The 56,350-nt window shown below is 57.4% G+C and carries 53 protein-coding genes, 4 tRNA genes, 1 other RNA gene, 1 pseudogene and 1 other annotated feature (1 of these 60 cut by a window edge); of the genes and pseudogenes, 11 read left to right on the top strand and 48 right to left on the bottom strand.

Annotated features, from left to right (window positions below):
- From ACZOF8_RS03530 to ACZOF8_RS03505, 6 genes are all read right to left on the bottom strand, one after another.
- Positions 1–467, bottom strand: partial view of an acetyl-CoA C-acetyltransferase gene (locus ACZOF8_RS03530; protein ID WP_022487217.1) — the 5' end (the start) only. The gene continues 715 nt to the left of window position 1, outside the view; only the first 467 of its 1,182 coding nucleotides appear in the window; it begins with the start codon at positions 465–467; its stop codon lies beyond the left edge, outside the window.
- 195 nt (positions 468–662) lie between these two features.
- Positions 663–1,064, bottom strand: a complete 402-nt coding sequence (locus tag ACZOF8_RS03525) for a zinc ribbon domain-containing protein (protein WP_022487216.1) — start codon at positions 1,062–1,064, stop codon at positions 663–665.
- A 9-nt stretch (positions 1,065–1,073) separates the two neighbouring features.
- Positions 1,074–2,600 carry a hypothetical protein gene (locus tag ACZOF8_RS03520; RefSeq protein WP_022487215.1) on the bottom strand — a complete coding sequence of 509 codons (1,527 nt, stop codon included), beginning with the start codon at positions 2,598–2,600 and terminating at the stop codon, positions 1,074–1,076.
- 57 nt (positions 2,601–2,657) lie between these two features.
- Positions 2,658–3,287: an endonuclease III gene (gene nth, locus ACZOF8_RS03515; protein WP_022487214.1), complete on the bottom strand. Its 630-nt coding sequence runs from the start codon at positions 3,285–3,287 to the stop codon at positions 2,658–2,660.
- A complete protein-coding gene (locus tag ACZOF8_RS03510; RefSeq protein WP_022487213.1) occupies positions 3,287–4,648 on the bottom strand; it encodes a PFL family protein in 1,362 nt (453 codons plus the stop codon). Before ACZOF8_RS03510 ends, nth begins: the two co-directional genes overlap by 1 nt.
- A 12-nt stretch (positions 4,649–4,660) precedes the next feature.
- A complete protein-coding gene (locus ACZOF8_RS03505) occupies positions 4,661–4,930 on the bottom strand; it encodes an ACT domain-containing protein (RefSeq protein WP_022487212.1) in 270 nt (89 codons plus the stop codon).
- A gap of 592 nt (positions 4,931–5,522) precedes the next feature.
- Between ACZOF8_RS03505 and ACZOF8_RS03500 the strand changes: the two genes are divergently transcribed.
- Entirely contained in the window at positions 5,523–6,398 is an 876-nt protein-coding gene (locus ACZOF8_RS03500; protein ID WP_022488227.1) for a phosphoribosylaminoimidazolesuccinocarboxamide synthase, read from the top strand.
- Between the two features lie 476 nt (positions 6,399–6,874).
- On the opposite strand, the gene ACZOF8_RS03495 is transcribed toward ACZOF8_RS03500, so the two are convergent.
- From ACZOF8_RS03495 to ACZOF8_RS03430, 14 genes are all read right to left on the bottom strand, one after another.
- Complete coding sequence (locus tag ACZOF8_RS03495; RefSeq protein ID WP_441369133.1) at positions 6,875–7,639, bottom strand: 5'-methylthioadenosine/S-adenosylhomocysteine nucleosidase; 765 nt, start codon at positions 7,637–7,639, stop codon at positions 6,875–6,877.
- A 4-nt stretch (positions 7,640–7,643) separates the two neighbouring features.
- On the bottom strand, positions 7,644–8,366 hold the full coding sequence (locus ACZOF8_RS03490; protein WP_308664642.1) for an SIMPL domain-containing protein: 723 nt from the start codon (positions 8,364–8,366) through the stop codon (positions 7,644–7,646).
- A 66-nt stretch (positions 8,367–8,432) separates the two neighbouring features.
- On the bottom strand, positions 8,433–8,963 hold the full coding sequence (locus ACZOF8_RS03485) for an RrF2 family transcriptional regulator (protein ID WP_022487273.1): 531 nt from the start codon (positions 8,961–8,963) through the stop codon (positions 8,433–8,435).
- Between the two features lie 57 nt (positions 8,964–9,020).
- Positions 9,021–9,938, bottom strand: coding sequence for a thioredoxin-disulfide reductase (gene trxB, locus ACZOF8_RS03480; protein WP_022487272.1), 918 nt, complete (start codon positions 9,936–9,938; stop codon positions 9,021–9,023).
- Complete coding sequence (locus tag ACZOF8_RS03475) at positions 9,935–10,261, bottom strand: thioredoxin family protein (RefSeq protein WP_022487271.1); 327 nt, start codon at positions 10,259–10,261, stop codon at positions 9,935–9,937. Before ACZOF8_RS03475 ends, trxB begins: the two co-directional genes overlap by 4 nt.
- 452 nt (positions 10,262–10,713) lie before the next feature.
- The gene (locus ACZOF8_RS03470; protein WP_022487270.1) at positions 10,714–12,024 is read right to left on the bottom strand and encodes a Na+/H+ antiporter NhaC family protein; all 1,311 of its coding nucleotides are present in this window, start codon (positions 12,022–12,024) and stop codon (positions 10,714–10,716) included.
- A gap of 60 nt (positions 12,025–12,084) precedes the next feature.
- Complete coding sequence (locus tag ACZOF8_RS03465) at positions 12,085–12,519, bottom strand: OmpH/Skp family outer membrane protein (protein WP_022487269.1); 435 nt, start codon at positions 12,517–12,519, stop codon at positions 12,085–12,087.
- Between the two features lie 134 nt (positions 12,520–12,653).
- Positions 12,654–12,854, bottom strand: a complete 201-nt coding sequence (locus ACZOF8_RS03460) for a heavy-metal-associated domain-containing protein (protein ID WP_022487268.1) — start codon at positions 12,852–12,854, stop codon at positions 12,654–12,656.
- 42 nt (positions 12,855–12,896) lie between these two features.
- Positions 12,897–13,187, bottom strand: coding sequence for a metal-sensing transcriptional repressor (locus ACZOF8_RS03455; protein ID WP_022487267.1), 291 nt, complete (start codon positions 13,185–13,187; stop codon positions 12,897–12,899).
- A 451-nt stretch (positions 13,188–13,638) separates the two neighbouring features.
- Positions 13,639–16,383, bottom strand: coding sequence for an isoleucine--tRNA ligase (gene ileS, locus ACZOF8_RS03450; RefSeq protein WP_374047536.1), 2,745 nt, complete (start codon positions 16,381–16,383; stop codon positions 13,639–13,641).
- A 96-nt stretch (positions 16,384–16,479) separates the two neighbouring features.
- Positions 16,480–16,692: a binding site (T-box leader), on the bottom strand.
- 42 nt (positions 16,693–16,734) lie between these two features.
- The gene (locus ACZOF8_RS03445; RefSeq protein WP_022487265.1) at positions 16,735–17,517 is read right to left on the bottom strand and encodes a TrmH family RNA methyltransferase; all 783 of its coding nucleotides are present in this window, start codon (positions 17,515–17,517) and stop codon (positions 16,735–16,737) included.
- A complete protein-coding gene (locus ACZOF8_RS03440; protein WP_022487264.1) occupies positions 17,514–18,173 on the bottom strand; it encodes a potassium channel family protein in 660 nt (219 codons plus the stop codon). The genes ACZOF8_RS03445 and ACZOF8_RS03440 overlap by 4 nt, the downstream gene beginning before the upstream one ends.
- A 16-nt stretch (positions 18,174–18,189) precedes the next feature.
- Positions 18,190–19,518 (bottom strand): TrkH family potassium uptake protein, encoded by a 1,329-nt coding sequence (locus ACZOF8_RS03435; RefSeq protein WP_022487263.1) that lies wholly within the window; start codon positions 19,516–19,518, stop codon positions 18,190–18,192.
- Between the two features lie 12 nt (positions 19,519–19,530).
- A complete protein-coding gene (locus ACZOF8_RS03430) occupies positions 19,531–20,544 on the bottom strand; it encodes an alpha-hydroxy-acid oxidizing protein (RefSeq protein WP_154487388.1) in 1,014 nt (337 codons plus the stop codon).
- Positions 20,545–20,775: 231 nt separating this feature from the next.
- Between ACZOF8_RS03430 and ACZOF8_RS03425 the strand changes: the two genes are divergently transcribed.
- The 5 genes from ACZOF8_RS03425 (at position 20,776) to ACZOF8_RS03405 (ending at position 24,350) form a co-directional block, all read left to right on the top strand.
- Positions 20,776–21,927 (top strand): sodium ion-translocating decarboxylase subunit beta, encoded by a 1,152-nt coding sequence (locus ACZOF8_RS03425; protein WP_022487261.1) that lies wholly within the window; start codon positions 20,776–20,778, stop codon positions 21,925–21,927.
- A 13-nt stretch (positions 21,928–21,940) separates the two neighbouring features.
- Positions 21,941–22,063, top strand: a complete 123-nt coding sequence (locus ACZOF8_RS03420; RefSeq protein ID WP_268234256.1) for a hypothetical protein — start codon at positions 21,941–21,943, stop codon at positions 22,061–22,063.
- 511 nt (positions 22,064–22,574) lie between these two features.
- Positions 22,575–22,886, top strand: coding sequence for a DUF4258 domain-containing protein (locus ACZOF8_RS03415; protein ID WP_329777577.1), 312 nt, complete (start codon positions 22,575–22,577; stop codon positions 22,884–22,886).
- Positions 22,887–22,892: 6 nt separating this feature from the next.
- Positions 22,893–23,120 carry a type II toxin-antitoxin system MqsA family antitoxin gene (locus ACZOF8_RS03410; protein WP_022486611.1) on the top strand — a complete coding sequence of 76 codons (228 nt, stop codon included), beginning with the start codon at positions 22,893–22,895 and terminating at the stop codon, positions 23,118–23,120.
- A 456-nt stretch (positions 23,121–23,576) separates the two neighbouring features.
- The gene (locus ACZOF8_RS03405) at positions 23,577–24,350 is read left to right on the top strand and encodes an alpha/beta hydrolase family protein (protein WP_154487392.1); all 774 of its coding nucleotides are present in this window, start codon (positions 23,577–23,579) and stop codon (positions 24,348–24,350) included.
- A 6-nt stretch (positions 24,351–24,356) separates the two neighbouring features.
- On the opposite strand, the gene ftsY is transcribed toward ACZOF8_RS03405, so the two are convergent.
- The 7 genes from ftsY to ACZOF8_RS03370 form a co-directional block, all read right to left on the bottom strand.
- Positions 24,357–25,280 (bottom strand): signal recognition particle-docking protein FtsY, encoded by a 924-nt coding sequence (gene ftsY, locus ACZOF8_RS03400; RefSeq protein ID WP_022487720.1) that lies wholly within the window; start codon positions 25,278–25,280, stop codon positions 24,357–24,359.
- On the bottom strand, positions 25,277–28,840 hold the full coding sequence (gene smc, locus ACZOF8_RS03395; RefSeq protein WP_487426558.1) for a chromosome segregation protein SMC: 3,564 nt from the start codon (positions 28,838–28,840) through the stop codon (positions 25,277–25,279). The genes ftsY and smc overlap by 4 nt, the downstream gene beginning before the upstream one ends.
- 12 nt (positions 28,841–28,852) lie before the next feature.
- The gene (pyrR, locus tag ACZOF8_RS03390) at positions 28,853–29,404 is read right to left on the bottom strand and encodes a bifunctional pyr operon transcriptional regulator/uracil phosphoribosyltransferase PyrR (protein WP_022487722.1); all 552 of its coding nucleotides are present in this window, start codon (positions 29,402–29,404) and stop codon (positions 28,853–28,855) included.
- A 15-nt stretch (positions 29,405–29,419) separates the two neighbouring features.
- Positions 29,420–30,412 (bottom strand): RluA family pseudouridine synthase, encoded by a 993-nt coding sequence (locus ACZOF8_RS03385; protein WP_229778386.1) that lies wholly within the window; start codon positions 30,410–30,412, stop codon positions 29,420–29,422.
- Positions 30,334–30,813, bottom strand: a complete 480-nt coding sequence (lspA, locus tag ACZOF8_RS03380) for a signal peptidase II (protein WP_022487724.1) — start codon at positions 30,811–30,813, stop codon at positions 30,334–30,336. The genes ACZOF8_RS03385 and lspA overlap by 79 nt, the downstream gene beginning before the upstream one ends.
- 38 nt (positions 30,814–30,851) lie before the next feature.
- A non-coding RNA gene (ssrS, locus tag ACZOF8_RS03375) (6S RNA) lies at positions 30,852–31,034 on the bottom strand.
- A 50-nt stretch (positions 31,035–31,084) separates the two neighbouring features.
- Positions 31,085–31,732 (bottom strand): HAD family hydrolase, encoded by a 648-nt coding sequence (locus ACZOF8_RS03370; RefSeq protein WP_441369124.1) that lies wholly within the window; start codon positions 31,730–31,732, stop codon positions 31,085–31,087.
- A gap of 198 nt (positions 31,733–31,930) precedes the next feature.
- Here ACZOF8_RS03370 and ACZOF8_RS03365 point away from each other — a divergent pair, with 198 nt between their 5' ends.
- Entirely contained in the window at positions 31,931–32,485 is a 555-nt protein-coding gene (locus ACZOF8_RS03365; protein ID WP_308664269.1) for a hypothetical protein, read from the top strand.
- A 47-nt stretch (positions 32,486–32,532) separates the two neighbouring features.
- Here the strand turns inward: ACZOF8_RS03365 and ACZOF8_RS03360 are convergent.
- The 5 genes from ACZOF8_RS03360 to ACZOF8_RS03340 all read right to left on the bottom strand — a co-directional run bounded on the left by ACZOF8_RS03360 (position 32,533) and on the right by ACZOF8_RS03340 (position 33,403).
- Positions 32,533–32,616: transfer RNA gene (locus ACZOF8_RS03360), tRNA-Leu, on the bottom strand.
- 17 nt (positions 32,617–32,633) lie between these two features.
- Positions 32,634–32,709: transfer RNA gene (locus ACZOF8_RS03355), tRNA-Lys, on the bottom strand.
- A gap of 3 nt (positions 32,710–32,712) precedes the next feature.
- Positions 32,713–32,788 (bottom strand) — tRNA-Gln (locus ACZOF8_RS03350).
- An 18-nt stretch (positions 32,789–32,806) separates the two neighbouring features.
- Positions 32,807–32,882, bottom strand: a tRNA-His gene (locus tag ACZOF8_RS03345).
- Between the two features lie 92 nt (positions 32,883–32,974).
- On the bottom strand, positions 32,975–33,403 hold the full coding sequence (locus ACZOF8_RS03340; protein WP_022487727.1) for a HutP family protein: 429 nt from the start codon (positions 33,401–33,403) through the stop codon (positions 32,975–32,977).
- 187 nt (positions 33,404–33,590) lie between these two features.
- Here ACZOF8_RS03340 and ACZOF8_RS03335 point away from each other — a divergent pair, with 187 nt between their 5' ends.
- A complete protein-coding gene (locus ACZOF8_RS03335; protein WP_022487728.1) occupies positions 33,591–33,821 on the top strand; it encodes a hypothetical protein in 231 nt (76 codons plus the stop codon).
- Between the two features lie 279 nt (positions 33,822–34,100).
- On the opposite strand, the gene ACZOF8_RS03330 is transcribed toward ACZOF8_RS03335, so the two are convergent.
- The 5 genes from ACZOF8_RS03330 to cdaA form a co-directional block, all read right to left on the bottom strand.
- Positions 34,101–35,300, bottom strand: a complete 1,200-nt coding sequence (locus tag ACZOF8_RS03330; RefSeq protein ID WP_487426557.1) for an NADP-dependent isocitrate dehydrogenase — start codon at positions 35,298–35,300, stop codon at positions 34,101–34,103.
- A gap of 195 nt (positions 35,301–35,495) precedes the next feature.
- On the bottom strand, positions 35,496–36,425 hold the full coding sequence (locus ACZOF8_RS03325; protein ID WP_308664271.1) for a manganese-dependent inorganic pyrophosphatase: 930 nt from the start codon (positions 36,423–36,425) through the stop codon (positions 35,496–35,498).
- Positions 36,426–36,872: 447 nt separating this feature from the next.
- Positions 36,873–38,507 (bottom strand): NAD(P)/FAD-dependent oxidoreductase, encoded by a 1,635-nt coding sequence (locus ACZOF8_RS03320; RefSeq protein WP_487426556.1) that lies wholly within the window; start codon positions 38,505–38,507, stop codon positions 36,873–36,875.
- The gene (locus ACZOF8_RS03315; protein ID WP_154487400.1) at positions 38,473–39,444 is read right to left on the bottom strand and encodes a CdaR family protein; all 972 of its coding nucleotides are present in this window, start codon (positions 39,442–39,444) and stop codon (positions 38,473–38,475) included. The genes ACZOF8_RS03320 and ACZOF8_RS03315 overlap by 35 nt, the downstream gene beginning before the upstream one ends.
- On the bottom strand, positions 39,431–40,300 hold the full coding sequence (gene cdaA, locus ACZOF8_RS03310) for a diadenylate cyclase CdaA (RefSeq protein ID WP_487426555.1): 870 nt from the start codon (positions 40,298–40,300) through the stop codon (positions 39,431–39,433). The genes ACZOF8_RS03315 and cdaA overlap by 14 nt, the downstream gene beginning before the upstream one ends.
- A 162-nt stretch (positions 40,301–40,462) precedes the next feature.
- Between cdaA and ACZOF8_RS03305 the strand changes: the two genes are divergently transcribed.
- Positions 40,463–41,719, top strand: coding sequence for a M20 metallopeptidase family protein (locus ACZOF8_RS03305; RefSeq protein ID WP_022487734.1), 1,257 nt, complete (start codon positions 40,463–40,465; stop codon positions 41,717–41,719).
- Between the two features lie 37 nt (positions 41,720–41,756).
- Here the strand turns inward: ACZOF8_RS03305 and argH are convergent, their stop codons facing one another.
- Genes argH through argB form a run of 5 tightly spaced genes read right to left on the bottom strand, consistent with a single transcriptional unit; the run spans position 41,757 to position 47,488 of the window.
- Positions 41,757–43,175, bottom strand: coding sequence for an argininosuccinate lyase (gene argH, locus ACZOF8_RS03300; RefSeq protein WP_487426554.1), 1,419 nt, complete (start codon positions 43,173–43,175; stop codon positions 41,757–41,759).
- Positions 43,175–44,395: an argininosuccinate synthase gene (locus ACZOF8_RS03295; RefSeq protein WP_022487736.1), complete on the bottom strand. Its 1,221-nt coding sequence runs from the start codon at positions 44,393–44,395 to the stop codon at positions 43,175–43,177. The genes argH and ACZOF8_RS03295 overlap by 1 nt, the downstream gene beginning before the upstream one ends.
- Before the next feature lie 36 nt (positions 44,396–44,431).
- Positions 44,432–45,373 carry an ornithine carbamoyltransferase gene (gene argF / locus ACZOF8_RS03290; RefSeq protein ID WP_154487408.1) on the bottom strand — a complete coding sequence of 314 codons (942 nt, stop codon included), beginning with the start codon at positions 45,371–45,373 and terminating at the stop codon, positions 44,432–44,434.
- 18 nt (positions 45,374–45,391) lie between these two features.
- Positions 45,392–46,582, bottom strand: coding sequence for an aspartate aminotransferase family protein (locus tag ACZOF8_RS03285; RefSeq protein ID WP_154487410.1), 1,191 nt, complete (start codon positions 46,580–46,582; stop codon positions 45,392–45,394).
- Positions 46,583–46,600: 18 nt separating this feature from the next.
- Positions 46,601–47,488: an acetylglutamate kinase gene (gene argB / locus ACZOF8_RS03280; protein WP_022487739.1), complete on the bottom strand. Its 888-nt coding sequence runs from the start codon at positions 47,486–47,488 to the stop codon at positions 46,601–46,603.
- Positions 47,489–47,812: 324 nt separating this feature from the next.
- Between argB and ACZOF8_RS03275 the strand changes: the two genes are divergently transcribed.
- Positions 47,813–48,607: a transglycosylase domain-containing protein gene (locus tag ACZOF8_RS03275; protein ID WP_487426553.1), complete on the top strand. Its 795-nt coding sequence runs from the start codon at positions 47,813–47,815 to the stop codon at positions 48,605–48,607.
- A gap of 30 nt (positions 48,608–48,637) precedes the next feature.
- On the opposite strand, the gene ACZOF8_RS03270 is transcribed toward ACZOF8_RS03275, so the two are convergent.
- Together ACZOF8_RS03270 and ACZOF8_RS03265 are read right to left on the bottom strand one after the other, a co-directional pair.
- A complete protein-coding gene (locus ACZOF8_RS03270) occupies positions 48,638–50,074 on the bottom strand; it encodes a glucose-6-phosphate isomerase (RefSeq protein WP_022487741.1) in 1,437 nt (478 codons plus the stop codon).
- 473 nt (positions 50,075–50,547) lie between these two features.
- On the bottom strand, positions 50,548–52,059 hold the full coding sequence (locus tag ACZOF8_RS03265) for a capsule assembly Wzi family protein (protein WP_487426552.1): 1,512 nt from the start codon (positions 52,057–52,059) through the stop codon (positions 50,548–50,550).
- Between the two features lie 729 nt (positions 52,060–52,788).
- Here ACZOF8_RS03265 and ACZOF8_RS03260 point away from each other — a divergent pair.
- Positions 52,789–52,992: a hypothetical protein gene (locus ACZOF8_RS03260; RefSeq protein ID WP_195839591.1), complete on the top strand. Its 204-nt coding sequence runs from the start codon at positions 52,789–52,791 to the stop codon at positions 52,990–52,992.
- 986 nt (positions 52,993–53,978) lie between these two features.
- Here the strand turns inward: ACZOF8_RS03260 and ACZOF8_RS03255 are convergent.
- From ACZOF8_RS03255 to ACZOF8_RS03240, 4 genes and pseudogenes are all read right to left on the bottom strand, one after another.
- Positions 53,979–54,362 (bottom strand): protein-export chaperone SecB, encoded by a 384-nt coding sequence (locus ACZOF8_RS03255; protein ID WP_487426551.1) that lies wholly within the window; start codon positions 54,360–54,362, stop codon positions 53,979–53,981.
- An 11-nt stretch (positions 54,363–54,373) separates the two neighbouring features.
- A complete protein-coding gene (locus tag ACZOF8_RS03250) occupies positions 54,374–54,634 on the bottom strand; it encodes a hypothetical protein (protein WP_022488212.1) in 261 nt (86 codons plus the stop codon).
- 12 nt (positions 54,635–54,646) lie between these two features.
- Positions 54,647–55,168 carry a hypothetical protein gene (locus tag ACZOF8_RS03245; RefSeq protein WP_154487418.1) on the bottom strand — a complete coding sequence of 174 codons (522 nt, stop codon included), beginning with the start codon at positions 55,166–55,168 and terminating at the stop codon, positions 54,647–54,649.
- Between the two features lie 722 nt (positions 55,169–55,890).
- Positions 55,891–56,350: pseudogene (locus ACZOF8_RS03240) on the bottom strand (hypothetical protein); the annotation flags it as partial.

The raw sequence follows: 56,350 nt of genomic DNA, 5'->3' as shown, positions 1-56,350 counted from the left end.
TAGTCGTTGAACGCATCCCACAGGCCGTCCCGGATCATCACGTCGATCATTTTCTGGTCGCCCATTTTCAGGCCCCAGCGGGATTTCCCGGGAATGGTAAAGGGAGCGTTGGACATGCTTTCCATACCGCCGGCCACTACAATGTCGTTGTCCCCGGCCAGGATGGACTGGGCACCCAGTTCCACGCATTTCAGACCGGAACCGCAGACCTTGTTCACGGTGAAGGCAGGGACTTCCACCGGCATGCCGGCGAAGATGGCGGCCTGACGGGCAGGGTTCTGGCCCAGGCCGGCCTGGAGCACGTTCCCCATAATCACTTCATCCACCATTTCCGGTTTCACGCCGGCTCTCTGCAGGGCTTCCTTGATAACAATGGCGCCCATCTGAGGAGCGGACAGCGGGGTCAGGCTTCCGCCGAACTTACCGATAGCCGTTCTTACAGCACTTACAATGACAACTTCACGCATTTTCAAACCATCCCTTCTAGTTTTGAAATTGAAGCAAACAGTGTCAATCAGCCCGGCAGGACCATGAGGTAAGGGTTCCAGGACCCTGCCGGACTGGTTGGATCAGGAAAAATGCATTCAGGGTTTACTTATGGACTTGATTATACACTAATTATAGCGCAAAGGGAAGCCCCCGGTTTTCTGAAAATTGGCTTTTTACCATCGGATGAAAAAATTTCGAAAAAATGTCCATACCAGCAAAGCCCCCAGTCCCACCAGCAGGAAGCCCACCAGGGTGGGCAGAAGCAGCACCACGGCCAGGATCACCGCCGCTGCCGCCAGTACCAGCCGGCCGTTCAGCTTCACCAGTTCCCAGAGGGACCGCCATTTTTCCTTTTTGGCGGCTTTTTCCTGCTGCCGCCGGATATCCTCCTGGTCGTACACCTTCCAGTCCCCCCGGGGTTCTTCTTCGGTGCCCGTTTCAATGGTCATCCCGTCGAAGGCATCCCGTTCTTCCGCACTCATCACCTGGGCTTCCACATCCTCGTTGGGGGTGCCGCAGCCTGGACAGGCTTCCAGGTCATCAGGATATTCCAATCCGCAGTGTTTACAGATCATGGTCTACTCCTACGCATATCTTGAAAACATCATCAGGAACCCCATCTCGTTGAGATACCGGGGATCCGAAGGCTCCAGCTGCAGCCGGTCCCGGATTTCCGTATAGGCACGGGTCAGATCCCGGTGGGGCACTCCCCCGATTTCCGCCAGGAAAGGCAGTTTCCGGGCCGCCCGCTTCTCGTTGATCTCCAGGAAATTCTCCACCAGGGCCGCCGCCCACACCTGGGGCTCGTACTGGTACAGGGCAGGATACCCTTCCCGGAAATCCTCCCACATGTGCCGGACCAGCCTTACGTCGTTCTGGCCCCGGTCTCCCACCAGGAGGATCTCCTGGGCCAGGCACTCCACCATGTCCATGTCTTCCGCCAGAGGGCCGGGGATATAGCCCTGCTGCCTGGTTTCATAGGGGAACCGGCAGGCTGCCGGGTTCCGGGCCATTTTCAGCAGCAGGCTCCGGCACACCAGTCCGTGGCGGGCCATGAACTGGGGCCAGTCCGCCCCCGGGCACTGGACATCGTACCACCGGAGACATTCCTCCAGGAGTTCCCGGAGCCGTTTCCGGGCCAGGGGACGCAGGGTGCGGCTCTGGAGGCAATTCATGCCCATGCTCCGGTTGTAGAACACATGGCCCAGGATCACCCGGTCCCCCACCGGATCATCCCCGGTGAGATGGAAATTCAGGTTGTACATATCCCCGGTAAGGAAATCCCGGCACAGGAACCGGCTGTTGTCCATCATGTCCTCCACGGTGAACAGGGCCAAAAAGCCGGTGCTCAGTTCGTTGACCATCTGGGGATGGTCCGTGTCTCCCCACTGGCGGAACATTTCCAGGGGAGTCAGGTCGTTGCCTGTCAGGTGGTAATCCATCAGGAAATAATCCCAGAACCCCTGCCAGAAGTCCTCGCCCGGGTCGTTTTCCAGGTCCAGCATGCCCAGGGCCTGTTCATACAGGGTCAGGGCCCGCTGGAAATCCCCGTCGAATTCCTCCTTCTGGTAGAACCGGCGGAGCTCTTCCATGATCCCCCGGACCGCTTCCCAGGCGTTCAGGAACACCTGGCCTTCCGGAGGCGGGGCGCTTCTGGCCTCCCGGTCCTCTTCTCCCGGCAGGTAGTCCCCGTACTGGTCGATGATCCCCAGGGTGCCGTCGTCCCGGAGCAGCAGCTGGGCCGCCAGACGGGGGGCCAGGGCGCTGGCGATCCGTCCCTCCTGTTTCAGGAACAGGTAGAAGGACCCCAGGGTATCCAGAAAGTCCCGGACGGATTCACAGGACACCTGGAAATCCACCACGTTCCGGCCGCACCAGGCCACCAGATCCACAATGTCATCTTCTGTCATTTCATACAGATTGATTTCTCCGTTCTCTGCGTAGATGCACAGCATCAGCAGCTGGTTCCACTGATGCTGCATGGCGGCATCGGTGCTGCCCTGCCAGGCCAGATGGCGGAAATAGGCTTCCGCATCGGTCCGGGCCAGCACCTGGTCCCAGCCAGGGTCGTTGTTGTAAAAGGCTGCTATTGCGTCGTAGACATTTGCCATTGCTTCTCACCTTACTCCATCAAGATTTCCGTCGCTTTTCCGTCCGCGTTCCCCCGGTCAGAGGACACGGGAAGGACACAGGTCCACTACAGGGCACTGGGTGCACTGGGGCTTCCGGGCTTTGCACACCTTCCGGCCGTGCCAAATGAACCAGTGGTGGGCTTCCCCCCATTGGGCCCGGGGGATCAGTTCCATCAGGTCCTGTTCCACTGCCAGGGGTTCCTTGCCCTCTGACAGTCCCAGCCGGTGGGCCACCCGGAACACATGGGTATCCACGGCGATGGCCGGCTGGCCGAAAGCCACGCTGAGCATCACGTCGGCGGTCTTCCGGCCCACACCCGGCAGGCTCAGGAGACTTTTCATATCCTGGGGCACTTCCGAATGGAAGTCTTCCACCAGCTTCCGGCACAGACCCAGGATATTCCGGGCCTTGGACCGGAACAGGCCGCAGTCCCGGATCCTGTCTTCCAGCTGTTCCTGGGTCAGGGCCCCCAGTTTTTCCGGGGTGTCCAGTTCCGGGAACAGCCGGGCGGTGACCTTGTTCACCCGTTCATCGGTGCACTGGGCGGAGAGTACCACCGCCACCAGCAGTTCAAAGGGGGTCCGGTAATGGAGGGCCGTGCCCTGGCCCCGGTAGGTCTCCTCCAGTTTCTGGAGGATGGCCCGGACCCGTTCTTTCTTTCTCATCAGTTGGTCAGGCTCCGTACCGGTGCCGGGATCCGGCCGCCCCGATGGATAAACACATCAGGCTTGAAGGAATTCACGGCAATGATGGGAGCATAGCCCAGGAGACCGCCGAATTCCACCTTGTCCCCTACCTTCTTGCCGGGCACAGGGATCAGCCGGACGGCGGTGGTCTTGTTGTTGATCATGCCCACAGCTGCTTCGTCGGCAATGACGGCGGAGATGGTTTCCGCGGTGGTGTCACCGGGGACGGCGATCATATCCAGGCCCACGGAGCACACGCAGGTCATGGCTTCCAGTTTTTCGATGGTGAGAGACCCTTTTTCCACTGCCGCGATCATGCCCGCATCTTCAGACACAGGGATGAAGGCGCCGCTGAGGCCGCCCACGTAGCTGGAGGCCATCAGGCCGCCTTTTTTCACCGCGTCGTTGAGCATGGCCAGGGCCGCCGTAGTGCCCGGGCAGCCGCAGGATTCCAGGCCGATCTCTTCCAGGATGTGGGCTACGGAATCCCCTACCGCCGGGGTGGGGGCCAGGGACAGGTCGATGATCCCGAACTGGGTGTTCAGCCGTTTGGCCGCTTCCTGGGCCACCAGCTGGCCCACCCGAGTGATCTTGAAGGCAGTCTTCTTGATGGTTTCCGCCACCACCCCGATGTCTTCTCCCCGGACCGCTTCCAGGGCGTGCTTCACTACCCCGGGGCCGGATACCCCTACGTTAATGACGGTTTCCGGTTCGGTGACCCCGTGGAAGGCCCCGGCCATAAAGGGGTTGTCCTGGACCGGGTTGCAGAAGATCACCAGTTTGGCGCAGCCCAGGGCATCCTGGTCCGCGGTGAGACGGGCAGTTTCCTTCACCACCTGACCCATTTCCCGGACCGCGTCCATGTTGATGCCGGCCTTGGTGGAGCCGATGGCCACGGAAGAGCACACGATGTCCGTGGTGGACAGGGCTTCCGGGATGGATTTGATCAGAGTCCGGTCCCCGTGGGTATAGCCTTTTTCCACCAGGGCGCTGAAGCCGCCGATGAAGTTGACCCCTACGGCTTTGGCCGCGTCATCCAGGGCCTTGGCCAGAGGCACGTAGCTGTCGGTTTGGCAGGCTTCCCCCACCAGGGAAATGGGAGTGACGGAGATCCGCTTGTGGATAATGGGCACCCCCAGTTCCCCTTCCAGCTGTTCCCCCACCTTCACCAAGTCTTTAGCCTTGGTGGTGATCTTGTCATAGATCTTTTGGGCGCAGACCTTCACATCCGGATCCGCGCAGTCCCGGAGGCTGATCCCCATGGTGATGGTCCGCACGTCCAGGTTGTTCTGGGTGATCATCCGGGTGGTTTCCAGTACGTCTTTGATTTCGTAGAACATGGATGGGCCTCCTTAGATCCGGTGCATGGCCGTAAAGATCTGTTCGCTCTGGACCCGGATTTCCAGACCCAGTTCTTTGCCCAGGGCGGTGGCCTTTTCCTTCAGGTCTTCCACAGAAACCTGCGCGTTGTCCAGGTCACCGATCAGAACCATATTGAAGAATCCGTCATCAATGTTCTGGTTGATGTTCAGGATGTTCACATTGTTGTCAGCCAGCAGGGTGCTTGCCTTGGCGATGATCCCCACTTTGTCCACACCGACGATAGTCATAACAATACGCATAAATAACAACCTTCCTCTCTTAGAGACTCCGGAATTGCTTGATCAGCTGGAGTTTACAATTTATTATACGATAAATTTTCACCGGCTTCAATGTTACTGAAGGAATCCACAAGGATTTCACGATTTTCCGCGGAGGGTGGAGTAAAGAGGGGAAGAGGGGGGACGGTCGGCTTCCGTCCCACGGCAAAGGAGACCATTTGCCGGAGGCAAATGGTCTTGAACAGAAACGCAGCTGGCGCTGCTAACCCACCACCATTGCGCAGGCGCAACGGTCCCCCGCCCTTGTAAAGGGCGGATATACGCTCGGGCTGACGCCCCTTGCTTTATTTAATAAGAAAGTACAAGGGCATATGCCCGCGTGCTTTCTATCCGCCCTTTTCAAGGGCGGGGGACCAGCCGCAAGGCTGGTGGTGGGTTAGCAGCGCCAGCTGCGTTTCCATTCCATTCCACTTACCCACCTACCCACTCCCCATTCCGTACCATATGAAACAAACATTCCCACCTATAATGAGAAAATTATTCGACGAAATCCCCCGGCTGTGATATGATAGGGATACAGGATTTTACTGTCTATATTCAAGGAGGATGGATCATGCAGGAATACAAACCCGTTAAATCTGGGAAAGTTCGTGAAATCTACGATCTGGGCGACAGCCTGATCATGGTGGCTTCTGACCGGATCTCCGCGTTCGACCACATTCTGAAAAACACCATTACCGACAAAGGGGCCGTCCTGACCCAGATGTCCAAATTCTGGTTCGACTATACCAAAGACATCATCCCCAACCACATGATCAGTGTGGACCCGGCGGATATGCCTGAATTCTTCCGGACTCCGGAATTTGCCGGCAAGAGCATGAAATGCCGGAAACTGAACATGATCCCTGTGGAATGCATCGTCCGGGGCTACATCACCGGCAGCGGCTGGGAATCCTACAAGGAAAACGGCACCGTCTGCGGCATCAAAATGCCCGAAGGGCTGAAGGAATGCCAGAAGCTCCCTGAACCTCTCTTCACCCCCAGCACCAAAGCAGAACTGGGCGACCATGACGAAAACATCACCGAAGAACAGTGCGTCACCTACCTGGAAAAGATCTTCCCGGGGAAAGGGGCCGAATACACCAAGGCCATCAAGGACGCCACCATCGCCCTGTACAAGAAATGCGCCGACTATGCCTATGAAAGAGGCATCATCATCGCCGACACCAAATTCGAATTCGGCCTGAACGAAAAAGGCGAAGTGGTCCTGGGTGACGAAATGCTCACTCCCGACAGCTCCCGGTTCTGGCCCCTGGCAGGCTACGAAGCCGGCAAGAGCCAGCCTTCCTACGACAAACAGTTCGTCCGTGACTGGCTGAAGGCCCATCCCAACAGCGACTACCTGCTGCCCCAGGATGTAATCGACAAGACCATCGCCAAATACAAAGAAGCCTACGAAATGCTCACCGGAAAGAAGTTCGGGGAGTAATTGGAAAAAAGGCGCTGCGGAAGCAGCGTCTTTTTTTGTCAGCATTCAATGGCCGAAGGAAACCATCTGCCAAGGGCAGATGCTGCTGAATGGAAACGCAGCCTTCGGCTGCTAACCCACCACCATTGCGCAGGCGCAACGGTCCCCCGCCCTTGTAAAGGGCGGATAAAAACCCGGGACATAAAGTCCCTCGTTTTGGAGTACACCAAGTTCTTCGTTTTAGAGTACACGGATTTATTGGGCTTGGTGCCCTGAGCAATGGGCGTCAGCCAGAGCGTATATCCGCAAGAAGGCCGGAATACTGGTCGAAAGCTGTAGGCTGCAATGGGCCCCAGGCCCGAGCATATATCCGCCCTTTTCAAGGGCGGGGGACCAGCCATCAGGCTGGTGGTGGGTTAGCAGCGCCAGCTGCGTTTCCATTCAAAAAATTTGCCTGCAAATTTTTCCTTCGGCCCGCGGCCCCTGCTCTTCCCTCTTCACTCTGCACTCTTCACTACCCTTACCACCCACTCCTGCACCGCCCGGGCGGTTTCCGGGTCGAAGGGGCGCCTGGTGCGGTTGTTGTTGGAGATCACCCGCAGGGCGGCAAAGGGAATTCCCATCCTTCCGGCGGTATCCCCGGCTCCGGCAGTTTCCATCTCTTCGCACAGAGCCCCGGTGTTCGCCTCCAGGTCCCGGATAGTGTCCGGGCAGTCGTTCCACCGGTCTGCAGAGGCAATGGTCCCCAGCACCACCCGGCCCCGGGTGTAGGCCGTGCCCCAGCTGTCCAGCCACCGGACCGCCTCCCGGTCACAGGGATGGAAAAAGGGCCGGTCCCCGGTGAACTCACTTTCCTTGCTTTCCCCTTCCAGGGCCGCCAGGTCCAGGTAATAATCCTTCCCGTACCGGGACTGGAACAGGGCGTTCCCGTTGAACCACCGTTCCCCCACCACCAGGTCAAAAGGCTCCAGGTCCACCGGATATCCCCCGGCAGTCCCCTGGTTCAGCACCAGGGCAGGCTGGAACAGGGTGCAGCCAAGGGCCGTGGCAGCAGCTGCGGCGGCGGTGCCGATCCCGGTCCGGCTCACCACTGCCTGTTGCTTCCCCAGTTTCCCGGTCCAAAAAAGGAAATCCCCCTGACGGACTTCCTGGACGTTTTCCAGGGCCTCCCGGAGCACTGCCACTTCCAGCTCCATGGCCCCCTGCAATAAAACCGGCTTTTCCTGTTGGAGAAAAGCCGGTTTTTTGTTGCTCCCTGCCATCCTGTTACTCCAGGGTCAGGGCGAACAGGGTGTCCACCTGCACGGTCACCGTCAGCGCTTTGGGCGCCAGCTGGGTGGAAGCGGCGGCACTGTCCGCCATTTCCATTTTGTTCATCCGGGCCAGGAGCACCGGCTGGGCTGCCGCTATGGAACTGGAGGGAATGCTGGCCTGCCGGAGCACGCCGAGACCTCTGCCCCCGGCATTGGCCACAGCCTGGGCGGTATACCGGGCGTTTTCCACGGCCTGGCCCAGCAGCTGCCGTTTGATCAGGTCCTCATTCTGGAGGCCGAACCGGACTCCGTTCAGCCGGTTGGCGCTTTCCAGCCCCTTGTCGATCAGGTTCCCCAGCTGGTCCAGGTTCTTTTCCTTCACTTCCCAGGCCCCGTACACCTGGTAGCCGGCCAGTTTCTGGCCGCCGTTTTTCGGATATTCATACCGGGGAGACACATTGTAGCTGATGGTGGCAATATCGTCCCGGGCCACCCCCTGGGCCAGCATGCTGTTGATGAATTTCCGGCTGGCTTCTGCCCCTGCCTGCCGGACTTCTTCCAGGGTGGCGCCCTGTTTTTCAAAGGCGAAGTTCACCGTGGCCATGTCCGGATCCACGGTTTTGCTGGCGGTGCCAGTGATCTGGATGGTGTCCAGAGGCTGGTCCGCAAAGGCCGGTGCTGCATGGAGACTGAAAGCCAGGACAGCTGCTGCCAGGAATGCTCCGATTTTTTTCATAGGATCACCTCATAAGAAAATTGTGAACATCGATATTATACCACACTTTTGCAGAAAAATGACCGGTCAGTCACAAGTTTCCTGTTGTTTTTGTTTTTCTCCGGCGGACTCCTCCTCCAGAGCCTTCTGCCAGGCCGGGCAGTCCCCGCTGATGGCCCCGTGGCATTCCTTCTGGCTGTGGCGCTGGGTTTCCACGATTTCTTCCGTTACATCCCCCAGGGTGATCCCCTTCAGATGATCCATGCACAGCCGGTCCAGTTCCCGGTACAGGGAATCGAACACGGAAGACATGCCGCTGGAGATGAAGCAGTTGTTCTCCTCGTTGCCGCTGCGCCATTTGGTATCCACGAACACCGTGCCCATGCCCTGGGCGATTTCATACAGGGAGACCTTTTCCAGTCCTTCGCAGGGGCAGTAGCCCCCCACATGGCCTTCCCGGGTGGTGATGATCCCCATTTTCTTCAGTTTGCCCATGATCTTCCGGACCCGGGCCGGATTGGTGCAGATGTTTTCGGCCAGTTCCTCGCTGGACGCCAGGCACCCCCGGTGGGACAGGTAGACCAGCGCATGGACGGCCACAATAAAATCACTTTTCATAATTGCTCGCAAAGCAGGCCGGACTGTGCCAGCCTGCTTCCCTCCTCTTGTATTCCTTTATTTTTCGTTGAGATATTCCTCGGCGAAATGGACGGCCACGGCCCCATCCGCTGCTGCGGTGATGATCTGGCGCACGGCCTTGGTCCGCACATCCCCTACGGCGAACACCCCGGGGACGGAGGTTTTGGTGTCTTCCCCCGCCACAATGTAGCCGTTTCTGTCCGTTTCCACCTGGCCCTTCACCAGGTCGTTTTCCGGCAGCTGGCCGATGGCCACAAAGAGCCCGTCCACCGGCAGGACGGATGTTTCTCCGGTCTTCACGTTCTTCAGTTTCAGCCCGGTAAGCTTCTTGTCCGCCTGGAGCCCGGCAACCACACTGTTCCAGATAATCTCCACCCCGGCATCCTTCAGCCGCTGGAGATAGACGGGAGTGGCCCGGAGGGTATCCCGGCGGTGGATCAGGTATACCTTGCTGGCCAGTTTGGCCAGGTACAGGGCGTCCCCTACGGCCGTATTGCCCCCGCCGTTCACCGCCACCACCTTGTCCTTGTAGAAGCTGCCGTCACAGGTGGCGCAGTAGGCCACACCCCGGTTCACCAGGCCGTCCTCCTGGGGGATCCCCAGTTTCCGGGGATGGGCCCCGGTAGCCAGGATCACCGTCCGGCCCAGGAAAGTGCCTTCGGAAGTTTCTGCCACTTTGGGGTTGGCGGAAAGGTCCAGCTTGGTCACTTCCGCATACACCGTTTCCGCACCGGCCTTTTCCGCCCCTTCCTGCATCCGTTCTCCCAGTTCGAAGCCGTCCACCACTCCCGGGAATCCGGGATAGTTTTCCACATCGCTGGTGGTGGCCATCTGGCCTCCGGGAGAGAGTTTTTCCAGCACGGCGGTGGAAAAGCCGCTCCGGGCCCCGTAAAGAGCCGCCGTATAGCCTGCAGGGCCCCCGCCGATGATCAGGATGTCATAGATTTTGCTCATAATACCCCTTTCTCCTGGAGCCAGGTCTTCACCGCCGCCTTGGAAGGCGGGTTCACCAGCAGTTCGCTGCACTGGCCTTCCTTCACCAGCATCAGGCTGGGGATGGTTTCGATCTTGAACTGTTCCGCCAGTTCCCGTTCTTCGTCGATGTTCACGGCCCCGAAAGAAACCTTGTCGGCGATTTCCATGGCCAGCTGGCCCAGAGCCGGTTTCAGCCGTTTGCAGTAGCCGCACCAGGGGGCGGAAAAGCCCACCACCATGGGTTTGCTGCTGTGGAGCACCTCTTTGTCAAAATTGTCTTTGGTAATATGTAAGAAATCCATAAGAATAACCTCCTTGAAGGACCCGTTGGGATCTGTGATACTGTAATTTTAGCAAATACAGTTAAGAAAGTCAAGAGGGGGATGTTGCACATAACGTGCAACACCCCCTGGTCGGAAGTCAACAGTCATCGGACGAAGGAAGGAATCTGCAACTGCAGGTTCCTGTGAATGGAAACGCCGCCTCCGGCGGCTAACCCACCACCATTGCGCAAGCGCAACGGTCCCCCGCCCTTGTAAAGGGCGGATAATGAGTACTCGGGATTATGCACTTGTACTGAAAAAACAATGGGCGTCAGCCCGAGCGTATATCCGCCCTTTTCAAGGGCGGGGGACCAGCCGCCAGGCTGGTGGTGGGTTAGCAGCGTTAGGCTGCGTTTCCCTTCCAGGAACCCGTTTCCGGGTTCCTTCCTTCGTCCGCTGACCGCTGACAGGCTGCAGCCCCCGGCAGCCTTTTATTTCCCCTCATGGGTCCCCAGCTGGATGGTCACGCAGGCGGCGATCAGCAGGGCGTACACGTAGTAGCAGTACTTCATTACGTCCAGGGGCGAAGTGCCTGCCAGCTGGGTGACGATGAGCATGCCTCCGTCGTGGGGCATGACGCACAGGAAGCTGCAGGCGAAAATGTCTACCAGGCTGGCCAGCCGTTTGGGCGCGATGTCATACTTCTTCCCGATCACCTTGGCAATGGGACAGGTGACGATAATGGCAATGGTGTTGTTCACCATGGCAGCGGACAGGAGCCCGCTCAAAAGCCCGATGCCGTATTCCGCCCCTTTCCGGCCGTGGATCCAGCCGGTGATCTTCCCCACCAGCCATTCCACGCCCCCGTAGTACCGGACCAGGCCGATGATCCCGGACACCAGGATGGCCACCATGCTGATGGAGAACATGTCCGCCATGCCATCTCCCAGCCCCTTGGCCCAGCCGAAAATGTCCACGGTGCCCTGAAGGAGCCCGATGCACCCGGTAAGGAGGATCCCCCCGAAGAGCACCAAAGCCACGTTGATCCCCATCAGGGCCAGCACCAGCACCACCACATAGGGCAGCACCTGGAGCAGGTTGTAATCCCCCACCTGGATGCCTCCCTGGACCTGGCCGCTGACCAGGTAGAACAGCACCAGGCTCACCAGGGCTGCCGGCAGGGCAATGGCAAAGTTCATCCGGAACTTGTCCTTCATTTTGGATCCGCACCCTTCCGCCGCCGCAATGGTGGTGTCAGAGATCATGGACAGGTTGTCCCCGAAATAAGAGCCGCAGATCACCGCAGCGCACACGGCGGCCGCGTTGAGTCCCGCCCCCTGGGCCACCCCGATGGCCACCGGAGCCATGGCGGCAATGGTGCCCATGCTGGTGCCGATGGCAGTGGAAATGAAGCAGCACATCAGGAACACCCCGGGAATCAGGAAGGACGGCGGCACGAACTGGAGACAGAAATTCACCACGGAAGTCTTCCCCCCGATGGCAGCCGCTGCCCCCTGGAACCCCCCGGCCAGGAGATAGATCAGTACGATCATCATCACCCCGGAATCTCCCATGCCGGTGCAGAAGACTTTCAGTTTTTCATCGATGGGGCCCTTTTTCCACAGCATAAAGGCCACCAGGGTCCCGGCCAGAAGGGCCACGTGCCGGGGCAGGAAGCTGAAGGGCTTGGGGATCCCCAGCAGGGTAAAGGCCAGCCCGCAGCCGATGTACAAAGCCAGGAAGACAATGAGGGGCAGGAAGGCCACACCCCCCAGGTTGCGGCTGTCGTCATTTTGGTTCATTGTTTTTTCCTTTCCAAATGCAAAAAAGGTGCTGCCAGGCAGCACCTTTCCGTGTCCGATTTATTTTGCTCCTACGGCCTTCATCACATCGTTGGTGATGTCCACGCCGCCGTCAACTACGGCACCGGCGCTGAGAACCGTGTTGATGCCCTTTTCCTTGGCCACTTTGTGGACTGCGGTCAGGATCTTCTTCCGGATAGGATCGAACAGATCCTGTTCTCTCTTGGCAATCCGTTCGGTCAGGGTGTTGTCCAGGGCCCGTTTGCCGTTATCGTCCAGGCTGGGGGCCTTTTCCTGGAATTCCTTCTGGGCGTTCTGCTGTTCCAGGCTCATGGCAGCCCGGGCAGAGGCGAAATCAGGATGGTGGGAGAATACGGTATTTAAATCCACATAACCGATGGTTTCGGCAGCATAGGCCGTAGCCGGAACCAGGGCGCCAGAGCAGCCAACGCACACCAGCAGGGCCATAACCAGGGCCATCAATTGCTTTTTCACTGAAAATCATCCTTTCTTCTGTAAGAATCCTTCTAAAGCAACAGCGAATCTAACAGGAGTCATTATATCATGAGTGGTTTTCGGACGCAAGCGAAAAAGGGGGTGTGGATTTTCCACACCCCCGGCCCCGGCTCTCACGCCAATTCATACCCTGCTTCTTCGATGACCTTCTTGAATTCATCCTGGGGGATGTCCCGGTCAGCGGTCACTTTGGCAGTGCCTTTTTCCAGGTTGACGTCCACACTGGATACGCCGGCCATGGCGGCCAGGGCATCATGGACGTGTTTCTGGCAGTTGACGCACATCATTCCATTGACTTTCAGTTCTTTTTCCATTACAGTTCCTCCTTCAATTTCCACAGGCAGTACGCCGTTTTTTCATTTCATCAGTTTCTGCAGGGTTTCGCACAGTTCGTCCACTACAGAATCGTCCCCGGCCCGGATGTCGTTGACCACACAGCTTTTGATGTGGTTGGCCAGGAGCTTTTTATTGAAGGCATTGAGGCCGCAGGTGATGGCACTGACCTGGGTCAGGATGTCCACACAGTACCGGTCTTCTTCCAGCATTTTTTTCACTCCCCGCACCTGGCCTTCGATCCGGTTCAGACGGGTGATCAGGTCCTGATAATCCTTCCCATTCTTGTCCCGCATTGTCTTCAGATGTTCCATGGTACTATACCTCCGTTGCGTATATTGTAGCCATGGAAAAAGGGATTGTCAAGTGACAATCCCTTTTTGGTCAGCAACCGATGGAAGCCAAACGCAAATGCGTTTGGCCACGATGGGAAACGCCGCCAAGGCGGCTAACCCACCACCATTGCGCCAGCGCAACGGTCCCCCGCCCTTGTAAAGGGCGGATAAAAACTCGGGACATAAAGTCCCTCGTTTTGAGGTACGCGCAATCCTTCATTTCAGGGTATGCAGACTTGCTGCCCTGGTGCCCCAAGCAATGGGCCGGAGGCCCGAGCGTATATCCGCCCTTTTCAAGGGCGGGGGACCAGCCGCAAGGCTGGTGGTGGGTTAGCAGCCCCCGGCTGCGTTTCCCTTCAACGCCAAACGCCTGCCGCGTTTGGCCTCATCCGGCCATTGACCATTGACTATTGACTATTGACAGCCAGTGTCACTCCACCGCCTCACAGCACTTGGCGCACAGGGTGGGATGCTTGGGATCCTGGCCTACGGTCTTGCTGTAGCACCAGCACCGTTCACATTTCTCCCCTTCGGCAGCTTCCACCAGCACCTTCAGGTCGTCCCGGCCGGTGGCTTCCCCGGCGTCGGTGAGCCCTTCGTGGACTTCCGCCTGGGACACGATCAGGAGCGCCGGCAGATCCTTTTCCACGGCCTTCAGTTCCGCCAGGGCATCCCCGGTGGCGAACAGTTCCACCTTGGCATCCAGGGAATGGCCGATGGTCTTGGCCCGGCGGGCCCCTTCCAGCACCTTGGTGATTTCACCCCGGATGGCGATGAAGGCATCCCATTTGGCCTTCAGGTCTTCCTTCACATATTCCGGATGGGCCTGGGGCCAGGGCAGCATCTGCACGCTCTGGGGAGCATCAGCCGGTTTGTTCATATACTGGTACACTTCTTCCATGGTGAAGCTCAGCACCGGCATCAGCATCACCATCAGTTCCCGGAGGATCTGGGTCATGGCGGTCTGGGCGGACCGGCGGGCCTTGCTGTCCTTCCGACTGGTGTACAGACGGTCTTTGATGATGTCCAGATAGAAGGAGCTCATGTCCACGGTGCAGAAATCGTGGATGGCATGGAACAGCACGTGGAAGTCGTAGGTTTCATAGGCTTCGGTCACGTCCTTCTTCAGGGCTTCGAAGCGCATGAGGGCCCACTGGTCCAGTTCTTCCATGTCGGCAAAGGCCACCTTCTGGGTTTCATAATCGAAATCATGGGTGTTCCCCAGGATGTACCGGATGGTGTTCCGGACTTTCCGGTAGGCTTCCGCCAGCTGCTTCAGGATCACCGGGGAGATCCGCACATCCTGCTTGTAGTCGGAAGAAGCCGCCCACAGCCGGACGATATCCGCTCCGTACTGATCGATGACTTCCTGGGGCACCACCACGTTCCCCAAGGATTTGGACATTTTCCGGCCTTCCCCGTCCAGCACATAGCCGTGGGTCAGCACGCTCCGGTAGGGAGCCTTGCCGGTGACGGCCACACTGGTCAGAAGGGAGCTCTGGAACCAGCCTCTGTGCTGGTCACTGCCTTCCAGGTACATGTCCGCGGGCCAGCTCAGTTCCGGACGGCGCTTGCATACCCCCATGTGGGAGGAGCCGCTGTCGAACCACACGTCCATGATGTCCTTTTCCTTCCGGAAGTGGGTGCCCCCGCATTTGGGGCATTTGGTCCCTTCCGGCAGCAGTTCTTCGGCGGTGTGGTTCCACCAGGCGTCGCTGCCTTCTTTATCGAAAATGGTGGCGATCTTTTCCACCGTGTCTTCGTTGATCAGAGGTTCCCCGCAGTCTTCGCAGTAGAAGATGGGAATGGGCACGCCCCAGACTCTCTGCCGGGAAATGCACCAGTCATGCCGGTCGGCCACCATGTTGTGGATCCGGGATTCCCCCCAGCTGGGGATCCACTGGACGTCTTCGGAAATGGCCTTCAGGGCTTCATCCCGGAACCCGTCCACGGAAGCGAACCACTGCTCGGAAGCCCGGAAGATAATGGGGTTCTTGCAGCGCCAGCAGTGGGCGTACTGGTGATGGATGGTCTTTTTGCCCAGGATGGCGTTCTGTTCCGCCAGATGTTTGATCACCAAGCCGTTGCTGTCAAAGACGAACTTGCCTTGGAACAGTTCCCCGGCTTCTTCAGTGAAGCAGCCCTTCTGGTCCACCGGGCACAGGATGGGCAGCTTGTATTTCAGACCGGTGAGATAGTCCACGTCCCCATGGCCGGGAGCCGTATGGACGCAGCCGGAACCGGCTTCCTTGTCCACATAGTCAGCCAGCACCACCAGGGATTTCCGGTGGTTGTATTCCGGGAAGGGATGTTCGCATTCCGCATATTCAAAGGCACGGCCTTTGGTGGTCCCCAGCACAGGGCCGAATTCCACCCCGCATTCCTGGGCCACTTTGTCCACCATATCGGCGGCCATGATCAGCACTTCCCCGTTGTATTCCACCCAGGCATAGTCAAAGTCCGGGTTCAGGGCCACAGCCACGTTGGCAGGAATGGTCCAGGGGGTAGTGGTCCAAATCACCATATAAGCTTTTTTGCCCTTGGCGGCTTCCGGAGTCAGCCCGTTGTCTTTTACCAGCGGCATCTTCACGAAAATGGTGGGCGTCTTCTGGTCGGCGTATTCGATTTCCGCTTCGGCCAGGGCAGTTTCGCAGTGAGGGCACCAGTATACGGTCTTCTTCCCTTTATAGATGTAGCCCTTGTTGGCCATGGTGCCGAACACCCGGATCTGTTCCGCTTCGAAATGAGGATCCAGGGTTACATAGGGATGGTCCCAGTCGCCCAGCACACCCAGCCGTTTGAAGTCCTTCCGCTGGGTGTCGATCCACTGGAGGGCATATTCCCGGCACATTTTCCGCAGTTCCACCGGGGACAGCTTGTGACGGTCCACCCCGGTGGCCTTCAGGCAGGCATGTTCGATGGGCATGCCGTGGGTATCCCAGCCGGGGACGTAGGGGGTGTCATAGCCCTGGGCGTATTTGTATTTGATGATGATGTCCTTCAGGACCTTGTTCAGGGCATGGCCCATGTGGATCTTGCCGTTGGCGTAGGGAGGTCCGTCGTGGAGGACGAACTTCTTGTGGCCTGCATGGAGCTTCTGTTTTTCTCCATAGATATCATTTTTATACCAGAAATCCAGGAAATCCGGTTCCCGTTTGGGCAGCCCTGCCCGCATGGGGAATTCCGTTTCCGGAAGATTCAGGGTTGCTGCGTACTTGTCGTCTTTCTTGCTCACTCTTGCACACCTCCAAAAAAATAAATCCCGTCCCCCGAAAGGGACGGGACAAAAGGGCCCGTGGTACCACCCTCATGACAGCTTTGCTGCCACTCTTGTATGGGATAACGGTCATAACCCGGGTCCCCTACTGCTGGTTCAAAGACCGGCTCCAGAGTGATCTTCCGCAAAAGGCCTCCTGTCCGGGCTCCCACCCTCCCCGGATCGCTGTACCAGCCAGAAGCGTACTGTCTCTGTCATCGCCTGTTGGTTTGAAATTCGTGTTTATTATACACTTCTTAGACCCGGTGGTCAACTGGAAAAGGAGCGGGCCGCCTGGAACATTACGATGCCCCCGGCTACAGCCACGTTCAGGCTTTCCGCCTGGCCGGCCATGGGGATCTTCACCTTCTGGTCCGCGGCTTTGAGGAGCTCCGGGGACACCCCTTCCGCCTCGCTGCCCAGCACCAGGGCGGTCTTGGCCGGCCACTGGAGCTTCGTCATGTCTTCCGCCCCTTCCAGGGCCGTGGCCCACAGGGCGTATCCGTTTTTCCGGCACCAGGTTTCCAGGTCCGCCGGCTCCACCCCGGTAAGCACCGGCAGGTGGAACAGGGACCCCATGGTGGACCGGACCACCTTGGGATTGTACAGGTCCGCCGTATCCTTCAGCAGCACCACCCCGGCGGCCCCCAGGGCATCGGCAGTGCGGATCAACGTCCCCAGGTTCCCCGGGTCCCGGATCTGGTCCAGCACCAGCACGAATCCCCGGTCCGGGGCAAAATCCCCCAGGTCCCGGGGCCGGATCTCCACCAGGGCCGCCACACTCTGAGGGTCTTCGGTGGCGGTGATCTTCTGGAGCACCGGCAGGGGCACTTCATACCAGGGCAGGCTGCTTTCTTCCGCCTTTTGTTCCCAGCCTTCCGGCAGCCGGGTAAAGAACAGGGCCCGGATATTCCATTGGGAAGCCAGGGCTTCTTCCACTGCCCGTTTCCCTTCCAGCAGGAACAGGCCTTCCTTCTGGCGGTATTTTTTCATTTTCAGGGAAGCCGCCCGCTTCACCAGGTCATTCTTCAACGATGTCAGGGTACTGATCATATGCCGTCCTCCAGGGCTTCCACACTTTTCCGGCTGCCGATGACCACCAAAAGGTCCCCTTCCGCAAGGGGCTTGGTGGGTTCCAGGGTCATTTCCGTGGAGCCGTCCTGGTGTTTGATGGCCACCACGTTCACCTGGTACTTCCGGCGCACGTCCATTTCCGCCAGGCTTTTCCCAGCCATTTTGGGGCTCAGGTTCACTTCCATCAGGCAGATGTTGTCGGACAGTTCCACAAAATCCAGGATATTGGTGTAGGCCAGGTTGTGGCCCACCCGGCGTCCCATGTCCCGTTCCGGATAGATGATCTTGGTGGCTCCCAGCTTCTTCAGCATCTTCCCGTGGATGGGATTGGAAGCCTTGGCCACAATGGTCTTCAGCCCCGCTTCCCGGAGCAGCATGGTGGCCAGCAGGCTGGGTTCCAGGGTGCCGATGGCCACGATCCCCACGTCGAAATTCCGGATCCCCAGGCTGTTCACCGTCTTTTCGTCGATTACGTCGCAGACCACCGCATGGGTCAGTTTGTCCGCCATGTTTTCCACCACATCTTCATTGTTGTCCACGCCCAGGACCTCGTGACCCAGGGCAGTGAGGGTTTCCGCCACACTGCTGCCGAACCGGCCCAATCCCCAGACGATAAATTGCTGTTTGTTTTTCATGATATCCCCATAACTCCTAACCGATGATGATATGTTCCTTGGGATAATGGATGTGTCCCGAAGGTTTGTTGGCCGCCAGGGCCAGGGCGAAGGTCATGAACCCTACCCGGCCTGCATACATGGACAAAATCAGGATGATCTTGCTGGCGGTGCCGATATGCTGGCTGAGCCCGGTGGACAGCCCCACCGTGGCATAGGCGGACACCACTTCGAAAGCCGCCGCCAGAAAGCTGGTGTCCTCCAGGCAGGTGAGGGCCAGGGTGGCAAAGGCCACCCACAGAAGGGACAGGCTGGTGATGGCGAAGGCCTGGAACAGGGTCTCCTCCCCGATCCGCCGTCCGAAGATCTCACATTCGCTTTTGCCCCGGACCACCTGCCAGATGTTCAGCAGCAGCAGGGCAAAGGTGGTGGTCTTGATGCCGCCCCCGGTGGATGCCGGGGATGCCCCGATGAACATGAGGAAAATGGTGAGGATCATGGTGGGCACCCGGAGGCTGTTCAGGTCCACGGAGTTGAACCCGGCGGTCCGGGGGCTCACCGACTGCATGAAGCTGGCCCAGAAGGCATCCCCGGTGCTGAGGCTGCCCAGGGTGGCAGGATTCCGGCTTTCCAGCAGAGCGAACCCGATCATCCCGATGGCGATCAGCAGCCCGGTCACTGTCAGCACCATTTTGCTGTGGAGCTTCAGCCGCTGGAAGTTCCGTTTCTGGAGCACGTCCCGCATCACCGCGAACCCCAGGCCCCCCAGGATGATCAGCAGGCCGATGGACAGGTTCACCACCGGATCCCCCACAAAAGCCGTCAGGCTCTGGTAGTGGCCGAACAGGTCGAACCCGGCGTTGCAGAAGGCAGACACCGCGTGCCAGTAGCCGTAGTAGATCCCCCGGAGGCCGTACTGGGGCCAGAACCGGAAGGCCAGCACCGTGCCGAAGAACCCTTCGATCACCGCCGTGTATTTGGCGATCCGCAGGCTCATCCGCACCACCCCATCCAGTTCGTCCTGGTTCAGGGAAGCCTGGATGTTCAGCCGGGATTGCAGGTCGATCTTTTTCCGCAGCAATACGGAAAACAACGTGGCGAACAGCACCAGTCCCAGGCCCCCCAGCTGGATCAGGGCGATGATCACCAATTGGCCGAAAGTAGAAAAATACGTCCCTGTATCCACCACCACAAGGCCGGTGACACAGGAGGCGGAAGTGGCGGTGAAGAGAGCGTCCACAAAGGACAGCCCTGCCCCTTCCCGGCCGGCAAAGGGCAGCATCAGCAGCAGGGCCCCGGCCAGGATCAGCCCGGCGAAAGTCAGGGCGATCAGCTGGGAAGGGGAAAAATGTCTAATCTGGTTCAAAGCCCCTCCACCTTATTTCCGGACCATTTCCGAAGAGATTTCCTTCAGGGAAGCGGCGCCGCACATTTCCATGGTGTCCGCCAGTTCCGCCCCCAGTTTGTCCGCCAGGAGTCTGGCGCCTTCCTTGCCGCCCCCATAGACCGCGTTTACGAAGGGACGGGCAATGAGCACCGCGTCAGCCCCCAGGGCCAGGGCCTTGAACACATCCACCCCGCTGCGGATGCCCCCGTCCACAAAGATCTTCATGGTGCCGCCTACGGCTACGGCGATTTCTTCCAGGACTTCCGCCGTTGCCGGGCTCTGGTCCAGCACCCGGCCCCCATGGTTGGACACCACGATGGCAGAAGCACCGGCTTCCCGGGCCTTCAGGGCCCCCTTCACGCTCATGATCCCCTTGATGATGAAGGGCAGACCCGCGTCTTTGATGATGGCTTGCATTTCTTCCACGGATTTGCTGCCCGCAGGGGGGACGAAATTCTTCAGGAAGGGCAGCCCGGCCGCATCCACGTCCATGGCCACGGCAAAGGCCCCGGATTGTTTCACCAGGTCCATTTTTTCAGCGATCATCTGGGCGTTCCAGGGTTTCACCGTAGGCACCCCCACGCCTCCGCAGGCCTTGATGGCAGCGGTGGCTCCCTGCATCACCTGGGGATCCATCCCGTCCCCGGTAAAGGCGGCGATGCCCGCTTCCGCGCACCCGGGCACCAGTTCCGCATTGTAGGTCACATCATTGTATTTGTCGCTGTAGTGCATGGCCACAGCTCCCACCGGCCCGGCGAAAATAGGATATTTGAAGGTCCGTCCGAACAGTTCGATGGAAGTGTCCACCGGCCGTTTTTCGCAAAGGGTATCCATCACCACACGGATGTCCTGCCATTTGGCATAGTTCCGAATGGCCGTATCCCCCACTCCTTTGGCCCCGGGGCCGGGAATGGTGTTCCGGCAGGCAACCCCGTTGCACACCGGGCAGCCCTTGCATTTACCCAGACATTTTCTGGCATTTTCCATAACTTCCTTGAAATCCATTTCTGTCACTCCCCTGTAGTAGGAGGCACCGCCTCCAGATTCGAATCCTATTATACCACACTTCCCCCTTGCGCTCCCCCTCAAAATACGCTATAATACCCACATACAAATGGATAAAACCTTCCTGCGTATGGCACAGGGGCAGGAGGGATCATGAGGACCTGGCATTGAAAAATGTCCGGTCCTCTTTTTTGGTGTTCTACCTGGCACATTCTACAATGAGGTGATTGTATGTCAAACGCAAGCCAAGTACTGCAGGAACTGTTTTCCGGGGTCTTCGCCATGGGCGACTGGACCATCTGGGTCATGCTGGCCATCGGGGCCATCCTGATCTGGCTGGGGGTCCGGAAGGGCTACGAGCCGGTGCTCCTTTTCCCCATGGGGGTGGGCTGCATCCTGGCCAACATCCCCGGCCATTTTGCCGTCATGCCCACCGGGGGCGGTGAACCGGGCTTCCTTACCGTACTGTACAACATGGGCATCGCCAACGAACTGTTCCCGGTGCTGATCTTCATCGGCATCGGCGCCATGTGCGACTTCACTCCCCTGATCCGGGCTCCCTACATGATGCTGTTCGCAGCCGCCGCCCACCTGGGGATCTTCGCCGCCACTCTCTGCGCCACCCTGGTGGGCTTCCCCTTCAACGAAGCCGCTTCCATCGGGATCATCGGCGCTGCTGACGGCCCCACCACCATTTTCGTGGCCCAGAAATTCGCCACCGAGATGCTGGCTCCCCTTACCGTCACCGCCTTCTGCTACATGTCCCTGGTGCCCATTATCCAGCCTCCTGTGGTGAAGCTGCTGACCACCAAAGAAGAACGGCGGATCCGGATGCCCTATCACGAAGAAAAGCCCGTATCCCAGACAGCCCTGTTCCTGTTCCCTCTCATGGTCACCCTGATCGCCGGGATCATCGCTCCCATTTCCGTACCCCTCATCGGAGCCCTGATGTTCGGGAACCTGCTGAAAGTGTCCGGCTGCTGCGACAGCCTGTCCAACTGTGCCCAGAATGAACTGACCAACCTGGTGACCCTGCTCCTGGGGATCACCGTAGGAGCCACCATGACCGCGGAAAACATCCTGACCCTCCAGGTGCTGAAGATCCTGGCCCTGGGTGCGGTAGCCTTCATCTTCGATACGGTGGGAGGCCTGCTGTTCGCCAAAATAGCCAACCTGTTCCTGAAAAAGAAGATCAATCCCATGATCGGGGCCTGCGGCATTTCCGCCTTCCCCATCTCCGGCCGGGTCATCGCCCGGATGGCCCTGAAGGAAGATCCCACCAACTTCATCATCCAGTCCGCCATCGGAGTGAACGTGGCCGGACAGGTGGCCAGCGTGGTAGCCGGCGGCCTGGCCATGGCCCTGATCCCGGTGTTAATGTAAAGGAGGCAGAAACATGGATTCCGTAACCGCAGCCCTGCAGCTTCTCGTCATCGCCTACCCCACCCTGTTCGTGGTCATGGCCCTGTTCGCCGGCCTGACATGGGGCCTGACGAAACTGTTTCCGGCGAAAGAATAAGGTGTGCTGCGAAGCAGCAGCCCGGTCAACGGTCAGCTGTCAACGGCAGCGGCCGAAGGTAAGAACCCGCCCTGTTTGGGCGGGTTCTTTTTGTATGGAAAAAGCCTTCCGGCCCCAACGGACCGGACTGTACTTCACGTCCCGGCAGCCCCTACCACGTTGATATCAAAGCGCCAATGAAAAAAATCAGGGAAACGGACTCATCGAAAAATCCGTTTCCCTGATCCTTCTATCCAACCTCTGACCCCAACGCCGTAGGGGCGGGCCCCAGGCACGCCCGTCCCGGCCGCCGTTTTTATACGTTCCCAGGAACCCGCCCCGTGGTTTCCCTCCTGCCGCTAGAGACTAGAGACTAGTGACTGTCAGCTCATGACCACCTGCCCCCGGCAGATGATTTCCATCGGCGTGAGACGTGAGACGGAAAAGCGGCCCTGTTCCCTTCTTCAGGTTACAAACTCATTCTGTTCCGATCCATGTTATAATATTAAAAATAACAGAAGGGAATAAAAAGATGCTGACCATAGAACTCATACAGTCATTATGTCATCAAGGTAAAATACAATGGACAAATCATGTAATGCAGCGTCTAATCAAACGCAACATATCTCGGGAAGATGTTAAAAATGCCATTGCCTCAGGAAAAGTGATTGAATATTACCCTGACGACTTTCCCTATCCCAGCTGTCTAATTTTAAGTCTTGCCTTGAAAAGTGGGCCTCTGCATATTGTTTGCGGAGTTGGAGATGGTATTCTCTGGATTATCACTGCCTATAGGCCTGACCCGTTGCAATGGGATGATACTTTCTCTCACAGAAAGGAGTAGTCTGAAATGAAATGTTTTTTATGCAAAGGAACCCTTGAAAATAAACTGACAACCTTCATGGTCGATTTGGGAAACTGCATTGTTATTGTCAAGAACGTACCCTCTCAAGTTTGTACACAATGTGGTGAAGTTTCTTATTCTGATGAAGTGGCCGCCCGTCTGGAACAACTTGTCGACCAGGTCAAAAATTCACTGACCGAAATTGCAGTAATCAATTATCCATCTGCTGCGTGAATAGGTTGGAAAAGGCCGCCGGAAAATCCGGCGGTCTTTTGGTTCATCGTGAGTCGTTCATCGTTTCGGATGCCAGATGCTGCCGCATCTGCCTTTGAACGTGAAACCCTCCGGCCGGGATGGGCTTCCCTTCGGGAAGCCCCTACCACGTTGGGGTCAGAGATGCAACAGAAAATCAGAGAAACGGGGTTGTCAAAAAATCCGTTCCTGTGACCGTTGTACTCAACATCCGACAGCAACGCCGTAGGGGCGAGCCGCAGGCCCGCCCGTCCCGGCCTCCGCTTTTTATACGTTCCCAGGAGCCCGCCCGGCGGGTTCCCTCCTGCCGCTAGAGACCAGAGACTAGTGACTGTCATCTGACCGGGGCTGCTGCCAACCAACAGCCCCTCCCCCTTGCCCCCGTCCCCCATCTGTTCTATACTAATACCCGTGACCAATAGGAAAGGATGCCTGTCAATGGAAAAATACATCGATATCAATGAAAACGGCCTGAGCGTCCGGTGCAAGCTGTTCTACCAGAAGGACTTCCGGAACATCCCCAACCTGGCCATCTGCACCCACGGGTTCGGGGGCAACAAGGAGAACCATTCCGCCGCCAAGTTCGCCCAGCAGCTGATTACCAAGTACAAGGGGTACGGGGCCCTGGTGTTCGACTGGCCCTGCCATGGGGCGGATGCCCGGAAGAAGTTGGTCCTGGAAGAATTCATGACCTACCTGACCCTGGTGGTGGACTATGCCCATAAAGAACTCCACGCCACCACCCTGTACAACTACTCCACCAGCTTCGGGGCCTACCTGACCTTGAAATACATGGCGGAAGTGGGGAATCCCTTTAAAAAGGTGGCCCTCCGGTGCCCGGGGATCCACATGGCCCAGCTGGTGAAGAACTACCTGAGCCCGGAAGAAATGGAAAAGCTGGAAAAAGGCAAGGAAGTCCAGGTAGGCTACGAACGGAAAATGAAAATGGACAAACAGTTCGTGGAAGACCTGGAAAAATCCGATGTGCGGAAGTACGAGTACTTTGACTGGGCCGATGACATGCTGATTCTCCACGGGACCAAGGACAAGCTGGCCCCCATCGAGGATTCCCGGGAATTTGCAGAAAACAACGTAATTACCTTCATCCCGGTGGAAAATGCCAACCACACCTTCTCGGATCCCAAGACCAGCGATTTCGCCGCCCATACCATAGTAGAATTCTTCGGACCGGACACAAAAAAAGAGGACTGACTTTCGTCAGTCCTCTTTTTTTGTCTCAAACAAGGCTTCCACAAACTGCTGGGGATCGAAGGGGCGGAAATCCATCATCCCTTCTCCCACGCCGATCCACTTTACATCCAGCCCCAGTTCTTCCTTGATGGCGATCACCACGCCCCCTTTGGCGGTGCCGTCCAGCTTGGTAAGCACCACTCCGGTCACATGGGCGGTTTCCAGGAAGATTTTGGCCTGGCTGATGGCGTTCTGGCCGGTGGTGGCGTCCAGCACCAGCAAGGTCTCATGAGGCCCGTCGGGGATCTCTTTCCGAATCACCCGGTAGATCTTGTCCAGCTCCTTCATGAGATTGGTTTTGTTGTGGAGCCGTCCGGCGGTATCCACGAACAGCACATCCGCCTTCCGGGCAATGGCTGCCTGGACCCCGTCGTACACCACTGCCGCCGGGTCCGCACCGTCCCCGTGGGCGATCACGTCCACCTGGGCCTTCTTCCCCCAGATCTGGAGCTGTTCCGTAGCCCCGGCCCGGAAGGTGTCCGCAGCGCACATCATCACCTTGTAGCCCATCAGCCGGTAATAGTTGCTGAGCTTGCCGATGGTGGTGGTCTTCCCCACCCCGTTCACCCCCACCACCAGCACAATGGAGGGATGGCCTTTGAACCGCATCCGGGGCCCGTTGGTCTTCAGCAGGTCCGCAATGTAGTTTTTCAGGAAGGGCAGGGCCTCTGCCGGGGATTTGATCTGCCGGGTGGCAGCGGCCTTCCGAAGGGCGGCCATGATCTTTTCCGTGGTCTTGATCCCCACGTCCCCGGCCACCAGGATCATCTCCATCTCATCCATGAAGTCCTCGTCCAGGTCCACACTGGCCCCCACCAGGTCCTCCATCCGTTCGGTGAAGTTTTTCCGGGTCTTGCTGAGCCCGTCTTTCAATTGTTCCATAAAACTCATGATTCGGCTACCTCCGATAATTTCACAGACAGCACCCGGGACACCCCGGATTCTTCCATGGTGACACCGTGGAGCACGTCCGCGGCTTCCATGGTCCCCTTCCGGTGGGTGATCACGATGAACTGGGTCTTCTGTCCGTATGCTTTCAGGAATTGGGCAAAACGGTCGATGTTGGTTTCATCCAGAGGGGCGTCGATTTCGTCCAAAATTACAAACGGCGCCGGCTGGTAGGTCAACAGGGCAAAGAGCAGGGCGATCACGGTGAGCGCCCGTTCTCCCCCGGAAAACAGGGACAGGTTCCGCATCTTTTTTCCTGGTGGCTGGGCCTCGATGTCGATGCCCGATTCCAGGAGATTCTTCTCATCCAGGATTCGCAGCCGGGCCCGTCCCCCGCCGAACAGCTTCTCGTAACAGTCGGCGAAATACCCGTTGATCTTGGCGAAGGCCTCCCGGAACCGGCGGGTCATGTCGCTGTTGATGCCGCTGATCACCGTTTCCAGCCGGTCCCGGGCCTGGACCATGTCCTCATACTGCTTCTTCAAAAAGTCGTACCGGTCTTTGGCCGCCCGGTATTCCTCCTGGGCCGCCTGGTTCACCGGTCCCAGGTCCGCCAGTTCCCGGGCCGCCCGGGCTTCCCGTTCCTTCAGTTCCCCTTCGGGCAGGTCATCGGGAAGGGCTTCCTGCCGGGCGGTTTCCTCCGTGAGCCCGTAGGCTTCCTGGAGCTGCTGCCGGCAGTGTTCCCCTTCTGCCGCCTTCTTTACCTGGTCCATTTCGCTGTTGTGGATCTTCTGGCGGAGGCTGGCCTCCTGGCCCTGGAAGATCACCCCCTGCTGGGTCAGCTCCTGGCGTTTCTGCAGCAGGGCTTCCCGTTCTTCCAGGAATTTCTGCCGGGCCCCGTCGCTGCCGGCCAGTTCCTGTTCCAGGGCGGAAATCTGCCCGCCCAGTTTATCCAGGGCCTTTTCACAGCTGCCGATGGTCTGTTCCAGCTGCCGGGATTCCTCTTCTCCCCGGGTGATCTCTTCCTGGGTTTTCTGGCCCATCCGGTCCATGGACTGGATCCGGTCGTTCAGGGCCTGGAGCTGGCTTTCCCCGGCATTTACGGCAATCAGGGCATCCTGGTGCCGGCGGGCGGCCCCTTCCAGTTTCGTCCGCTGTTCCACCAGCCCGTCGCTGAGGGCCTGGGCCGCTTTTTTCCCTTCCACATCGGCATTTTCCAGTTGTTCCACCTGGGGTGCCAGTTCCTTCACCTGCTGCTGGAGTTCCAGAAAAGCCTCCGCCCCCTGGCGTTTTTCCGCCAGGAGCAGTTCCAGGTTCTCCTGCTGGCGTTTTTTCTGGGTTTCTTCCTGCTGGACCCGGGCGGACGCCCCGGCCTTTTCCACTGCGATTTTCTGGAGGGCATCCAGGGCCTCCTGGCGCTTCTCCTTTACCCGGCGTCCCTTGTCCGCCAGGCCGTCCAGAGCCTGTTGGAACTCCTTCCCGGCGGTTTCCAGCTGGACTGTTTCTTCCGTAAGACGGCGGATCTCCTGCTTCCGGGACAGGAAGCTTTTCCCCTGCTGTTTCTGGCCCCCGCTGAGGGAGCCTCCGGCGTAGACCACGTCCCCTTCCAGGGTCACGATCCGCACCCGCATATCCGCCTTCCGGGCCGCTGCCAGGGCATGGTCCAGATTGTCCGCCACCAGCACCTGTCCCAGCAGGAACCGGACCGCCGGCTGGAGGGCAGGATCGCACCGGACCAGATCCCCGGCGATGCCGATGATCCCCGGACATCCCAGGGCCGCTTTTTCCCGGGCGCCCAGGGCCCGGGGCCGGAGGGTATCCAGAGGCAGGAAGGTGGCCCGTCCCCCCTGGACCTTTTTCAGATGGGCAATGGCTGCCTGGGCCGTGGGGGCATCCTGGGTGATGATGTTCTGGAGGGCACCTCCCAGGGCGGTTTCCAGGGCCGTCACATAGGCATCCTCCACAGTGAACAGCTCCGCCACCACACCGCAGATTCTTTCCCGGAAGGGTGCCCGGGCCTCCAGCACCGTCCGGACCCCTTTGCTGAACCCTTCATGCTCCCGCTCCATGGCGGCCAGCACCTGGAGCCGTGCCTTTTTCTGGTTCAGGGTCCGCCGGTTCTGTTCCAGGGCCCCTTCCTGTTCCCGGTAGGCCCGGATGCTCTGTTCCAGGGCCCCGTTCAGCTGCCGGGCGGTTTCTTCCAGCTGCTGTTTCCGGTCTTCCAGGGTTTCCAGGCTGTCCTTTTCCCCCTGGAGGGCGGCGGTCACTTCCTGGAGAGCCTCTTCCGCCTCCCGGACCTTTTCCTTCAGGCTTTCCTGCTGCCGGTGGATCCGGTCCTGTTCCTGGCGGACCCCTGCCAGTTTGTTCCGGGTCATCACCAGGGTCCGCATGCTGTCAAAGGCCTGTTCCTGCCAGGCCTTCAGTTTTTCTTCCCCCTGGCGGACGGTTTCCGTCAGGGTCTCCTTTTCAGCGGCGGCGCTTTCCAGGCGCTTTTTGGCCCGGTACTGGGTTTCTTCCAGCCGGTCGTATTCCTCCGTCACCAGGTCCAGGTTCTCCTGGTTCCGGGCCAGTTCCTCTTCCAGGGCGGACCGGTTTTTGGCCAATTGGTCCATCCGGTTCCGGCTCTGCTGGATCCGTTCCTCCTGGACCGCCTTCTGGCTCCGGTACCCGGCGGCTTCCTTTTCCCGGGCCAGGATCTGTTCCTGGTAGGCGCTGTAGGCGTTTTCCCGTTCCTGGAGCCGCTGTTCCAGGGCTTCCTGCTGTTTGCCCAGGGCCCCGGACAGTTCCGCCAGTTCCTTCAGATGGGTTTCCAGCAGGGTGAGTTTTTCCGTGAGCCGGGCCTTTTCTTTTTCCAGAGAAGCCAGCTGGCCCAGCAGCCGGGTCACCTTCACCTGCCGGAGCCGGGCGCTGATGGCTTCATACTGCCGGGCTTTTTCCGCTGCTGCTTCCAGGGGCACCAGCTGGTTTTCGATCTCGCTCTGGATATCGTGGATCCGCAGCAGGTTGGCCGCCGTGTCGTCCAGTTTCCGGAGGGCTTCCTTCTTCCGGATCCGGTACTTGGCGATCCCCGCCGCTTCCTCGAAAATGGCCCGCCGGTCTTCCGGACGGCTGTTGAGGATCTCGTCGATCTTGTTCTGACCGATGATGGACAGGGACCCCCGTCCCAGCCCGGTATCCGCCAGAAGGGACACCACGTCCTTCAGCCGGCAGTTCTTCCCGTTGATGGAATATTCGCTGTCCCCGCTCCGGAACACCCGGCGCTGGAGGCTCACCTCGTCGAAATCCACCGGCAGGGTGTGGTCCGTGTTGTCGAACACCAGGTCCACTTCCGCCATGCCCATGGGACGGCGGCCGCTGCTGCCGGCGAAGATCACGTCCTCCATTTTGGTGCCCCGGAGGTACTTTACGCTCTGTTCCCCCATGACCCACCGGATGGCGTCGGAGATATTGCTTTTGCCGCTGCCGTTGGGGCCCACAATGGCGGTGATCCCCGGCTCGAATTCGATATTTACTTTGTCTGCAAAGGATTTGAACCCATGGGCTGAGAAACTTTTTAAACGCACGGCAGTCCCTTCTTATCCCTGGATGTCGGACAGGGCCACTTCGTCGCTGCCGTCGATTTCCGTCAGGGACACATCCACGGTCTCACTGTTGCTGGTGGGCACGTTCTTCCCCACATAGTCCGCCCGGATGGGCAGTTCCTTGTGGCCCCGGTCCACCATCACCGCCAGCTGGATGGCCTTGGGCCGGCCCATGTCGATCAGGGCGTCCAGGGCGCTGCGGATGGTCCGGCCGGTGAACAGCACATCGTCCACCAGGATCACCGTCTTTCCGTTCAGGTCGAAATCGATGTCCGTTTCACTGATCACCGGGTTGTACCCCAGGGTGGACAGATCGTCCCGGTACAGGGTGATGTCCAGGGAGCCCACCGGCAGCTTCACGCCCTCGATGGCTTCGATTTCCTGCCCCAGCCGGTTGGCCAGAGGCACCCCCCGGGTACGGATCCCCACCAGGGCCACATTGTCCACCCCTTTGTTCCGTTCCACGATCTCATGGGAGATCCGGACCAGGGCCCGGCGCATGGCATCGGCATCCATAATGGTTTTTTTCTTCACAGAAACGCTCATGTTACTTCCTCCTTGTCAATGGAACTGCCCGTTCCGGAGACGGGTCAGGATGGTCTGCATATCAGCCGGCACCGGGGCAGTGAAGGTCATCCACTCTCCGTTCCGGGGATGGCGGAAGGTCAGCTGCTCCGAATGGAGGGCCTGTCCGCTGATGGAAAAGCAGGTCTTCTGGGGGGCGTATTTGGGATCCCCCACCAGAGGGTGGCCGATATAGGTCATGTGGACCCGGATCTGATGGGTCCGCCCGGTCAGGAGCCGGCAGCGGACCACGGTGAATTTCCCGTACCGCTCCAGCACCTCATAATCAGTAGCCGCCCAGCGGCCCCCTGAGGGCACCACCGCCATCTTCTTCCGGTCCCGGGGATCCCGGTCCAGCTGGGTCTCGATATGCCCATGGTCCTCTTTCACGTTCCCCCGGACAATGGCCAAGTAGGTCCGTTTGGCTTCCTTTTTCTGGATCTGCTCCGCCAGGGACTGGTGGGCCAAATCGTTCTTGGCGCAGATCATCACCCCGCTGGTGTCCTTGTCCAGCCGGTGGACGATCCCCGGCCGGATCACCCCGTTGATCCCGGAAAGGTCCCTGCAGTGGTACAGCAGGGCGTTCACCAGCGTCCCGTCCGGGTTCCCCGCCGCCGGGTGGACCACCATCCCCCGGGGCTTGTTCACCACGATTACATCCTCATCTTCGTAGAGGATGTCCAGGGGGATGTTCTCCGGTTTGGCCGCCAGATCCACCGGCGGGGGCACCAGCACCTGGAACACGTCCCCTTCTTTCACTTTGGTATTGGCCTTGGCCGGTTTCCCCTGCCGGGTCACCCGGCCTTCCTGGATGTCATGCTGGACGGCGGACCGGGTGCAGTCCAGCCGGGCGGCCAGGAACACGTCGGTTCGGAGGCCCTTTTCTTCCGGCCCCGCCGGTTCCGTTACGATCAGACGGCTCCCGTCCCCGGTTTGTCCTTGGGTTCCGGTTGCCGGGTTTTCCCGGTTTCGTTCTCCAGCATACTCCATACGATCAGCCCCACTCCCACACAGATAAAGATATCGGCCACGTTGAACACCGGCCAGAAATGAAAGTCCACAAAATCGATCACATACCCGGTGGCGATCCGGTCGATCAGGTTCCCCAGGGCGCCTCCCAGGAACAGTCCCGTCCCCAGCCGGGCCTTGGGTCCCTCCCGGTGGATGTGGTCCCGGAAATAGAAGACGGCGCCTGCCGCCAGAAGGGTGATCACCACAAAGAAAACCCGCTGGTATTCCAGCAGGCCAAAAGCCGCCCCCGGGTTCAGCACATAGGTGCAGCTCACCACCCCGGGAATCACCGGGAAGCTCATGCCGACGGTCATGGTATGGGTAATGAAAAATTTGGTGATCCGGTCCAGCAGGACCACCAGGAAAATCTGGATGAGCATCCGCGTTCACGGCTCCTTTATTTTGGTATAAAAAAAGAAAGAGCCCTACAATGCCGTACCAATTCCGAGTTTTGAACCTGCCTAAGCAGGTGGGTGCCCTCCCTGTCATATCTGATGTCCCCTCGAAAGGGCATATCATCAACGGCCGGAGTTCACGGGCTCCCTTATAGAGAGTGTTGGCTCAAAACATATGGAATTCGACTCGCACATCGGAGGGTTGCTCTTTTATCTGTATTATACCGCCTGAACCCTATATTGTCCAGTGTTTTCCCTATCCCTTTATTTTCTCCAGGATTTGTTCCGGTCGGTCGATGAGGGCAGTGGGCCGGAGGGCCGCCAGTTCGTCCCGGTCCCGGAACCCCCAGGTCACCAGGAAGCAGTCCATCCCCACATTGTCCGCCGTCATTTTGTCCACTTCTGAATCCCCCACATACACCGCCTGGTCTTTGGGGATCCCCAGTTCCTCCAGGGCCCGGACCACCGTATCCGGAGCCGGCTTCCGGCGGACTCCCTGGCTTTCTCCCATGGCCACTTTCATGGTTTCCGGGAAATACCGGTCCCGGAGAGACAGCACCGCCGGATGGGCCTTGTTGGACACAATGGCCAGCTTCACCCCCAGGGCCTGGAGGTCTTTCAGCAGTTCCGGGATCCCATCATAGGGCCGGGTGGCCTCATTGCAGTGCTTCAGGTAATAGGCCCGGAAATCCTGGAACACCCGCTGGAATTTGTTCTCGTCCTCCTGGGGCAGGGATTTCCGCAGCAGGTTCTCCAGGCCGTTTCCCAGGGCCCGGCGCACCTGGAGCCTGGTCCTGGGGGCACAGCCGTATTCCCGGCAGGCCTCGTTCACGCTGTTCCACAAATCCGTCAGGGTATCCAGCAGGGTCCCGTCCAGATCAAACACCACCGCCTGATATTTCACGTTACGCACACTCCTTGGTTTCGTTCATCGTTTATCGTGGATCGTTCATCGCTCATCGTCCGTCGTTGTTCAAAGCCAGCCTCGCCGGCTTCCGACCGCCGCTGACCGTTGACCGATTGTCCCCCACAGGGAAGATGATACCACATCCTGCCAAACTATGATACAATAAAAGGACCAAACAGAAGGAGAGTGCATTCCATGAAAATACTGCGTTCTTTGTTCCTCACTGCCATCCTGGTGGTCAGCGGAATCTTCACCGCTTTTGCCTCCCCGGAAGCCCCTACGGATCAGGAAGTGATCCAGGCCTTCCAGGAAGCCAACACCGTCTATGAATGGTTCGAACATCATCCCCTGAAAACTGACGGCAAAGGGGAAAAAGACACCGGGTACATGATCTACTACACAGTGGCTGACAAGAACTACCCCAACATGATGGCCCTAAAGGCCAAGGTCAACCAATGCTTCACTGAAGCCCTGGCCGGTTTCATCATCAGTGACAGCCGGATGTACCGGGAATTCGACGGAAAACTGTACGTGGCTCCCAGTGCCAAAGCCCGGGACCTGCGGAAAGGGACCTCCACCATCAACATCGTGCGGGAATCCCCCACCCGGATCAACCTGGAAGTATCCACTCCCATGATGGAAGACCCGGCCCACGGCAAAACCAACATAGTGGAAACCAGAAAGACCATTTTCCCCTATGTAAAGACCCTGAAGGGATGGAGATTCTCCTATTTTGAATCGCTGGAATAAAAAAAAAGGCTGTTGCCAACGCAACAGTCTTTCTTTTTTTATGATATTGGTGCGGCTGACAGGGCTTGAACCTGCACGTCTTGGACACCAGATCCTAAATCTGGCGCGTCTGCCAATTCCGCCACAGCCGCATTTGGGTATAAAAAAATGGTGATCCACCCGGGACTCGAACCCGGGACACCCTGATTAAAAGTCAGGTGCTCTACCAACTGAGCTAGTGAATCACTTGGCTGGGGCAGCTGGACTCGAACCAACGCATGCGGGAGTCAAAGTCCCGTGCCTTACCGACTTGGCTATGCCCCAAAAAGGTAAAAAAAAAGGTGGGGTGGATAGTGGGGATCGAACCCACGCGTGCCGGAGCCACAATCCGGTGTGTTAACCGCTTCACCATATCCACCATATTACCTTGCCGCCATCCGACGACTCACTTATTCTAGCATAGGAAAGCGAAAAATGTCAACAACTTTTTTTCACTTTCCCAGGCTTTTTTCAATCGATGCCTGCCAGGCTCCGGTGAGCCAGCCCCACGCCCAGTTCATTCAGGTTCAGGACCCCCACACTCATGTACACCGCCACACAAAGGTGCTCCCCGTACCGGGCCACTCCGATCTTGCCCCCTACATTGAAGCCGATGGCCTTGTCCATCATCTGTTCCAGGGCTTCATGGGCTGCCCCGGCCACCGTGCCTGCTCCCACATGGGTGTCGGTGACGATGTTCTGCCGTTCCGAGGCCACCACCGCCCGTTCCACGATTTTCTTGATGGAAGGCAGGAACTCTCCTCCAAAATCTACAGCCGCCGCCCGGAACCCCTGTTCCCGGAGCCGCTCCTTCAGCCGGTCCTCTTCTTCCCGGGTGGCCGTCAGCGCCATCCGCAAAGCCGCCCGTCCCACATCGATACTGGCAATAGGTCTGTTCATACTCTCACATCCCTTTCCTGCAAATCTACCCCACCATTATACCAAAGAATCCCTTGTCAGGGAATGGCAGGGCTGTTAGAATGAGAAACGACACCCGTAGGGGCCCCACGCCGGGCGGCCCGCCTTTATGCACCGCCCGGTCCCCCCTTCCCGCTTCCCTTGATTATCCTGAAAGGAGGACATCATCATGTCCGTCATTATGTCCGAAGAACTCCGTGCCGGCATCATCCTGGGCGACCGGGACAACGACCAGTACCTGTATATGCCCGGCAGCGAAATCGGCGCCGACAACCCCATGTGCATCTTCGAAGAGCACGGGAACAAAACCGACCTGCACCTGGAAGAGGCCGTGGAACTGGCCAAGCGCCTGACCCTGAAGCCCACAGAACACCCGGTGTACGGGAAAAGGGCCTATTGAAAAAGGGGCCGTTGCATGCGCAACAGCCCCTTTAGTCTGAAGTCAGGAGTCCGAAGTCGGAAGCCTCAGGAGAGGATCCGTCTAGCTGGACGGATCCTTTTGATTCTGTAAAACCAGAATTGAAATCAAGCTGAGAAATCATTTCGACCTAAGGTTCTACATATTCAAAAATTTGCATGCAAATTTAACATTCGGCTCCAGACTTCAGACTCCAGACTTGAGCCGCTATGCGGCTCTACAGCTAGGGGGTGTTGCACATAACGTGCAACACCCCCTTCCTTACATCCTCTCCCGGATGGCTTCCAGGAATTCTTCGCTGTTGACCTTCTTTTTATCCGGCAGGGTGGATACAGCTACCAGATCCCCGGTCATGATCCCTTCTTCAAGGGTCTGGATGGTGGCTTTTTCCAGCCGGTCGGCAAAATCCACCAGGTCCGGCAGCTGGTCCAGCTGGCCCCGTTTCCGCAGGGCCCCGGTCCAGGCAAACAGGGTGGCCACCGGGTTGGTGGAGGTCTTTTCCCCTTTCAGGTACCGGTAATAGTGGCGCTGTACCGTGCCGTGGGCCGCTTCGTATTCATAGCAGCCGTCCGGGGACACCAGCACGGAAGTCATCATGGCCAGGCTCCCGAAGGCGGTGGCCATCATGTCGCTCATCACGTCCCCGTCGTAGTTCTTGCAGGCCCAGATCATGCCCCCTTTGGACCGGACCACCCGGGCCACCACGTCGTCGATGAGGGTGTAGAAATATTCGATGCCGGCGGCTTCGAACTTTTCCTTGTATTCCCGGTCGTAGATATCCTGGAAAATATCCTTGAACCGGTGGTCATAGATCTTGGACACCGTGTCTTTGGTGGCAAACCACAGGTCTTCCTTCTGTTCCAGGGCATAGTTGAAGCAGGACCGGGCAAAATTGCTGATGGACTTGTCCGTATTGTAGACTCCCTGGACGATCCCGGCATCCGGGAAGTCCATAATGGTCCGGCGGGTCACCTTCCCGTCCGCTCCGGTAACCACCAGTTCCGCCTTGGCCGGGCTCTCCACCCGGATTTCCGTGTTCTTGTAAATGTCCCCGTAGGCGTGCCGGGCAATGGTAATGGGCTTTTCCCAGGTGGGGATCAGAGGCCGGATGCCCTTCACCATAATGGGCTTCCGGAACACCGTCCCGTCCAAAATGGCCCGGATGGTACCGTTGGGGCTGGCCCACATTTTCTTCAGGTTGTATTCCTTCACCCGGGCCGCATTGGCCGTAATGGTGGCGCATTTCACCGCCACCCCATACTTTTTCGTTGCCAGGGCTGAATCGATAGTCACCTGGTCATCTGTATCATCCCGGTGCTTCATGCCCAGGTCGTAATATTCCGTTTTCAGGTCCACATAAGGAAGGATCAGGATATCCTTGATCATCTTCCAAAGGATCCGGGTCATTTCATCCCCGTCCATTTCCACCAGAGGGGTGGTCATCTTGATTTTATCCGCCATATCATATTCTCCTTTCCCAAACAAAGACAGCACTATGTACTGTATGTATCATACCACAGATGGGATAAAGGGAAAAATACGAAAAAACGGGGTACGGTATAGGATATATTGATGGGTAGGTGGGTAGGTGGTAGGTGGTATTGACCATTGACAAAAAAGGTGCTGCACGCTTTTTGTGCAGCACCTTCACGCTCTTTACCCCTTAAACGCGTCGGTCAGAGGCGGTACGATCTGTTTCTTCCGGGACAGTACCTTGGGCAGGTGGTAATGGCCGTCGGCTTCAGCCTTCCCGAAGGCCTTGTCCAGGATGTCCTTGTTCTTGCCGGCCCACAGCAGCTCGGTGACTTCATCCATAATGTCGGTGACCATCAGCAGGGTGGTGTCCGCTTCTCCTCCGTCCACCATGGCCTGGAGGGCTTTCTGGAGTTCCGGCCATTTGGCTTTGGCAGCTTCCCCGTTCATCACGTTCACCTGGGCCACAGTGACTTTCCCCTGAGGGAAGTCGAATTCCTTCATGTCCCCATGGCAGATTTCTTCCGCACTCATGGAGTTGATGGCGGAACCGGCCTGGAGCATTTCCAGGGCATAGGCCTGGGGATCAGCGATTTTCGCGATCTTGGCCAGGGCACCGGCAGCTTCCTTGTCCTTTTCCGTGGTGGTGGGAGACTTGAAGTACAGGGTGTCAGAGCTGATGGCGGAGAACAGCAGCCCGGCGATTTCCTTGGGCAGGGTCAGACCGTTTTCCACAGCCACATTGTACAGGATGGTGGCAGTGCACCCTACCGGCTGCATCCGGACGAACAGGGGATTGGCGGTGACAATGCCCCCCAGACGGTGATGGTCGATGATTTCCAGCAGGTTGGCCTTGTCCAGCCCGTCCACAGCCTGGCTCATTTCATTGTGGTCCACCAGGATGATCTTCTGGCCTTCGTCCACCTTTTCCACCAGTTCCGGAGCCGCCACTTTCCAGTGGTCCAGCACAAACTGGGTTTCCGGGTTCACCTTCCCGGCCCGGCAGGCGGTGACCTTTTCCCCCAGCTGGGTCTTGATCCAGGTGTAGCTCAGGGCAGAGCAGATGGAGTCCGTATCCGGGTTCTTGTGCCCGGTGATGATGATGTTTTCCATAAAAGCATCTCCTTGTATATTACTGTCAATCAATTTATTATAGCACAGTTTTGAAAGCCCATGGAAGCCAAACCCCATGGGCTTTTGGCATTGAACGAAAACGCAGCCCAAGGGCTGCTAACCCACCACCATTGCGCAGGCGCAACGGTCCCCAGCTGCGGCATAAGCGACCTCGCTATCCGCTAAAGCGGATGCTCCCTGCTTACGCCCTTGAAAAGGGCGGATAGTGGCACACAGGCCATGCTCTGGTGCCGCCTAGGCAATGAACCCGAGCCCCCAGCGGCTATCCACCATACACATGGGAGCGGACTGTATAACTGTCGAGGCCCCAGCGGATATCCGCCCTTTACAAGGGCGGGGGACCAGCCGTCAGGCTGGTGGTGGGTTAGCAGCGCCAGCTGCGTTTCCCTTCACAGGAACCCGGAAGCCTGGTTCCTTCCAATGGTTTCAACCTTCAGCCTTCTGACTCCCGACGGGTACCCCAAACCTCCCCATCAGCCTTCTGGCCTGATGGTACCCGTCCATGGCGGCGCTCATGATGCCGCCGGCGTAGCCGGCCCCTTCTCCGGTGGGGTACAGCCCCCGGCAGTTCACCGACTGGCCGTCCTCTCCCCGGAGGATCCGCACCGGAGCCGAAGTCCGGGTCTCCACCCCGATCATCAGCCCCTGGGTGCTGAACCCGGGCAGCTTCCGTTCAAAATCCCGCAGCCCATGTTCCAGGGATTCCGTCACAAAGTCCGGCAAAATCTTCCGCAGGTCCGCCGGCACAAGGCCCGGCCGGTAGCTGGGACGGAACTTCACCTTCAGGTCCGGAGCAGTCCGTTCCAGGAAGCTCCGGCTGGTCTGGGCCGGGGCCCGGTAATCCCGGCTCACCTTCCAGGCCAGGTGTTCGTACTTCCGCTGGAATTCCATGCCTCCCAAAGGACCGGCCGGGAAATCCCCCGGGTCCACGCTGACCACCAGGGCGCTGTTGGCCAGTCCCGTATCCCGTTTGAAGGGGCTCATGCCGTTTACCACCAGTCCCCCCTGTTCCGAAGCAGAGGCCACCACCTGGCCCCCCGGGCACATGCAGAAGGAATACACCGCCCGGCCCGTTTCCTTGTCATGGAAGATCAGAGCATAATCCGCCGCCCCCAGCTGGGGATGATTGGCAAACTTCCCGTACTGGGCCCGGTTGATGAGAGCCTGTTCGTGCTCGATCCGCACCCCCACTGCAAAGGCCTTGGCCTCCAGATGCACGGACCGTTTCAGCAGGGTTTCATAGGTGTCACGGGCACTGTGGCCGCAGGCCAGGATCACCCCGTTGGTGTCCACCCATTCTTTCCCGTTCAGTTCCACCGCCGTAAGGCCCTGTTCCGGATCCACCCGGAAGTCCGTCACCTGGGTCTCATACCGAATCTGGCCCCCGGCCTTTTTGATCCGGCTGATAAGCCCGGTGACCATAAGCCGCAGCTTGTCCGTGCCCACGTGGGGCTTCTGTTCCGTCAGGATCTCTTTGGGCGCCCCGGCTTCCACAAAAGTCCGGAGCAGGTGGCCCATAATGGGGTCGTTGACCCGGGTGGTCAGCTTCCCGTCAGAAAAGGTGCCGGCGCCTCCGGCGCCGAACTGCACATTGCTCACCGGGTCCAGTTTCCCGGTCTTCCAGAACTGTTCCACGTCCTTCACCCGGTGGGACAGGTCCCTGCCCCGTTCCACCACCAAAGGAGCGTACCCGTGCCGGGCCAGTTCCAGGGTTGCCACAATGCCTGCCGGCCCCAGGCCGATCACCACCGGACGGCCCTGGAGCTTTTCGGTGCCGAACACCGCCGGAGGTTCCGGTTTTTCTTCCCACAGGGTCACCTGGGGATCCCGGAGGAGCTTCTGGAGCACCCCTGTGGGCACATCCACTGTGGCCTTCACATGGTATACCAGGCAGATATTGCTTTTCCGCCGGGCATCCACGGCCTTCCGGACCACTTCCACCTGCCGGAGGGCTTTTTCCGGCAAATGGTATTTCTTCCCTACGATCTGCACCAGGGAATGGCGGCTGTCCAGCCCCACCCGCAGGTTATTGATTCTGATTTCCGTCGGCTTTGCTGCCATCCTGCTTTTCCGTTCCTTTCTGCAAGGTAATTTCCACAATGACGCTGTGCTGGTCCGCCAGCACCTGATCCGGGATCTGGAGAGGCATCTTCAGTTCCACATCACTGGTCACATTGTTGAGGACAATGGGGGCGGTAAGGATTTCCCGGATGCCTCCCAGCACCTTGGGTTCCGCCGTAAGCCGCACACTGTCCGGAGTGATCTTCACGCTCTTTAAGGTGACCCCTTCCGGCAGCTGTCCGGACATGTTGGCCTTCACCGGGAAGTCGTTGGTCCCCAGCTGGCGCACAATGGTCACGGTGGTCTTGATCTTCCCGGGCACCACCTTCACGTCATACATTTCCCGTCCGGTCCGGTCCACTGCCACCGCTGTGGCATCTGTGGAGAAGTTCCGGTCGTGATGGCTGATATCCACCATCACCAGTACCTTGTCCACCTGGGAGATCCGGGCACTGGCCCCTTTGATAATCACCTGGGTGGGAGACAGATCCATCTGGCTTACGGTGACCCCGCTGTTGGGAACCCCTACGATCCGGGGTTCCAGGGTCATGGTCTTTTCCGCCAGGGAGTCCGTTTCCAGCTGGAGCAGGCTGGGGGTCACTTCCGCCACTTCCCCCATCCGGGTGGTGGCCTGGACGTTGTAGGTGTTCCGTCCCTTGGGGGCGTCGGTAAAGTCGATGAAGGCCTTGACGTCCCCTTCCCGGAGTACGGCGATCTGGGACCGGGTGCCGCTGACCTTCACATTCACCGTTTCCGGCAGGTCCTTCACCACCATGTCTTCCGCCAAGTTCTGGGCCGTCAAAGGAACCTGGAAGGTCTTGGTGGTGATGGGGTTCTGTTCGTTCATCACATACACCCACAGGATGCAGGCACAGACCACGGACATGATCCGCACCAGCCAGGAATTCCGGTTGGGGGTCTGGTTATTTTTCACCATGGGCGCTGCCTCCTTTCTGGTCGTCGGACGGGGCATGTTTCTTCCCCAGTTTGGCCAGGATGGTATCCTTCCAGTTCAGCATAGGAGTCTTCATCACCGGCCGCAGCAGGTCCTTCACATCCCGGTGGGTCAGGTACCGCTGGAGGGCGCCCCCCCGGGCCAGGGAAATGGTCCCGGTTTCTTCGCTGACCACCAGGATCAGGGCATCGGTCTGTTCTGAAAGGCCGATGGCCGCCCGGTGCCGGGTCCCCAGTTCCTGGCTCAGGTTCCGGGCTTCCGTCAAAGGCAAAAGGCAGCTGGCCGCTGCGATCCGGTCTCCCCGAATAATCACCGCCCCGTCATGGAGGGGGGTGTTGGGGATGAAGATGTTCTCGAACAGGGCCGTACTGATCAGCCCGTCAATGGGGATCCCGGTTTCGATATAATCATCCAGCCCGGTTTCCCGCTCGAACACCATAAGTGCCCCGATCTTGTTCCGGCTCAGGTCGTCGGCGGTGGTAGCCACCGCTTCCAGCATGTTCTCCACCTGCATTTCGTTGAGCACCGTGCTCCGGCGGAACAGTTTCCCCCGGCCGATCTGCTCCAGGGCCCGGCGGAGTTCCGGCTGGAACACCACCGGCAGGGCGATCATCACCACGGTCATGAATTTTTCCAGGATCCAGTTGATCACATACAGATTCAGCCACTTGCTGATCAGCATGATCGCCAGCAGCATCAACAGCCCTTTCACCAGGGACGCCGCCCGGGTGTTCTTCAGCATCTGGTACAGTTTATTGAGAAAAAACGCCACCACCAGGATGTCGATTACATCCAGCATGGTCACGGTGTGGATCAGGCCAATTACATGTCCTCCCATACTTCATCCTCCTTACCGCCAATTTCTCTATCTTCATGGGTACAGAAATCCACTTCAATACAATATTATAATTATACGCTGAAGACGAAAAAATGACAATCATCCGTGGTATACTGAAGGAAAATCCCATTTTCACAATCTGCTGTAGAAAGGAATCTGCTTATGAATATCCTTGCCCTGGCCCAGGCGGAATTTCCTGAAACCCTCCGCCTCCGCCGCCATTTCCATGAAAACCCGGAGCTCAGCTGCCGGGAAGTGAACACCATCGCTTTTTTGGAAGCCTACCTGAAGGACCTGGGGATTCCCACCATCAACGTCCCTGACGGAGGGCTTCTGGGGATCATCGACAGCGGAAAGCCCGGAAAGACCCTGCTCATGCGGGCGGACACCGACGCTCTCCCCATTGCCGAAAGTCCGGAAAATCTGAAAGGTCCCAAAGTCTGCCTTTCCCAGGTGCCCGGGGTGTCCCATGCCTGCGGCCACGACGGCCACATGGCCATGCTGCTTACCGCCGCCCGGATCCTGGTTTCCCACAAGGAAGCCTTTGCCGGGAAAGTGGTGCTGTGCTTTGAACGGGGAGAAGAAGAAAGCGGAGACATCCAGAACCTGCTGCCCTATATTGTGAAGGAATCCGGCCTCACCATCGACGGCTGCTACGCCACCCATGTGCGGTGGGACCTGCCGGCAGGGAAAGTGTCCATCACCCCCGGGGCGGTCATGGGAGGCGGCTGTTCCTTTGTGATCCGGCTGAAGGGGACCTTCGGCCACGGAGCCCGGCCGGACCTGGCCAACAATCCTATGGACTGCTTTGCCGCCCTGTACCAGCAGCTGAACGAATTCCGCCAGCGGAAGGTGGATCCCTTTGAATGCCTCACCTTCTCCCTGGGGTTCGTCCACAGCGGAGAAAAGTACAATGTGATCCCGGAAGACCTGACCTTCGGAGGCACCGCCCGGTTCTTCAACTACCAGAAGGCCGGGAAGCCCTTTGAGGACTTCCTGAAGAAGGCCCTGGCCGCCAACGCTGATATTTACGGCTGTGAAGGGGAAATCCTGCACATGCCCGAAGCCCTGTTCGAAGCCCGGAACAATACGGCCTGCGCCCAGTTGGGCCGGAAGGCGGTGGCGGACGCCCTGGGACCGGATGCCCTTCAGGATCCCCAGCCCTGGATGGCCTCGGAATCCTTCGCCCTGTTCCTCCAGGAATATCCGGGAGTCCTGGCCTTCACCGGCATCGCCAACCCGGAAAAAGGCTGCGGGGCCAACCACCACACCCCGGAATTCGACATGGATGAAACCGGTCTCACCACTGGTGCCGCCATGGGAGTGGCCTACGCCCTGGCCTTTTTGAACACAGACTTCGACCCCCAGTTCACCCCCAACCCGGAACCCGTAGAGCGCCTGGCAAAACGGAACGTATAAAGGGGTGCTGCACGCAATGTGCAGCACCCCTTTTTTCTTATATCCGTTCTTTCAATTCTTCCAGCACTTTCTTCTGCTCTTCCACCGCTTCTTTTCCCATTTTCACCTGTTCGGCGTTGTTCTGGGGAGCAGGGCCGCCGTAGCTGGTCCGGGTTGCCACGCAGTTTTCCGGTTTCAGGCATTCCAAAAGGTCCGCCTCGAAGAGAGGACACATTTCCTTGTATTCTTCCAGTGTCAGCTGACCCAGCAGCTTGTGTTCGGCAATGGCCTTGGCCACCGCCTTCCCCACTACCCCGTGGGCCTTCCGGAAGGGCATCCCCTTCCGCACCAGGTAGTCCGCCAGGTCCGTGGCGTTGGAATAGTCCTTGTGGACCGCTTCCGCCATCTTTTCCTCGTTGACCTTGGTGGTGAGGATCATGTCCCGGTACACCTGGAGGGAGAACTTCACCGTGTCGATGGCATCGAAGAACCCTTCCTTGTCTTCCTGGAGGTCCTTGTTGTAAGCCAGGGGCAGCCCTTTGAGGGTGGTCAGAAGGGCGGTCAAGTGGCCGTACACCCGGCCGGTCTTCCCCCGGACCAGTTCAGAGATGTCCGGATTCTTCTTCTGAGGCATCATGGAAGAACCAGTGGCAAAAGCGTCGTCCAGCTCGATGAACCCGAATTCCGTGGAAGACCACAAGCACATTTCCTCGCTGAGACGGGACAGATGCATCATGAGAAGGGATGCAAAGCTGAGAAATTCCAGCACATAATCCCGGTCGCTCACTGCATCCATGCTGTTCCCGTACACCTGGGAGAAATGGAGCTCCTCCGCCACCTGGAACCGGTCGATGGGCAGGGTGGTCCCGGCCACGGCACCGGCCCCCAGAGGCATGATGTCCGCTCCGTCCCACACTCCCTGGAGCCGGCGGAAATCCCGGCGGAGCATGTTGAAGTAGGCCAGCATGTGATGGGCAAAGGTAATGGGCTGAGCCCGCTGGAGATGGGTATACCCGGGCATCAGAGTCTTCAGGTGCTTTTCCGCCATGGTCAGCAGGGCTTCCTCAAAGGCGATCAAAAGCTCCATGATTTCGGTGACTTCCCGTTTCATGTACATGTGCATGTCCAGGGCCACCTGGTCGTTCCGGCTCCGGGCCGTATGGAGCCGGGCCCCGGCGTCCCCGATCTTTTCCGTCAGGGCCGCCTCGATGTTCATGTGGATGTCTTCCAGCTCCGTGCTGAAGTTGAATTTCCCGGCCTGGATCTCTCCCAGGATCTCCATCAGCCCTTTTTCGATGGCTGCCGCGTCTTCCTGGCTGATGATCCCCACCTTGGCCAGCATGTGGGCATGGGCAATGCTCCCCCGGATGTCCTCATGGTACAGCCGTTTGTCGTAATCGATGGAGGCGTTGAAGGCATCTACCAGGGCGTTGGTGTCCTTGCTGAACCGGCCTCCCCACAGTTTCGTCTTGCTCATTATTTCAGTTTCCCCTGTTTCATGAGGGCTCTTACCGTAAGAGGCAGCCCGAACAGGTTGATGAAGCCCTGGGCATCAGCCTGGTTGTACACTTCGTCTTCCCCGAAGGTGACGTATTCCTTGCTGTACAGGGAATAGGGGCTGGTGGTGCCGGCGGAGATGATGTTGCCTTTGTACAGCTTCATCTTCACGGTACCGGTGACGGTCTTCTGAGTTTCATCCACAAAAGCCTGGAGGGCTTCCCGCAGAGGAGAGAACCACATGCCGTCGTAAACCAGTTCCGCATACCGGATGCCGATCTGTTCCTTGTAGTTGTAGGTGGCCCGGTCCAGACACAGGTTTTCCAGTTCGTTGTGGGCGTAGTAGATGATGGTGCCGCCAGGAGTTTCGTAAACCCCACGGTCCTTCATGCCCACCAGCCGGTTTTCCACCATGTCGGCAATGCCGATGCCGTTCCGTTTGCCGATTTCATTCAGGGTTTCCATCATTTCCACCGGTTCCATCTTCTTGCCGTTGACGGCCACAGGAACCCCCTGTTCAAAGTCCAGGGTCAGGTATTCGTCCTTGTCCGGAGCGGCTTCCGGAGTCTGGCTCATGATGTAGATTTCAGATTTGGGTTCGTTGGAGGGATCTTCCAGGTCGCTGCCTTCGTGGGACAGATGCCAGATGTTCCGGTCCATGCTGTAGTCTTTTTTCTTGGTCACAGGTACCGGGATATTGTGGGCGGCAGCGTAGTCGATGGCGTCATCCCGGGATTTGATCTGCCATTCTCTCCAGGGAGCGATGACTTTCAGCTGGGGAGCCAGGGCCTTGATGCCCAGTTCGAACCGGACCTGGTCGTTGCCCTTGCCGGTAGCCCCGTGGGCAATGGCGTCCGCCCCTTCTTTCAGTGCGATGTCCACCAGATATTTGGCGATGATGGGCCGTGCAATGGAGGTGCCCAGCAGGTATTTCTTTTCATAGACGGCACCGGACTTCACCATGGGCCAGGCGTATTCTCTCAGGAATTCATCCCGCAGGTCCAGGATATAGGCCTTGCTGGCACCGGATTTAATGGCTTTGTCATGGACGGGAGCCACTTCTTCCCCCTGCCCGATGTCTGCAGTCACCGTGATCACTTCACAGTTGTTGTAGTTTTCCTTCAGCCAGGGAATGATGCAGGAAGTATCCAGACCGCCGGAATAGGCCAGGACTACTTTTTTGATGTCTTTTTTATCCATTGTACGTCTCTCCTTTATTCGTTCTATCTTTATATTTTACAGCACCGCGTCGCTCATCAGCAAGGCCATAATGGCTTTCTGCACATGGAGCCGGTTTTCCGCCTCGTCGAACACTGCAGAGTGAGGTCCTTCGATCACATCGTCGGTGATTTCTTCCCCCCGGTGGGCGGGCAGGCAGTGGAGCACCATGGCGTCCGGACGGGCCAGGTCCAGCAGATGCTGGTTGATCTGGTAGTCGTGGAGGGCCTTTTTCCGTTCTTCCCGCTGGGCTTCTTCCCCCATGCTGGCCCACACATCCGTATAGAGCACATCCGCTCCCTTGGCCGCGTCTTCCATGTCTTCCTGGACGGTGATGGTGCATCCGGTAATGGCCGCATCCATCTTGGCCTGGGCCACGATGTGAGGATCCGGCTGGTAGCCCTTGGGGCTGGCGCAGACCATGTTCATGCCCACCTTGGCGCAGGCGAACATAAGGGAATGGGCCATGTTGTTCCCGTCTCCCACATACACCAGCTTCCGTCCCTTCAGCACATCCTTGTATTCCAGGATGGTGAACATGTCCGTCAGGGCCTGGCAGGGATGGAGCAGATCCGTGAGCCCGTTGATCACCGGCACCGTGGCGTAGTCCGCCAGTTCCTTCACCGCTTCATGAGAATAGGTGCGGATCATGATCCCGTCCACGAACCGGGACAGCACCCGGGCGGTGTCCTTGACCGGTTCCCCCCGGCCGATCTGGGAGGTGGCTTCGCTCATGTAGATGGGATGGCCCCCCAGTTGATGGAACCCGGTTTCAAAAGAGACCCGGGTCCGGGTGGACGCCTTGGAAAAGATCATGGCCAGGGTTTTCCCCTTCAGGTATTCATGGGGTTCTCCCAGCTTCTGTTTTTTCTTCAGTTTTCTGCTCACATCCAGGATGGTGGCCACTTCCCCCACCGACAGATCATGGATGGAAATCAAATCCTTGTTTCTCAAAGCCATAGTATACCTTCTTTTTTATCAGAATTCTGCCAGAAGCTCATCCAGTCCCTTCAGCAGTGCGTCGATATCTTTTTCACCGATGATCAGCGGCGGCACGAACCGCAGCACGTTCCCGGCGGTGCAGTTGATGATGAACCCTTTCTTCAGGGCTCCCTGTACCAGGCTGGCACCCGGTTTGGCCAGTTCCAGCCCCAGGATCAGTCCCAGGCCCCGGACGTCTTTTACCTTATCCGGATACTTGGCTTTCAGTCCTTCCAGGCCCTTCTTGAAATAGGCCCCGGTTTCCGCCGCCTTTTTGTCCAGTTCCAGGTCTTTCATGGCCTTGATGGCTGCATAGCAGGACGCGCAGGACAGGGCGTTGCCCCCGAAGGTGGAACCGTGGTCCCCGGGTGCGAACACATGGGCCAGTCTTTCCTGGACCACGAAAGCCCCCATGGGGAAGCCGCCGCCGATGGCTTTGGCCAGGGTCATGATGTCCGGTTTCACCCCGCTGTGCATCCAGGCGAACCAGTACCCGGTCCGGCACACCCCGGTCTGGATCTCATCGAAGATCAGCAGGGCATCGTGCTTTTCGCACAGTTCCTTCACCTTTTCCAGATAGCCGGCAGGAGGCACATGGACGCCCCCTTCGCCCTGGATCGGTTCCAGGAGCACCCCGCACACCTCATCATCCATAACCTTTTCCAGGGCTTCCGTATCCCCGAAGGGCACGTAGATGAACCCTTCCGGCAGAGGATTCAGCCCTTCATGGTAATGATCCTGACCGGTGGCGGTAAGGGTCTCCATGGTCCGGCCGTGGAAGGAATCCTTGGCAGTGACGATCTTGAACTTTTTCGGGTCCTTGCTGTTCCCGTATTTCCGGGCCAGTTTAATGGCCCCTTCGTTGGCTTCCGCCCCACTGTTGCAGAAGAACACCCGGTCGAACCCGGTGACTTCACACAGCTGCCTGGCGGCTTTGGCCTGGATTTCATAATAGAACAGGTTGGACCCGTGCATGATCTTGGCCGCCTGTTCGCTGACCGCCTTCACCAGAGGAGGATAAGCGTAGCCCAGGGCATTCACCGCGATCCCGGCCAGAAAATCCGTGTATTTATTCCCGTCCGTATCATACAGGTAAACCCCTTCCCCGTGGTCCAGCGCAATGGGGCTCCGGCCGAACACCGGGAGATAATATTTATCAGTGGTTTCCATGATTTCTTTGGTATCCATTGTATCGCTTTTCCTCCTTCAGTCTCTTACGACTTCCGTACCCACACCCTCGTCGGAGAAGATCTCCTGGAGAATGGAGTGTTCCTGGCGCCCGTCGATGATGTGGGTCTTCACCGCCCCGCCGCTGAGGGCGGAGATGCAGGCCTTCACCTTGGGGATCATGCCCCCGTCGATGCTGCCCTTCACGATCAGTTCCTGAGCCTTTTCGAAGGTCAGGGTGGACAGGAAGGTGCTTTCGTCCTTGTGGTCCTCGTAGATGCCCTTTACGTCGGTGAGCATCAGCAGTTTTTCCGCTTTCAGGGCACCGGCCACTTCCCCGGCCACGCTGTCCGCGTTGATGTTGTAGGTTTCCCCGTCAGGGCCGATGCCTGTGGGAGCGATCACCGGGATGTAGTCGTTGGCCAGCAGCAGGTTGATCAGGTCCGTATTCACCTTTTCCACCGTGCCCACATAGCCGATGTCCACCAGGTTTACCTGGCCGTTTTCATACACATCCGCCAGATGCTTCCGGGCTTCAATGAGTTTGGCGTCCTTGCCGTTGAGGCCTACGGCCTTGCCCCCCAGGACATTCAGCCGGCGGACCAGATCCGTGTTGGTCTTCCCCACCAGGGCCAGTTCGGCGATTTCCACCGTTTCCTTGTCGGTGACCCGGAGGCCGCTGACGAATTCAGATTTCTTCCCGGCCGCCTTGAGCATGGCAGTGATTTCCGGACCGCCGCCGTGGACCACCACCGGACGCATGCCGGCGAAGCGGAGGAAGACGATGTCCTCCAGGACTTTATTCTTCAGATCATCGTTGAGCATGGCATTGCCGCCATATTTCACGACCACTGTTTTGCCCTTGAAAGCGCTTAAATATGGCAGTGCTTCAACTAATATGTTCATTTCGTTATTCTTGATCTGCATTGCATTTCCTCCTAATCCAAATTCAGGTATTTGGGATTTTTGTCCGGAATCCGGAACCATATAGAATACGCTTTATCAGGACACGCCTTCCATCCCTGCCTTATGTTGCATTATTATACGCTTCAATGTATAAATTTGCAACTCTTTTTCACAACTTTTTCCAGAGCAGGCCATGTCCTGATATGTGTCTTCATTATAGTACGAAAGAGAGTCTTACAGCCACCTTTTTTCCAAAAAGACCGTACAATTTTGTGAACCCGATTCCATTGGATTTTTCCCGCCATATCCATTACAATGGAAGGAGTAAAAAGGGGGAACATGCGTATGCGGAAACTGTTGTGCATCCTGGTGATCCTGGCGGGGGCCCTGTGCTGGCACATGACCCGGCCGGACACCATCCATGAAAAAGTGGGCGGGCCGGCCCGTCCTGCCTCCCAGGAGACCCGGACCTTCCCCGCCGGCACCCCCCGGCCCCCGGAAGAACTTCCTAGTTCCCTCCAGCTGGTGTGGGAAGGGTGGCACATCCGGGAAATCGCCCACAGCCGGATCCCCCGGGAAGACTGGGTGCCTCTGAAGCAGATGTCCCCCTGGCTGCCCAAGGCCCAGGTGGCGGTGGAAGACAAACGGTTCTACTCCCACCACGGGGTGGATCCTGACGGGATCATCCGGGCCACCCTGGTGAACATCCAGAACGACGAAGTGGTGGAAGGAGCCAGCACCATCACCCAGCAGCTGGTGAAGAACCTGCTGCTCACTTCCGACCAGTCGGTGAAGCGGAAAGCGGCGGAAGCGGCCCTGGCCCTGTTGGTGGAAACCCGGTGCAGCAAGGAAGAAATCCTGGAAATGTACCTGAACACCACCTTCCTGGGGTCCGGTGCCACCGGGGTGAAGCAGGCTTCCCAGGTATACTTCGTCAAAAAGCCCAAAGACCTGAGCCTGCCCCAGGCCGCCACCCTGGCCGGTCTCCCCTATGCCCCCACCGCCCTGAACCCCTACGCCAACTGGCAGGGCAGCAAAAAGCGCCGGAACCTGGTGCTGAACCGGATGGCAGAACAGGACATGATCACCCCGGAGCAGCTGGAAGACGCATTGAACGAACCTTTGGGAATAGGGAAATGAAAAGGGGTGCCGCTGGGCGGCACCCCTTGTTTATCTCTTCTTCAACTTTTCCCCCATCAGCCGCTTGTAGATTTCCACACCCGGCTGATCGTAGGCATCCACATTGGCCAGTTCCCCTTCGTAAGCGATGCTCAGCATCAGGAAGTAGAACAAATGGCCCAGCATGTATTCATTTACATCCGGCAGCCGGTACAGGGCGTTCAGCCGCTGGTCACTGGCCAGGGCCTCTTCGTTGGATTCCATGGCCACTTCCAGGGCCTGTCCCATATCCAGCCCCTCATACTTGTCATATTCCGTGATTTCCGGGAAGGGATTCCGGATATGGACCCGCCCTTTCTCGCTGTCCACAAACAGGAACTGGACCGCCTTGTCCCGGCGCCCGTCCTGGTGGAGCTGGGTCTGGGAATGCATATCCGTGGTGCCGATGGCCACCACCGGCGTCCGTCCGTAGAACACCGTGTTCCCGTCCCGGTCCTTCCGTTTCCCCAGGGATTCCGCCAACAGCTGCACATACCATTCTCCCAGCGCCTTCAGCCGCAGGCTGTAGGGCATGATCACTTCCATCACTGCCCCGTGGTTTTTAGCCCCCAGGTACTTCAGCACCGCATTCAGGAGAGCCGGGTTGGTGTCCAGGTCACTGCCCTGGCAGGCCTGGTCCATCTCCCGGGCACCCCGCAGCAGTTCCTCCAGGTCCATGCCCAGGACGGCCCCCACCACAAGGCCCGGTGTGGACAGGACGCTGAACCGTCCCCCCACCCCGTTGGGCACGTCGAACATGGACCAGCCGTACTTCCGGGCCAGCCGGTTCAGGGGCCCCTTTTCCATCCGCTTGTCCGTAACCACGGCACAGCTCACCTGGAACAGGCTTTCCTCACCTGTCAGGAAGCTGTAATAATGAAGGAAAGCAGCGGTAGGTTCCAAAGTGGTGCCGGATTTGGAAATGGGCACCAGCAGCACCCGCAACGGACGGTCCAGGTCCTTCCGGCATTTGTCCGCCAGTTTCACCAGCCCGTCCCGGATGTTGTCCGCATCTTCCGGATCCACATTGTTGCCCCCGAAGAACACCGCAGGCATAGGGTCCAGATGACGGTGCCAATAGCTGCTGGCACAGCAGTCCGCCAGCACCTTGCCCCCCAGATAGGAGCCGCCCACGCCGCAGAATACCACCGCATCCTGCTTTTCCCGGACCTGTTCCCCGAATTCCTTCAGTTCCTGGAGCAGTTCCGGGGTGTTGGGAGAATCCGGGCCCGGGTAAGGCAGCCGGGGAAACAGTACCGGTTCCGGAGTCCCATCCTTGGAAAGATGGTTTTTGGCCCGTCCTTCCTTCCGGATCTTGTCCACCCCTTCCGCCGCCTGCCGGATCCGGGGGGCCAGCGCCTCCACCTCCGCCGGCTGGATCCGGCCTTCGCCCAGCATGTTGGTCACATCAAAAGAAAATCCCGATGGTAAAACAATTGTCTGCTGCATGGGTATCAACTGCTCCTTCATCTGTAAAGTTATGACAGTTTATGTAAAATATCATACCATCTTTGCAAAAGAAGTGCAACAAAAAAATGTACAGCAAGTGATTATTTTTTAACGATTCCGAATATTCCGTTTGTTTAAATGAACCGGGTTTATTCCGTAGCAGACAAATGACAAGACAATAGAAAAATCGTTCATCGTGAGTCGTTTTGGTATCACAGATCCAACGAGAAATCACAGAAACGGGTTTCTCGTAGACACCGTTCCTGTGACCGCTGTATCCAACATCCGACCCCACCCACATATATCCGCCCTTTGCAAGGGCGGAGGACCATTGCGCTTGCGCAATGGTGGTGGGTTAGCAGCCCCCGGCTGCGTTCTCCTTCAAGAGCATCTGCCTCCGGCAGATGCTCTCCGACCGCGTAAGACGTGAGATGCCCCCTCGGCCAGAGGCCTGCTTTTCACTCTTCACTTGCCTATAAATCCCACTCTACCTCCGCACCGGCAAACAGAGCATGGTCCTTTGCCCCCTGTCTGATGGAGGCATACCCCAGCGTCCCGTTGAGATACACCGCGTCCTTCAGCTTCTTCCGTCCCGTAAGCCCGGTTTCCTGGATCACCGGCCTGTCACTGCCCCGGTCCTTCTCCGTCCGCTGGTAGTACAGCCCCAGCCGGTCCGCTCCCGGGAAATAATGGTTCACCCGGGCATAGTACTTCCGGGCGTCATTGCCCATCCAGTCCCCCAGTATGTCCCCGCTGTAGGTCCAGCCATCCTGGTAGGTGCCGTGGACATACCAGTCCTTGTTGGTGTGGGCCATTTCCGCCACCAGATCCCAGGATCCGTCCCGGGTCAGCTGAGGCAGGTACACACCGCCCCGCCAGCCCCAGTCCGAAGGCAGTCCGTGAGCCTGGTCCTCCCCGTACATCTCTCCGTAGAACTGGACCCCGGGCAGCCGCAGCCGGAAGTCAACGCCTCCGATGTCGTTCCATTTGTCCTTGGTATCCGCATTGTGACCGTAAATCCATTTCCCCCAGTCGTGAGAAGAAAGACCGTTTTCATCCCCGCCCAACATGGAGATCCGGGAAGCCCCCAAGGTCAGCCACCGGGTGGGAGTCACATCCAGCCGCAGCCCCAAAAGCCCCGGATGGTTGTAATCCTGCCGGCCCCACCGGGCCGCATCCTCCGCCCGGTCCCCGTCCAGACGGCCGTAAAAGGCATGGAAATCCACCTGGCCCAGGAACTTCAGGAAGCCCCCCGCCTGGATGGGTTCATTAAGATGGGCCTGGAGAGTGGTAAGGGGCTTCATCCCGTTCCCCAGCAGCAGATGGCCGCTGGCCCCCTGTCCCCAGGTCATGGCCTGCCGGCCCAGTTCCCAGGCCCAGGCCCCGGTCCGGGTCTTCACATAGGCTTCCTCCAGGCTGGCCGTGCCTTCATTGTCCTTGTCCCAGGACGCCCGGCCCCGGATCCCCAGGGCCACCTCATGGCCCAGGTTCCCGGACGCCTCCACTTCCCCGGCCATACTGCCGTTCCGTCCCTTTTTGTGGCCGTTGGTCCCGGCAAACGGAGCCCATTCACTGGCCGTCCGGCTGTCCCGGTAGGAGAATCTGTCCCCATGGAGATACCCGGTGCCCACCTGGAAAGAGCGGAGCCGGAACCCGTCCCCGCCGGTACCGCTGCCCTGGAGGGCCGCCACCTCCGGCGCCACATAAGATTCCAAATCCGCCAGATCCGCCTCCAAGTACCCGGGAAGAGGCTTCTCCGCCGCCTTTTCCTTCGCTTCCAGGGCCCATTGGGCCATCTGGAGACGGCTGTAGGGCCGGGCCCCGTTGGGCAGCGAAGACAGGTACCCCATCCCCGAAAGTTTGTCAATAGTCTCATAATACCGGCTGTCCACCGGCACATTGGCCGCCACCTGAGCCAGCGCCGTCCCCGGCCCCCCAGCCAGGCCCAGCCCCAAAGCAAGCACCACAGCAAAAGTATGTTTCATAGCACAAAAGCCCCCTTTTTCAGCAAAATCATCCCAGTACTGGGATTTGTGTAGACAAGTAATTATACCATATATGCAGGTGAATGGACGAGAAATTGGAGGGGGGATTAGGTGATTAGGTGATTAGGTGATTAGGTGATTAGGTGGGTAAGTGGGTAAGTGATCACGGGTCCGTAGGGGCCGCACGCCGGGCGGCCCGCCAGGATCAGGAGCAAGATGGAACGGCCACCGTAAAATCCGGCGGCCGTTTGTTCATCGTTGGTCGTTCATCGTTCATCGTTTCGGATGCCAGATACTGTGCATCTGCCTTTGAACATGAAACCCGGCGGCCGGGATGGGCTCCCCTGCGGGAAGCCCCTACCACGTTGGGGTCAGAGATGCAACAGAAAATCAGAGAAACGGGGTCGTCAAAAAATCCGTTCCTGTGACCGTTGTATCCAACATCCAACCCCAACGCCGTAGGGGCGAGCCGCAGGCCCGCCCGTCCCGGCCTCCGGTTTTTATACATTCCCAGGAACCCGCCCGGCGGGTTCCCTCCTTCCGCTAGAGACCAGAGACTAGTGACTGTCAGCTCATGACCATCTGCGTGAGACAGAAAAGCGGCCCTGCCGCTTTTCCCCTTCCTCCCATCCCCATCAAATATGATAAAATTAACAATATAGAAATCGTATTCTTTAGCTAAAATACAACATCCCTATGACCGTAGAGATGAAAAAGGAGGCGGAAACCATGTGCGGTATCGGACACGCCATTGCAAGAAAGAACCTGGAAAAAGGCCGCTTAGAAGGAAAACAGGAAGGCCGTCAGGAAGAACGGGAATCCAACATTGTCGCCATGCTGAAGGAAAAGATCCCCATGGAAACCATTTCCCGGATCACCCATTACTCTCTGGACCAGATCCAGAAACTGGGGAAATTGCATGGATTGCTTTAGGTTGGAAAACGCCCCGGCGTTTTCCTCCCCAATGGAAAGGCCGCCGGAAAATCCGGCGGCCTTTTGGTTCATCGTTGGTCGTTCATCGTTTCGGATGCCAGATGCTCACGCATCTGCCTTTGAACATGAAAAACCGGCGGCCGGGATGGGCTTCCCTTCGGGCAGCCCCTACCACGTTGGAATCAAAGGACCAACGGAAATTCACAGAAACGAAGTTATCGAAGATTCCGTTCCTGTGACCGTTGTATCCAACTTCCGACCCCAACGCCGTAGGGGCGCGCCGCAGGCACGCCCGTCCCGGCCTGCGGTTTTTATACGTTCCCAGGAACCCGCCCAGCAGGTTCCCTCCTGCCGCTAGAGACCAGTGCCTGTCAGCTCATGACCATCTGCCCCCGACAGATGCTCTCCATCGGCGTGAGACTGAAAAGCGGCCCTGCTGCTTTTCACCTCCTAATCACTTTCTCCCCCTGTGTGACTCACTTTTTCATGATCACAGTGGCTCAATTTTTGGCAAGCGCGTGGCTTACTTTTTCTTTGACATTCACATCAGCGACAACCAATTTAGACAGATTGCTGCACCATGCACATGTGGTGAACACAAAACCGGGACACAATAAGGCCCCATTTGCTTTGTCAGCGGGAATTTTTGAAGGAGGCATGTACCATTATGTACTATGCCACTTTCAAAAATTCCCACTTTCGCGCATCTGGAACCTCCTTGCGCCCCGGGAACGAGTCGGAGGAAAGAAAACTGAAAAATGCCAACCGCCTGCCGGGCGTCCCGCCCCCCCGCACCTTTTCTGTCGAACACATGCTGTTCTATCGAAAATTCTCCATCCCTGTAGGGTGCCGCCCAACGGGCGTCCCGCCACCAGGCCGCCTAGTGGTCTGTATTCATTCGTTCGGCAATCACCTGATTCCTAAAAAATAAAAGAAAGCCCTTTAAAGATGGAAAATGATATTCCAGCTTTAAAGGGCTTTCCTGGTTATTTTACCAGATTATTAATATTAATAATTGGTAATATGATCGGTCTGAAATTTGGTTGTGATGTAACCAAGGTAACTTGACTTCTTAAGAATGGAAACATGATGGCAATCGCATTTTTTAGCATGCTTTCAACTGGAACATTCCCATCTGTCTCAAAATCAGCAGCTAATTTTACTTGCATTTGAGCAATTTCGGGAATATCAATATCACAACTTAATTCCACTGCCATTTTACTGTCAGATTGGACATTTTTATCCACATGAAATGCAACATCCATTTTAGTAGGTCGAACTGGTTCTTTTCCAGTTGCAGAGAACTTTATATCCTTGACATGCAAATGCTGCATCTGCAAACTGCTTAGCTGTTTTTCCTGAAAATCCATATTGTCTCCTTCTATGCGGCCTTTAAAATTTCATCTGTAGTATCTACTAAAATATCAACAGGCAAATCTGAATCCATCTCATTCCCATCATTTCCGTCAGGATATTCCAAAACTAAAGCAATATCCTTCGTATCAGGAAAAATGGTATGATCTTTGAAATACTCGTCTGCCTTTTGCCCATCTATCACAGCAGGACCCGGTTCATCTACCCATTCAATGCCCAATTCCAAACAGCATTCTTTTAATAATGCGTTAAGATCACTGTTTTTCATTTCGACTGCCTCCTATCGAAACTTTTTCACTTCCCCAATATTTTTATTACTGCTCACAGCATATTGTCTTTGTTTCAAACAAACACGAAACCCAAGTTTATTAACCATGATTCTTTTAGGAAAAGAATAGGCCAAAATTTTTATTCCTTTCAATTTCTTGTAGAAATTGCATGCTAGGCATCGCAGTTTTACACCGCTATTGTCGCCATTAATAACAGGATGTCCTTCTTCTCCTTTTTCCAAAAATGGAAGAATTGTTCTTTCCATTTCAGCCATATTCTCTTCTATATCCAAGTCAAGAAATTCGTCATCATTACAAAAGATATTAGCTTGCAGAAGACACGGTTTTGTTACTTTATTCTTTTTCTTCGCAGCCTCATTTTCTGCCCACAATTCAGCATCTTCCCGCTTGGCAAAAAAATAGATTCCTGTACCAAGCCATTCAATATCTTTACTGCTTTCTATGAATCCCTCTTTTACTATAGCGTCAGCTTTTTGCTGTATTGTTCCATGATAGACTGTTTCTTTGAACATTGCTGGCTCCTGAAATCATGAAAAATGCTTATACTGTTCCATTTAATTATTCTAACAAAGTTCTCTCATTTTGTAAACTCCGAACAGGTATTCTTGAATCAATTGATAAAGTAAGTTGATATTTTAAAATTTTCCCTACTAAAAGACCTCTATACAGACTCTCGATAAGCAAATCGGCTCAACGACCCAAATCACCTAGCCACTTATCCACTTAACCACCTAATCACTATTATTAGGGCCCATCTGAAATCGCCATTTTCAGCCCAACCAAGTCGCCACACCATACTTCCCCCATCCTATATGATCTTGGAAAGCAGCTGCCTGGCCACATTCCATTTAAAATGTCTCCAGGCAAATTGGCTGTTTTAATCCGACTGAAATTGGTCATTTTAACCCGACTCTACTTGGTCAAATTAACCCGACGCTAGAACCCTGGTGAAAATGGGGAATTTCCCATGATGACAATGGGGAAAAGTGGTTGATGAAGAACGCCTTTCTTTTATGCTGAACCTGTAATTATATCTCCGCCCTTTACAAGGGCGTAAGCAGGGCGCATCCGCTTTAGCGGATAGCGAGGTCGCATATGCCGTAGCTGGGGTATCCATGCGCCAGCATGGGTGGTGGGTTAGCAGCCGCAGGCTGCGTTTCCATTCAAAGGAATCCACTGGTGGGTTCCCTCCATTGTTGTAAGCATGAAAAGCGTCTCCCACTTTCACGCCCCATCAGCACCACTCAATAAAATTCTCCTCCGGATGCTTCAAACAGAACTCCTCATTGATTTTTAAGACCGTCACAATAACAATCAATAAAATCATCAGATAATCATTATATTGCGTGTTCCTATCTAGGGAATAAGTTCCATGAATATATTTATTTCGTAAATCAGTGCCATCACTGTATTGTGATTTATTCAAAATATAATTTAAAATATTTTGTTCCGGAATGCTAAATAAAGTATTCTCATATCTCACATCTTCAGTTGCTATCATATTTTCAATACATTGTTTTCTACGGGGATTTCGGTTATAGTAATATGCATTAATTACCCCATATTCATAAAGCTCCCATAAAATGCTGCACTTTATTTTATTCAATTTAATTAACCCATTCGAGGCTATTTCAATAACATTTTTCTTTTTCAGAAGCTGTAATGCGCCTCGTTGATAATTCTCAAAATCTTGA

It is taken from the genome of Acidaminococcus sp. (assembly GCF_057597765.1).
Note: the sequence above shows the minus strand (reverse complement) of the source record. Positions and strands in the feature narration are given on the sequence as shown.

Coding starts and splice junctions, on each gene's coding strand:
- ACZOF8_RS03340 (WP_022487727.1), bottom strand. CDS start 33,403: ATGAACAGACCTATTGCCAGTATCGATGTGGGACGGGCGGCTTTGCGG.
- ACZOF8_RS03470 (WP_022487270.1), bottom strand. CDS start 12,024: ATGAACCAAAATGACGACAGCCGCAACCTGGGGGGTGTGGCCTTCCTG.
- ACZOF8_RS03525 (WP_022487216.1), bottom strand. CDS start 1,064: ATGATCTGTAAACACTGCGGATTGGAATATCCTGATGACCTGGAAGCC.
- ACZOF8_RS03365 (WP_308664269.1), top strand. CDS start 31,931: ATGAAAATACTGCGTTCTTTGTTCCTCACTGCCATCCTGGTGGTCAGC.
- ACZOF8_RS03315 (WP_154487400.1), bottom strand. CDS start 39,444: ATGGTGAAAAATAACCAGACCCCCAACCGGAATTCCTGGCTGGTGCGG.
- ftsY (WP_022487720.1), bottom strand. CDS start 25,280: ATGAGTTTTATGGAACAATTGAAAGACGGGCTCAGCAAGACCCGGAAA.
- lspA (WP_022487724.1), bottom strand. CDS start 30,813: ATGCTCATCCAGATTTTCCTGGTGGTCCTGCTGGACCGGATCACCAAA.
- ACZOF8_RS03455 (WP_022487267.1), bottom strand. CDS start 13,187: ATGGAACATCTGAAGACAATGCGGGACAAGAATGGGAAGGATTATCAG.
- ACZOF8_RS03275 (WP_487426553.1), top strand. CDS start 47,813: ATGCGGAAACTGTTGTGCATCCTGGTGATCCTGGCGGGGGCCCTGTGC.
- ACZOF8_RS03320 (WP_487426556.1), bottom strand. CDS start 38,507: ATGGCAGCAAAGCCGACGGAAATCAGAATCAATAACCTGCGGGTGGGG.
- ACZOF8_RS03405 (WP_154487392.1), top strand. CDS start 23,577: ATGGAAAAATACATCGATATCAATGAAAACGGCCTGAGCGTCCGGTGC.
- ACZOF8_RS03460 (WP_022487268.1), bottom strand. CDS start 12,854: ATGGAAAAAGAACTGAAAGTCAATGGAATGATGTGCGTCAACTGCCAG.
- ACZOF8_RS03330 (WP_487426557.1), bottom strand. CDS start 35,300: ATGGCGGATAAAATCAAGATGACCACCCCTCTGGTGGAAATGGACGGG.
- ACZOF8_RS03445 (WP_022487265.1), bottom strand. CDS start 17,517: ATGATCAGTACCCTGACATCGTTGAAGAATGACCTGGTGAAGCGGGCG.
- ACZOF8_RS03425 (WP_022487261.1), top strand. CDS start 20,776: ATGTCAAACGCAAGCCAAGTACTGCAGGAACTGTTTTCCGGGGTCTTC.
- cdaA (WP_487426555.1), bottom strand. CDS start 40,300: ATGGGAGGACATGTAATTGGCCTGATCCACACCGTGACCATGCTGGAT.
- nth (WP_022487214.1), bottom strand. CDS start 3,287: ATGAGAAAGAAAGAACGGGTCCGGGCCATCCTCCAGAAACTGGAGGAG.
- ACZOF8_RS03520 (WP_022487215.1), bottom strand. CDS start 2,600: ATGGCAAATGTCTACGACGCAATAGCAGCCTTTTACAACAACGACCCT.
- argF (WP_154487408.1), bottom strand. CDS start 45,373: ATGGCTTTGAGAAACAAGGATTTGATTTCCATCCATGATCTGTCGGTG.
- argH (WP_487426554.1), bottom strand. CDS start 43,175: ATGAGCAAGACGAAACTGTGGGGAGGCCGGTTCAGCAAGGACACCAAC.
- ACZOF8_RS03265 (WP_487426552.1), bottom strand. CDS start 52,059: ATGAAACATACTTTTGCTGTGGTGCTTGCTTTGGGGCTGGGCCTGGCT.
- ACZOF8_RS03430 (WP_154487388.1), bottom strand. CDS start 20,544: ATGGATTTCAAGGAAGTTATGGAAAATGCCAGAAAATGTCTGGGTAAA.
- ACZOF8_RS03440 (WP_022487264.1), bottom strand. CDS start 18,173: ATGAAAAACAAACAGCAATTTATCGTCTGGGGATTGGGCCGGTTCGGC.
- ACZOF8_RS03385 (WP_229778386.1), bottom strand. CDS start 30,412: ATGGAGTATGCTGGAGAACGAAACCGGGAAAACCCGGCAACCGGAACC.
- ACZOF8_RS03505 (WP_022487212.1), bottom strand. CDS start 4,930: ATGCGTATTGTTATGACTATCGTCGGTGTGGACAAAGTGGGGATCATC.
- ACZOF8_RS03250 (WP_022488212.1), bottom strand. CDS start 54,634: ATGAAAAACAGTGATCTTAACGCATTATTAAAAGAATGCTGTTTGGAA.
- ACZOF8_RS03410 (WP_022486611.1), top strand. CDS start 22,893: ATGAAATGTTTTTTATGCAAAGGAACCCTTGAAAATAAACTGACAACC.
- argB (WP_022487739.1), bottom strand. CDS start 47,488: ATGCAGATCAAGAATAACGAAATGAACATATTAGTTGAAGCACTGCCA.
- ACZOF8_RS03285 (WP_154487410.1), bottom strand. CDS start 46,582: ATGGATACCAAAGAAATCATGGAAACCACTGATAAATATTATCTCCCG.
- ACZOF8_RS03255 (WP_487426551.1), bottom strand. CDS start 54,362: ATGGATTTTCAGGAAAAACAGCTAAGCAGTTTGCAGATGCAGCATTTG.
- pyrR (WP_022487722.1), bottom strand. CDS start 29,404: ATGAGCGTTTCTGTGAAGAAAAAAACCATTATGGATGCCGATGCCATG.
- ACZOF8_RS03420 (WP_268234256.1), top strand. CDS start 21,941: ATGGATTCCGTAACCGCAGCCCTGCAGCTTCTCGTCATCGCCTACCCC.
- ACZOF8_RS03245 (WP_154487418.1), bottom strand. CDS start 55,168: ATGTTCAAAGAAACAGTCTATCATGGAACAATACAGCAAAAAGCTGAC.
- ileS (WP_374047536.1), bottom strand. CDS start 16,383: ATGCGGGCAGGGCTGCCCAAACGGGAACCGGATTTCCTGGATTTCTGG.
- ACZOF8_RS03260 (WP_195839591.1), top strand. CDS start 52,789: ATGTGCGGTATCGGACACGCCATTGCAAGAAAGAACCTGGAAAAAGGC.
- ACZOF8_RS03415 (WP_329777577.1), top strand. CDS start 22,575: ATGCTGACCATAGAACTCATACAGTCATTATGTCATCAAGGTAAAATA.
- ACZOF8_RS03495 (WP_441369133.1), bottom strand. CDS start 7,639: ATGGCAGGGAGCAACAAAAAACCGGCTTTTCTCCAACAGGAAAAGCCG.
- ACZOF8_RS03500 (WP_022488227.1), top strand. CDS start 5,523: ATGCAGGAATACAAACCCGTTAAATCTGGGAAAGTTCGTGAAATCTAC.
- ACZOF8_RS03475 (WP_022487271.1), bottom strand. CDS start 10,261: ATGGATTTCTTACATATTACCAAAGACAATTTTGACAAAGAGGTGCTC.
- ACZOF8_RS03485 (WP_022487273.1), bottom strand. CDS start 8,963: ATGAAAAGTGATTTTATTGTGGCCGTCCATGCGCTGGTCTACCTGTCC.
- ACZOF8_RS03335 (WP_022487728.1), top strand. CDS start 33,591: ATGTCCGTCATTATGTCCGAAGAACTCCGTGCCGGCATCATCCTGGGC.
- ACZOF8_RS03270 (WP_022487741.1), bottom strand. CDS start 50,074: ATGCAGCAGACAATTGTTTTACCATCGGGATTTTCTTTTGATGTGACC.
- ACZOF8_RS03325 (WP_308664271.1), bottom strand. CDS start 36,425: ATGGAAAACATCATCATCACCGGGCACAAGAACCCGGATACGGACTCC.
- ACZOF8_RS03490 (WP_308664642.1), bottom strand. CDS start 8,366: ATGAAAAAAATCGGAGCATTCCTGGCAGCAGCTGTCCTGGCTTTCAGT.
- trxB (WP_022487272.1), bottom strand. CDS start 9,938: ATGAGCAAAATCTATGACATCCTGATCATCGGCGGGGGCCCTGCAGGC.
- ACZOF8_RS03295 (WP_022487736.1), bottom strand. CDS start 44,395: ATGGATAAAAAAGACATCAAAAAAGTAGTCCTGGCCTATTCCGGCGGT.
- ACZOF8_RS03510 (WP_022487213.1), bottom strand. CDS start 4,648: ATGTTCTACGAAATCAAAGACGTACTGGAAACCACCCGGATGATCACC.
- ACZOF8_RS03305 (WP_022487734.1), top strand. CDS start 40,463: ATGAATATCCTTGCCCTGGCCCAGGCGGAATTTCCTGAAACCCTCCGC.